Here is a 57671-nt window from a genome sequence, read left to right as displayed (position 1 = left end):
CCAGCGTCTTGATCGGCCTGCTGCGTGACGGCTTCCACCCGCAAGCCCATGGCGGCACCGTCAAGCTCAAGAGCGACGGCAGCCCGGTGCTGGACTACCCCATCACCGACTACCTGCTGGACGGCGCCCGCCGCGCCCACCTGACCATGGCCGAGATCCAGTTCGCCGCCGGTGCCAAGACCGTGCGCCCCGCCCACGACATGGCCAGCGCCTACAGCAGCTGGAAGGAAGCCCAAGCCGCCATCCAAGCCCTGCCCTACCGGCCCTATATCACCACCATCGGCAGCGCCCATGTGATGGGCGGCTGCAATATGGCCGGCTCGGCCGAGCTGGGCGTGGTGAGGCCCGATGGCCAGCATTGGCAGATCGCCAACCTCTCGGTGCACGACGGCTCCATCTTCCCCACAAGCATTGGCGCCAATCCGCAGATGACGGTCTACAGCCAAGCCGCGCGCATGGCGACCGCGCTGGCCAAGCGGCTGAATGGGCGCGAGGTGCGTTTGGTTGAGGCTCAAGCAGCCATGCGCCCTGAACTTCACACCTAAGGCAAGGCTGCGGTCTCTCTCCAAGGCCGGCGCCGCCGGCTCTTTCTGGCTGGCTTGATGTCTATCAATGCCTTGCAGGCGGCACGCTGCGAAGCTGGGCGCATGGGAGCAGAACAACAGCCATCGGCCGAGCCGCCGGTCTTCTTTGCCCGTGGCCTCAGCAAGACCTACGGCACCGGTGATACCGCCGTGCATGCGCTGCGCAGCGTCGATCTGGACGTGGCGCGCGGCGAGTTCATCGTGCTGCTGGGCGCCTCGGGCAGCGGCAAGTCCACGCTGCTGAACATCCTGGGCGGGCTGGACGTGCCCAGCACCGGCGAGTTGCGCTTTGCCGAGCATCAGCTCAGCGGCGCCAGCGAGGCGGAGCTGACGCGCTACCGGCGCGAGCATGTGGGCTTCGTCTTCCAGTTCTACAACCTGATCCCCAGCCTGACCGTGCGCGAGAACGTGGCACTGGTCACCGACATCTGCAGCCAGCCCATGCCGGTGGACGAGGCCATTGGCCTGGTCGGCCTCTTGCCGCGGGCTGATCACTTCCCGGCCCAGCTCTCCGGTGGCGAACAGCAGCGCGTGGCCATCGCTCGCGCCATCGTCAAGAAGCCGGATCTGCTGCTGTGCGACGAGCCCACCGGCGCGCTGGACTACCAGACCGGCAAGCTGGTGCTGGAGGTGATCGCGCGAATCAACAAGGAGCTCGGCACCACCGCCGTGGTGATCACGCACAACGCGGCGATTGCAGCGATGGCGGACCGCGTGATCTACCTCAGCGACGGCGCGATCCTGCGCATTGAGCGCAATGAGCACAAGCGCTCGCCCGCCGAACTGAGCTGGTAGCTTTTCTCATGAGGGCACTCGACCGCAAACTGCTGCGCGACCTGCGCCTGATGTGGAGCCAGGCGCTGACCATCGCGCTGGTGGTGGCCTGCGGCATGGGAGGTTTCTTGACCACGCTGTCGGCGGTGGACTCGCTGGCGCTGGCGCGCGATGCCTTCTACGCCGAGGGCCGCTTTGCCGATGTGTTTGCCAGCGTCAAGCGCGCCCCGCTGGCGCTGGAGCAGCGCTTGCGCGAGCTGCCCGGTGTGCTGGACGTGCAGACCCGCATCGAGCATCTGGTGCGGCTGGAGTTGGCGGGCGTTGATGAGCCGGTACTGGGCCAGCTGATCGGGCGGGACCCGCGCCATGAGCCGCGCATGAACCGCGTTTTCATCCAACGCGGCCGCGACCTGGGCGAGCAGCCGGCCGGCGCCAGCGCCATCGAGGTGCTGCTGTCCGCCGGCTTTGCCGAAGCGCGCGGCTTGGCTCCCGGCGCGCGCCTCACGGCCTTGATCAACGGCCGCCAGCGCGAGCTGGTGGTGGTGGGCTGGGTGCTCTCGCCCGAATACATCTTTGCCGGCCTGGGCGGCCTGCCGGACATGCGCGGCTTCGGCGTGGTCTGGCTGGACCGCGAGCTGCTGGCCGGCGCCTACGATATGCGCGGCGCCTTCAACCGCGTGTCGATCAAGCTGGCGCCGGGCGCCTCCGAGGCGGCAGTGATCGCCGAGCTGGGCCAGGTGCTCCAGCCCTATGGCGGCCGCGAGGCCTATGGCCGCGCCGACCAAACCTCGCACGCGATGCTGGACGCCGAGATAAAAGAGCAGCAAGTGCTGGGCACGCTGCTGCCGGTGATCTTCCTGGGCGTGGCGGCCTTTTTGCTGAACGTGGTGGTGTCGCGCCTGGTGGCCACGCAGCGCGAGCAAGTGGCGGCGCTGAAGGCGCTGGGCTATCCCAACCGCAGCATCGCCGTGCACTACCTGAAGCTGGTGCTGGTGATTGTCAGCCTGGGTCTGCTGTTAGGCATGGCGCCGGGCAAGACGCTGGGCGTCATGATGACGGGCCTGTACGCGGAGTTCTTCCGCTTTCGCAGCTATACGCATGTGCTGGAGCCCTCGCTGGTGCTGATGAGCGGCGCGGTGACCGTGCTCATGGCGGTGGCCGGCACGCTCAATGCCATCGGGGCCACGGTGCGCCTGGCCCCGGCCGAGGCGATGCGGCCCGCTGCACCCGGGCGCTACAAGGCCGCGCTGCTGGAGCGCCTGCCCGGTGTGCGCGGCAGCGTGCCGCTGCGCATGATCCTGCGCCAAATGGAGCGCCGGCCCTGGCGCAGCCTGCTGTCGATTGCCGGCGTGGCGGTGGCGGTGGCCATCGTCGTGCTGGGCAACTTCTTCCGCGACGCCATCGACTACATCGTCGATGCGCAGTTCAATGTGACGATGCGCTCGGACGTGATCGTCTGGATGGCCGAGGCCGGCAGCGACAGCGCCCGCCACGAGCTGGCGCGCCTGCCCGGCGTGCTCAGCATCGAATCCGGCCGCGATGTGGCGGTGCGTTTCATCCACGGGCCGCGCAGCGAACGCGGCAGCCTGCAAGGCATGGCCGAGCAGCCCGAGGCGCGCCGCATCGTCGATATGGACGGCCGCCCCGCCCTGCCCAGCAGCACCGGCCTGGTGATGACCGACCGGCTGGCCGACAAGCTGGGCCTGCGCGTCGGCGACCTGGTGCAGGTCGAGCTGCTGGAAGGCCAGGTGCGCACGCTGGCGCTGCCGCTCGAAGCCACGGTGCGCGAAATGATGGGGCTGAACGCCTACATCGAGCGCCGCGCGCTGAACCGCCTGCTCGGCGAAGGCGATGTGGCCTCGCAATTCGCGCTGATCGCCGAACGCGGCCGCGAGGGCGAGCTGCTGCGCGCGCTGAAAGCCCTGCCGCGCGTGGTCGGCAGCTTCAGCAAGACCATCTTGGTGCGCAATTTGCAGGAGATCAGCGCGCGCAATGTGCGCATCATGAGCACCATCCTGACCCTGTTCGCCAGCGTCATCGCGGTGGGCGTGGTCTACAACAATGCGCGCATCGCGCTGGCCGAGCGCAGCTGGGAGCTGGCTTCGCTGCGCGTGCTGGGCTTCACGCGCGCCGAGGTCTCGGGCCTGCTGCTAGGCGAGATGGCCCTCGTCATCGGCATTGCGCTGCCGCTGGGCATGCTGATGGGCTGGAGCTTGGCGAACGGCCTGGTGGGCGCACTCAAGTCCGACCAATTCATGTTTCCGGTGGTGATCCAGCCGCGCACCTATGCCTGGGCCGGCCTGGCCGTGTTGGGCGCCGGCCTGGCCAGCGCGCTGGTGGTGCGGCGGCGTATCGACCAGCTCGATCTGGTAGCCGCCTTGAAGACGAGGGAGTAGCAAACGATGCAGACGAAGACGAAATGGATGCTGGCCGGCACAGCCGCCGTGCTGGTGGCCCTGCTGGGCTGGGCCTTGGCGCCGCGCCCGACGCTGGTGGAGCTGGCCGAGGCGAAGCCAGGCCTGTTCGAGGCCGGCATCGAGGAGGACGGCAAGACCCGCGTGCTGGACCGCTACCAGGTCTCGGCCCCGCTAGCCGGCCGCTGGCTGCGCCCCACGCTGAAGGAGGGCGACACGGTGCAGGCCGGTGCCGTGCTGGGCCAGTTGCAGCCGACGCTGTCGCCGCTGCTGGATGCGCGCAGCCTGGCCGAACTGGGCGCACGCGCCGATGGCGCTGCCGCAGCCCAGCCGCGCGCTGCGGCCCGCCTGGGCGCGGCCCAGGTGGCGCTGGAGCAGGCCGAGCATGGCCTGCAGCGGGCCGAGTCGCTGGCGGCACAAGGCTTTATCTCCAAGGCCAATCTGGACGATGCCCAGCTCGCTCTGCAAGCGGCCCAGCAAGAGCGCGCCAGCGCCCAGGCCGAAGCGCAGATCGCGCGCTATGAGCTGGCCCAGGCGCGCGCGGCGCTGGGCGCTCACAACGCGGGGCCGGGCCTGGGCTCAGCCAAGAGCTTCGAGCTGCGCGCGCCGGTTGGGGGCCAGGTCTTGCGTGTGCAGCAGCCCAGCGAGGCCATGGTGGCGCTGGGCATGCCGCTGATCGAGCTGGGCGACACCGTCCGGCTGGAGGTGGTGGCCGAGTTGCTGAGCAGCGATGCGCTGCAGCTCAAGGCGGGCCAGCCGGTGCGCATCGAGCGCTGGGGCGGGCCGGGCACCTTGGCGGGCCAGGTCAGCCGGGTCGAGCCGGGTGCTTTCACCAAGGTTTCGGCGCTGGGTGTGGAAGAGCAGCGCGTGCGAGTGCAGATCGCATTGAGCAGCCCGCTGGCGCAGCGCCAAGGCCTGGGCGACGGCTACCGCGTTGCGGTCAAGGTGATGACGCGCCGCCAGGACGGTGCGCTGCTGGTACCGGTCAGCGCCGTGTTCCCGCTGCCGGGCGCCGAACTGGGCCGGCATGCGGTGTTCAAGGTCGAGGGGGGGAGAGCCCGTCTGAGCGAGGTGCAACTGGAAGCGCGCAACAACCAAGTGGCCTGGATTGCCAAGGGCCTCTCGGCCGGCACCTCGGTGGTGGTGTATCCGCCGCAAAGCCTGACGGACGGGGCGCGGGTCAAGCCGCGCTGAACCAGCAGGTGCGTGGAAATTCGTGCTCAGGCCCCCTGATGCCGCCAGCGCAGTCACCTTGAATGTCGAGCAATATCCAAGCCAGCCCCTCACACCGGCAGCCTCAACTCAAACCTGGCGCCACCGGGCCGACTGAGGCCTGGGGCCGGGCTGGTCGCGTGGATCTGCCCGCCCATCAGGTCGACGACCAAGCTGTGCACCATGGTGAGGCCCAGGCCGGCGCCTTCTTGACCGAGGCGTGTTGAGAAAAAAGGCTCAAACACGCGTGGCAGATGCTCTGGCGGAATGCCGCAACCGTCGTCCTGCCATTGCAGCGTCAACTGTCCGCCATCACTGTGTGCAGCCAGCCGCATTTGGCCATCGCTGCGACCGGCCAAGCCATGGCGCAGACTGTTTTCAAACAACTGCTGCAAGACCTGCAGCAGCGCTTGCGGATGGCCACGCACGCTCAAGGCGACGGGCAGTTCAAGTTGCAGGGTCGCGCCGCGTTGCTGCAGTTGATGCTGCCAGTTAGCACTCAGGGTTTCGATCAGCTCTCGAGCATCGAATTCACTGCGAACTTCGGGGCTGCTGGGTTGATCCAAAGCCTTGAAGCGTTGCACCAGATCGCCCACTCGCTCCAACGCGCGGTCCATCAAGGCACCGCCTTCGCTCAGCCCTGCCAAGAGCTCTTGCAACTGGCTGCGTTTCAAGCTGCCTTGGGCCATCTGCTCCCCCAACTCTTGGCTGCGCTCCTGAATGGCGCTGGCCGCCATGCGTGCATTGCCCAGCGGCGTATTCATTTCATGCGCCATGCCCGCCACCATGCGGCTCAAAGCGAGCTGCTTCTCCTGCTGCATCAGGGCCCGCATCGCCAACTCCAGCTCCTCCGTGCGTTGGCGCACGCGCTGCTCCAACTCATCATGCGCTTGCTGCAAGGCGGCTTCGGCCGCAGCGCGCACGCTGGCTTCGGCCTGGACCTTGGCCAAGGCTGCGCTGAGCTCTTGGTTGCGTTGTGCCAAAGAGAGCTCAAGCTCGCTGCCGTGCTGAGTCAGTTGCTCGTTTTCCTGCAACAGCCTGGGCCGCTCAATCACCGCATTGACGGTTTCGCCCAGGGCTCGCGCCAGCTCACGTTTGCGGCTCCGCTCTTGTTTGAGCTGCATCAGACTGGCGCGCAAGGCCTGATCCAAATAGCCCCAGCGCTCACCAAAGACCCGCATGGCCTGCAAGGTCGCGTCACGGTGGCCAATGCCATGTGCGGGCGCCTTGACCAACTCGGCATCCAGCGCCAGCAAGGCGTGCCAAGCTTGTTCTCGGCTGCCTTCATGGCATTGCAAGAGCACCTTGCTGACCCGCTCCCAGAGCAGCCAAGATGCTTGCATGGGCTTGCCCTGGCATTGCTCGTGCAGCAAGCCCAGATGCATGCGGCAATCCTCCGCTCGGCCCAATGTGGCGCTGACGACGGCCAAATTCAAATGCGCCACCAACTCGGCATAGGCCAAACCATGTTGCTGGGTGAACAGCAGACTTTGCTGATGGGTGCTCAGGCATTCCTGCCAATAGGTCTTGGCCAGTAAAGCATTGCCTTCCTCATTGGCCAAGTAATAGGCGGCTGACGCCTTGTTGTTGAGCAGCAATTGGTACATCGCCGGGGTCAGCTCGGCGCCCTCTTGCAAGAGCTCGGTCGTGGCCTGGCGCAACTCGGCGTACATCTCGGCCATGAACAGCACCGGGCAGCGGCTGACCTGCATCAGCATCGCCAGCGCCGGGTGGCCGCTGCGCTGGTACAACTCAGCGGCCATGGCGACGCTTTCGAGCGCCGCATGATGCAGCTTCAGCCGGGTTTGCACCCACTGAATCGCCCGCCAAGCGGCCGCTTGTGCCAATAGCGCCCCGCGGGCTTGAGCCATGCCCAGCAACTCGCGGGCCTTGAGCAGCAATTGATTTGGGTTGGAATCGGCCTGCATCGACGCGGCCATGATCTGCAAACACTCAAGCTCTATCGCCTGCTCTCCGTTCAGGTTGGCCGCGCGTATGGCTTGCAGATGATGGGAGAAATGCGCTTGCTCAAAACCCGTGAGGTAGGCACGTGCTTGCTGCAGGCCGAGCTCGACATCGATGTGTTCAAGCGCTTCAGGTGTTTCAGGCGCATCAAGCGCGACGGACCGTGATGCCGAATTCGGATCAGACATGGTCGAAGTCTCGGTTGGCTTTTTCAGCCTAGATGCTCCCTGAACACATGGTAAGCGGAACTGGGCTGGCCTGCACTTCGCAGGCACCAGAGAGGCGGAGAAAGTGGCAGTCCTGAGATGCCTGTCCCTCAAAGCAGCGGATCTCTGGCCGACTCTTGGCCTCGGCGTCAAGGCCTTGGAAATCAAGACTTGCACCACTGATTCCCAACTCATCCGCCCTCACGCGCCAGCGCAGACCGGTCTCAGCGCTTGCCGCCCAGCACCTCGGGCGTGGTGACGCCCATGGACACATAGAGGCTGGTCAGGCCTTCCATGCCGATCTCGGCGGGGCGCACCCAATCTTGCGGCAGGTAAAACAAGCCGCCGCCCACAGGCACCGGCGCGGTGGGCACCAGCACCGCGAGGTAAGCCACCCCGCCAATGTCCACCGGGTCCGGGCTGGACAGCAGCCCCAGCACCAGCGCGCCGCCCTCGGGCTTGACGCCGCCGAAGTGGCACCACACCGGCGCCATCGCCCGCACGCCAGCCTCATCGCGCTTGGACATCATCTCGATCATGCGCTTGAGCAAGTCGTACACCGTGCTGATCACCGGAATGCGCGCAATCAGGCTTTCCAGCAGCGCCTTCACCCGCCGCTGCAACTGCGTCTCCACCAGCAGGCCCAGCAGATACACAAACACCAGCACCACGCCCAGGCCGATCAAATAGGCCGCCAAGGGCGACTCCGTCAACCGCAACCCCACGCGCCCCAGCGTGTGGCCTAACACGCTCTTGGGCCCCAGATAGTCCATCAACAAAGACATCACCCAGCCCAGCAGCACCAGCGTGGCGACCAAGGGCAGCACCGTCAAAAAGCCGGTGACAAAGGTGCGCAGGACGTGACGGCGAGCTTGCGCGGCGAAGGGTTGGGGGGTAGGCATGGGGTGGCAGGCAGGTAGAAAGAAAGCTGGGGGCATCATGCCAGCAGGCGTGTGGCGCGCGAATCTTCAATGGCCAGCTTCAGCAGCCAAGCAGCACCAAGGCTGTTTCGGAACCCTGCACTCGTCCACGGCCATCGACGCTTTCAGTCGTGCTGCCCTTGAGAATCTGGCTTACCCCGAAAGATCAATTCAAGCCTCTGAAGTTCAACTCGATGGCGGCATGAAAAGGTCTGAGGGGATGCCTGACCGACTGGTTCCAAGCTCAGAAATAACGCCTTGAACTGATGGCATCATGTGCCCCTGTCCTTCGCCTGAAGGAGCCGAGCGAACACCTCAGGGAATTTGTAACAAGCGCGGCTTTTTGCGTGAACATGAATACCGCATGAAAAAACAGTTGATCAACAAAGAACGGCTGTATCGACAAGCACTTAGCTACCTGTGCGAGCAGGCGTTTATTACGACAACAGCTTTGATATACGGTGGTCGAAGCCGGTATACAACAAGTTAGACCCCTCAATGCGTCGCCCCTTCTCCGTCCAAGTCTTCTTGACCGTTCGTGGTGAATCTGGTCTGTCGTACTTGTTGCTTCAACGGAACGAGCGTCCGGATCTGGCGTTGCCGGACTTCTGGCAAGGAGTAACCGGAGCCCTCGAAGATGGCGAGACCTATGAGCAAGCCGCCATTCGCGAGGTGGAAGAGGAGACTTGCATCGCCATCCCTGGCGCGCGTCCGAGTGGGTTTGAACATCGCTTTCCCATCAGGCAGGAGTGGCGAGCTTCATATGGCGGCTATTCCTCTGAGGTTACTGAGCTGGTTTTCTATTCGGTCCTTCCGAATGCAGTCGCCCCAGTGCTCTCAGTTGAGCACAAGGCATATCGGTGGCGTTCATACGAACAAGCAGTTTCTCTGCTTTCGTTCGGTCGGAACGCCGAGTGCCTTCAGTCAGTTCAGCGAGAGCTCGAGAATGCCCGTGCCTAACCACTCCATCGAGGGGACAAACAACGGCGGTCCAGGTTTGGGCTCCATATCCAAGCCGGTGCCACCGTCGTCTGCCCCTCATGTCAAACGGTCGCCATCTCATAGAGACACATGAGCACCGCAATCCTCAGCATGAAAGCCCAAGCCGAGTGGGAAAGTTGGCTCGAGCAATACGGCGCGGAGGCTCCAGGCGTATGGCTCCGCCTCGCCAAGAAGGGAGCAGAGCATCCGACCGTGTCCTACGCGGAAGCCGTAGAGAGTGCACTTTGCTTTGGCTGGATCGATGGTCAAAAGCGGGCTGAAGATGCGCACTATTGGCATCAACGCTTCACTCCAAGAGCTCCCAAGAGCATCTGGTCAAAGATCAACAAGGCAAAGGCAGAGGCGCTCATAGCTGCCGGCCGGATGCGTGCCGCCGGACTGGAAGAAATTGGGCGGGCGAAGAAGGATGGGCGCTGGAACGCGGCTTATGAGTCCGCCAATACCGCGAGAGTGCCGCCAGACTTACAGCAGGCACTTGATGGGAATCGAAAGGCAAAGGAGTTTTTTGCTACGCTCAACGGTCAAAATCGATATGCAATCCTTTTTCGTATTCAGGCCGTCAAACGACCGGAGACTCGCGCAAAAATGATTGCTCAGTTTGTCGACATGCTCAGCAAGGGCGAGAAGATTCACCATTGAGGGGCTGGCAATGCCTAACCCTTCTGCTGCTAACGATTTAAGACCTGACCCCGCGTCGCGTTAATCGTCGCACTCCATCCTCAACGCAGCGCTTCGTTACCCAAACATGGCAGTCGATTACCTCCAACGCATTGCAATAAGCTTGACATTGCTGGTGCTGTCTCAGCTTGGGCATGGAGCAAATGCAGTACACAAGTGCGTCATCAACGGAACAGTTACCTTCCAAAGCAGCCCGTGCCCTGCAGACGCACCATTGCGCCGTCCCACGAAGGATGAATTGAACGCCGAGCGAAAAAAGCGTCTCAGCGACGCCGCAGTGCAATCTGCCTCTGCCCCGCCGGCTTCAGTTTCGCCTTCATATGCCGGTCCAAGGCAAGCCGAAGAGCGTCCTTCAACCGCCCCCCCTCGAGACCCTGGCTTCCGTTGCGATGGTCGTCAACACTGTTCACAGATGCGTTCATGCAATGAGGCAAGGTACTTCCTTGCAAACTGCCCGGGCGTAAAAATGGATGGCAACCATGACGGCGTGCCATGCGAGCAGCAATGGTGCACACATCCGTTAGCCAAGTAGCACAGCCTGGGGTCAAGTCTTCAATCGTTCGTCCAAGCCTTCCGCTGTTAACGAATCAAGACCTGACCCCATTTGCGCCACCTGTTGAACGAGACCGCCAAGGAGCTTCGAATGAGTGAGCTTTTTTTCCGCATCTCTTTGGCTGGGCTTGCCCTGCTGATGACAAGGGCAGCGGTCGCCCAGGAGACGATTTCACTCTCGCGGCAGGATCAACAGGCCGTGACCGTGACGGCTTACTCGCCCAAGCTTGCGGGTTGCAAGGGCATTGCCCTCGTCTCACCGGGGGCGGGGGGCTCTGAGAAGGGCTACCAATACCTCGGCGAGGCCATGGCGGCCCTCGGCTACCTGACGCTGGTGGTCGGCCACCGGGAAAGCGGGCGCGACGCTTTGCGCGAGCACGTGCGTGGCCATGGTCTGCGGGCCGGGCTGTCGGAATTGATCACCGACCCCAAGGCCTATCGCGGAAGATTCATGGACATCGCTGCATCCAAGGCATGGGCCGCGTCCCGATGCAATGCACCCGAGTCGATATTGATCGGCCACTCCATGGGTGCCGCCACCACGATGATGGAGGCCGGCGCCCGAAACAAGCTGGGCGTGAAAGGCGCAGATGGCTTCAGCGCCTACATTGCCTTGTCTCCACAAGGGGCTGGCACGATATTCCCCCGCAACGCTTGGTCAGACATTAAGCGCCCTGTGCTGTCGATCACGGGCACTCGCGACAGCGAGCTCGGAGGCGCCTCTTGGCAGACCCGTACCGAGCCGTATCAAGACATGCCCGCCGCTTGCAAGTGGCTGGCGGTGATTGAGGGGGCCACGCATATGAATTTTGCGGGGCATGGTGTGTCCCGCCGAACCGAAACACTGAGCACGCAAGTCATCGCAGACTTTCTTGAAGGCATGCATCGTGATGATTGCAAGCCGACGCTGCAGAGCCAAGGCCTGGATCTCCAATCGAAGTGAAGGCCTTGGCGGGCCCGGGTGCTGGCTGCCTTGTTGGGTCTGGTCACCGGCACGCGAGCCCCAAGCCACTGAGCCCTCCCCCATTGTGGTGCTCATGGTGCTTAGTTGGCATGGCGGGGCGCGTGTTAGCGTGCGGTCCCCGGATCACAAAACTTTGTCGCTTGCTTATGTCCTCCCTTGCCGCCGCCACTTTCAAGGCTTTCCGCCCGGCACGCCTGGCTGCCCTGCTTCTGCCTGCGGCGCTGTTGAGCGCCTGCGTCACGACCGGCCCGGTGCAGTTGCTGGTGCCAGAAGAGGTGCAGCAGCGAGCGCAGCTGTGCGCCATGCAAAGCAAGACGGTGAACGGGGGGCCAGGACGCAGCGCCTGCGGCCACCAAGCCGCGCAAACGGGAGGAACCAGCAGCTGGACCGACACCGACAACTGGGACCTCGGCTTGCTGGGCCAGCGCAAGACCTCGCGCGTGGCCAAGTTCAATTTTGAGTTCACCCCCGCTGGCGGCCCAACCGAGCGCTGGCGGTGCGAAACCAAAGAGCGAGAGCTCTCCAAGCAAGTAGTGCAGGTGCCAGTCACGCAGAGCCAAGATCGCGAACTGAGCTGCAAATACGAAGGGCCCCAAGGCACCGAGCAACTCCGCCACAGCAGCCTTCAGGGCGACACGGTGATCTGGTCCTTGGGTGGCCAAGAAGAGACTTGGACGATGGTGGGCATTTCAGCCTGGCGCTCGGGCGAGCGCGAAGGCAATTTTGTGATGCCCATGGCTTGGTGCTTGCGTAACTCTCAAGGGCAGTGGATGTCTTGCCATGACCGTTGGCGCCGCCCTGGCAACTTCTGGATGATGCCGCTGGAATCAGCGTTAGCCGCTCGCCGTGCGGCTTTGCTGGCCTTGGCGCCGCTGGACCTCGAGCCCCTACGTTGAGCCATATTCAAAGATAAGAACATGTTCAATTCCAAGGCTTCCACGCCAGCGCCAGGCAAGTCACGCATGTGGGCCTCGGTGACGGCCATTCGCACCCGCACCATGGTCGTGTCGGTCTGCGCACTGGCCGCGACCCTGTGGCAGGGCTATGCCATCCAGAAGCACAACCGCCTGATGGTTCAACCCATTCTGGACACCGAGATCAACACCGAGCAAAACGGCAATTGGATTGTGCTGGTGCAAAACAATGGCCTGGGGCCAGCTCGCGTCAGCCACGCAGACATTCGGGTCGACGGTCGACCCATGGCCACCATCGACGATGCCGCCAAGGCCTTGGGCTTGCGTTCGGCCTGCACGGGGACGGGCAGTCTGGTGCACTTCTACCGGGTCAACCAACGCCAGCAGGTCTTGTCAGGACATGAGGCTTGCGGCATGTCGGCCGAAGCCCTGACGACCATGCTCAAGCGCCTGTCCATCACCTTGCATTACGAGTCACTCTACGGTGACAAGGCCAGCCTGAAGGTGCTGAGCGACGACAACAACTGAGCAGCTCTGAGAAAGCTGGCCGCTGCGCCATGGCGCGGCGAGTGGGCAAGCTCAGCTCGGCTTGCGGGCCACGATGAAGGCGCGGATGTCTTTGCCCCGCGTACCGTGCCGCTCAACATTCAGCACCTCCAGCCCCTGACGCGCAAACGCAGCCAACAGCTGCGGCTCCTTGAAGCACAGCACATGAGGCGCTTTGCCGATGGCGCGCATCAGCGGCAATGCGAGGGTGGGGATGAGCGGGTTCATCTCGCCGATGCAGGCCGTCTTGGAAATCAAGAGACCGCCCGGCCGCAGGGCTTGCTTGGCAACGCTCAGCGCTTGGTCGAGATCATCCACCAGATGCAGCAGATTGAAGGCCAGCACCGCGTCATAAGCGCCCGGCGCGAACTCGGGCGCGTCGGCATCGGCCAGCGCGAAGCTGAGCTGTTGCACAGGGTGGGCGGCCAGCTTCTCACGCGCGATATCGATCATCTGGCTTGACACATCGGTCGCCAAGAAATGGCGTGTGCCGGGCGCCAGCCGCAGCGCGCTGCTGCCGGTGCCGCAGCCCAGTTCCAGCACGTCTTGCTCGGCGGAGAGCAGGCTTTGTACGCGGGCCAGCGTGGCCTCATAACCCGCGCTATCGGCAAGCGGGTCGGCCGCATATTTGCGGGCGATGCGGTCCCAGAAGCGCGCTTTGCGGGCGACGGCGTCCGGGGTGGTGGGCGCTTGCGAGCCGGTTTCGGCGCGCGGGGCAAGGGAGGGAGACGGCATGGGGGCTGCGGACGGAATCCGGTTTGGGGAAGACAGCTGCATACTATCTATGCACGCGTTCGCTGGAAACGCCGAAATCTGCACAGGACATATACATCCGCGTATGGAAAAACTGGATTGGAACCAGCTCCGGGCGTTTTTGGAGACGGCCGAAACCGGCTCGCTGTCGGCGGCTGCGCGCAAGCTGGGCCTGACCCAGCCGACGCTGAGCCGCCAGGTGGCGGCCATCGAGCAGCGCATGGGCGTGACCTTGTTCGAACGGGTGGGCAAGGCCATGGTGCTCTCCACCACCGGCATGGAGTTGCTTGAGCATGCCCGCGCGATGGGCGCCGCCGCCGACGCCATGAACTTGGCGGCCACCGGCCGCTCACAGGCCGTCGAGGGCGTGGTGTCCGTTTCGGCCAGCGACGCTGTGGCCGCGCACCTGCTGCCGCCGCTGGTGCGGCAGTTGCGAAGCCAAGAGCCCGGCATCGCCATCGAGGTGATTTCGTCGAATGCACTGAGCGACCTCTTGCGCCGCGAGGCCGATATCGCGATTCGCCACGTCAAGCCCGATCAGCTCGACCTGATCGCTCGACTGATCCGCGAGGCGACGGCCGGGTTTTACGCCTCGGAGGACTGGGTCAAAACGAACGGCCATCCGCGCAGCGCCGAAGAGGCAGCCCGCCTGCCCTTTGTGGGCACCGATCGCACAGGCCAGTTCTTGGGCTTCTTGCGCCAGCACGGCCTGCCGCTCACCGAGGCCAACTTCAGCTGCTATTGCGATCACTCCGTGCCCCACCTGGCCCTGGTGCAGCAGGGCATGGGCATCGGCGCCATGATGGACGAAATTGCCCAAGCAACGCCTGGGCTGGTTCGCGTGCTGGACGAGGTGCCACCGGTGCGCTTCCCCGTCTGGCTGGTGACGCACCGCGAGCTGCGCACCTCGAGGCGGATTCGGGCAGTGTATGAGGCGCTAGCGGAAGGCTTGGCCGAGGCGCGATGAACCGGGCCGGCCAAGCCTAGGCAGCCAAGGCGCAAGCCCGGTGCTGTGAATTCGGGGGCAAGACTCAAATCCAAAGGCAAGACCTGGCCCTGAACTCCCTCGCCATCAACGCTCTTCCGTCTTTGGCGCAGCCTGTCATACCCAATTGCAGTCTGTCTTCGGTAGCTTGAGGAAGCCGCGCGCCTTGCCTACAGTGCGGCTGCTTCAGCCAATTCGAGGGCCGACATCGGCCCTTTCTCGATGCCAAGGTCGCCCTCTTGAACACTGCATTCCCTCGCCGCCGTTTGTTCGGTGCCCTCACCCTTGTTTTGGCGCTCGGCCTGTTCAGCGCTGGCAACACGGCCATTGCCGCCACGCCCATAGACCAAGAAGGCTTTCGTCGCATTGGCGGGATCGAGCAATGGGTCACCCTCCACGGCCAAGACAGCAGCAAGCCGGTACTGCTGTTTTTGCATGGAGGCCCTGGCAATCCGCTCAGCCCTATTGCCAAGAAGATTTACGGGCATTGGAGTCGCGACTTCGTCTTGGTGCAATGGGACCAGCGCGGTGCCGGCCTTAGCTTTGGCAAGAACCCCGAGCAGGCGCAAGCCCCACTGACGCTGGAGCGCATGGTGGCCGACGGCCTGGAGTTGACGGAACAACTGCAACAGCAATTCGGCCAGCGTAAGGTCTTGCTGATGGGCAGTTCTTGGGGCTCGGTGCTGGGCGTGCACATGGCCAAGCAACGGCCCGACCTGTTTGCCGCCTATGTGGGAACGGCGCAGATGGTCAGCGCAGAGGCCAACGGTAAGGCCAGCTTCGCGCAAACACTCGCCTTGGCAGAGGCGGCCGGCGATGCAAGCACGGTCGCCGCGCTGAAAGCCATCGGCCCGCCGCCGCACCGCGACCCGCGCGCTTTCGGCGTGTTGCGCCGTGCCATTCGGGCTTATGAGTCCCAAACCTCCTCGCCCGCTCCACGCGATTGGTGGCAGGCCGAGGCTCGGTATCAAAGCGCCGAGGCCCAAGCGGCCACGGAAGAAGGCGAAGAGTATTCCTTCCTGCAGTTCGTCGGACTTGCCGGAGACGGCATGCTGTCCAAAATCGACTTGCCAGCGCTGGGGCCCGAGTACCGCATCCCCATGCACTTCATCCAAGGCGACCAGGATCTGCTGACGCCGCTCACGGTCACGCAGCGGTTTGTAGACAGCATTCGTGCGCCCGAAAAATCGCTCACCCTGGTGCCAAGGGCGGGCCATGATCCCAACCCCGCGCTGATTGAGGCGCAACACCGACTATTGCTGCGCGCCGCGCAGCGCCTGTCGAAAGCAGATTGACCCGCCCATGCACATGCAAGCAGCGGCTTCGACGCTGAGGTTCCCGTGAAGAGGCGCGGAGGAACGCCTGCATCCACAGAGCGCAATGGCCGCATTGGCCGCGGAGAACGGCCTGACGGTGGCTCACGTGAGCCCGCTGATCGCCAAGGCGGGAGCGAGAGCTGCGACATCGACCGAGCGCAAAGAAATCGTGGGTTGAGGTTTATGACCTGACCCCGAAATTCCACTTCAGGCTCGGAGCAGGCCATGCTCGCTCCCATGATCGAACGAGCCCAGCCCTGGAGCGACAGCGAAACGCTCGTCACCGCCGATGCGGGCTACCACAGCGATGCCAATGTGCAGCAACTGCATGACAACGTCACCCCGACTTTGAGCGCCGATGGCCAGATGCGCAAGCGCTATGAGCGCTTTGAAGGTCGAGACAAGCACAAGGCAAAGCCTGACCCCCTGTCGGACAAGAAGGCCAGCGGTGCGCCTACAGAGATCAAATTCTTCAGGCCCAAGGACTTCAACTTCAATGGGGAAGACAACACCGCCACCTGCCCGGAACGCCAAGTATCGAGCCGATACCGCAGTGTGCATCTCTCGGCCAGCGGACACCCGTACCAGACCTACATCGCCCAGGCCAGCGACTGTGCAGCTTGCGCGCTACGCGGGCAATGCCTGAAGAAGCGCCGATCCAAAATGGACGACAAAAAGGCCGCCACAAACGAGCAAGCCCCCCAAGTCGCCCGCGTCTTCCCCAGGCTCATGGACTTCAGTCACCCCAGCGAACTCATGCGCCAGGCCATCGACTCCCCGCGAGGCCGGCAGGTGTACAGCCAACGCATCGGCACCGTGGAGCCGGTGTTTGCGAACCTGCGGAACAACAAGCGGTTGAATCGTCTTAACCTGCGCGGGCAAGCCAGGCGGCAGTAACGCGGTCAACAAGCGGCACAATCGCTCAGGCGCCGATACTGCAGCGCACAGCTTCAAATCACCAATGAAACCAGCCATTCGCCTTCGCAAACCATCAGTCGCCCTCCCGGGATGAGGGTGGCGGTGGATTTGGCGTTATTGGACAGCCTCGTTAGGAGTCAGAAAATTGCGATTGCTCCCACTTGCCGCACTTGCCATCCATCTGTCGTCTTTCGCGATTGAGCCAGAACAACCACCTTCAGGCCAGAACGTGAACGAAAGCAAGGAGATTGGCCTTAGAACCTCGGCGACTGCCCCATGTGTTGCATATCCTTTTGGCAACGCGACTGTGGTGCTGCAGCGAACGGAACTTGAGGAACTTGCGCGTGATGGCGCTGAGGACTCACCCTCTGCTGGCGATGGGATAGTGAAACTGCATCGCCAGCGCGCCCGGGTGTTGCTGAGGAGCCAATTTACGGAAGGCGTGGTCAAGGGCTGTCCGCTAGCCAATGGTGTTCCCAATGGCGGCATATGGCTGGTACTTCGACAGGTTGAGCTTGGGCACGCAGCAATCATTCCAGTTGATTCATCGGAGTTCTCACCAGTTGTTGTCGTGCATTATTCCGGTAGCACGAACGGAAAGATTGGTGCGGGCTTTATCTCCATTCGGATCCCCGGAGTTTCGCGCCCAATTTACTCGCTGCCTTGGTGGATCACTTGACTCCTAGCCCCCGAATTCCCACGCAGATCCCGGCCAAGCGGATTCGAACAGGTCGCCGAACTAAGCCCGTTGACGACGAGCCACACCGATGGCACACAAAGCGAGGCCAACGAGGGCCAGGCTGCTCGGCTCTGGTATTACGCTGCCGGCTGAGTCGCCAAACGCTTGCAGTTCAGCCAAAGTGGCCCAGTCGGACCCACTCTCCGCAAGAGTGGTGTAGCGGATGTAGCGTGCGGTCAACTCAGGCGTTGCAAAGTTGAACGACCACGGGTTGCCCGTCCCCGTGGCGCTGCCAACGTCCGTCCAGTCGATGCCATCTAGACTTGCGGTTACGACGAAGTGGATGTGATAGCCGGGGCCATCCATGGCGCTGACCACAATTTGATTGAGTTGCACTGCGCCCTGTAGGTCGACCTGCCACCACGCGCCCCAGTCACCGCCATTCCAGATCGTATTGAGATCCCCATCATTGCCTTTGTTGATCGCGTAGCCGCTTTGCTCATAGGAACTGCTGGCCGTGGCCGGTGCGCCCAAGGCATAGTTAACAGGGGAGGCTTTGGCGCCGCACATCAGGAGGCCAGCGGCGAGTGCAAAGACAGTCGATATCGCGATTTTCATGGTGACCACCAGGTTTTGGGGTGAAGAGGAATCTCAGAAGCGCGAACCGATTCGGCTCTTGCTTGGGCTCATGTTCAGGGGCTCAGCGGTCAGCGGCGTTGATTCATCGCAATGTGCCGGCCCGCCCCCCTAGTTCACACAAGGGAACGCGGCTCGGTCCTTGAATGGCAAATCCTCAGGCTTCCAGATCAATAAGCTGACGCTTGCGACTAACTGGCTCAGTTCTGCCGCCAGCATATAGGCCCACTGCTAGGGGATAGCCCGCAAGTCCCACCACGCGAGCACACGATCTAATGCCGGCTTCGCCCTAGCAGCAAGCTCGCACGGATCATGCGTAAATTCAATCGCTCACTTCCCCTGGCTCTCACCCTGGCTTCTTGCATCGGCTTGGGCTTGATGCCCTCACGGGCGCAAGCGCAAGCCCGCGCCGCCACGCCTCAAGCTCAACACACCCAAGTGGACGAGGCCCCGCTGCGCGCCCATCTGGCGCTGCTGGCCTCGGACCTGTTCGAGGGCCGAGGCACCGGGCAGCGCGGCGGCGACTTGACTGTGGCCTATTTGGAGACCCAGGTGCAGGCGCTAGGCTTGCAGCCTGGCAACAAGCAAAGCAAGAGCTATCGCCAAGCGGTGCAGCTGATCGGGGTCAGTACCTTGTTGGATCAGAGCCAACTGATCGTCAAGGCAGCCCAGCAACAAAAGCCGGCGCTGCCGCTGAGCTTCGGCACGGACTGGGTGTTTTCCACGGGCAATGGGCAGACGCTGAATGTGTTTGAGGACGCAGAGCTGGTCTTTGCCGGCTACGGCATCACCGCGCCGGAGGAGGGCAACTGGGACGACTTCAAGGGCCTGGATGTGCGCGGCAAGATCCTGATCGTGCTGGCCAACGACCCCTACCCCACCGAGGCCGAGCCAAACCGCTTTGGCGGCAAAGCGATGACGATTTATGGCCGGCGCGGCTATAAGTACGAGGAAGCGCTGCGCCGTGGCGCCAAGGGCGTGCTGGTCATCCACACCGAAGCTTCCACCCAAACCAGCTGGCCGGTGGTCAGCCAGGGCGCTTTGGCCGAGCAATTCCAACTCGCCGGCAAAGAGCCGGGCCTGGCCTTGCAAGGCTGGCTGAGTGAAGGCGCTGCGCAAAAGCTGTTTGCCGCCGCCGGGCTAGACCTGGCCCAACAGCGCGCCGCCGCCGAAGGCCGCGACTTCAAGCCCCAATCGCTAGCGCTCAAACTCAGCGGCAAGCTGGCGGCTCGCAGCCGCGCGCTGCAACAAGACAATATCGCCGCCCTCGTGCCCGGCACCGACCCGCAGCTGAAAGACGAGCTGCTGATCTACAGCGCCCATTGGGACCATTTGGGCAAGCAGTTGCAGGGCGACAAGACCGTCATCTTCAATGGCGCAGTGGACAACGCCTCCGGCAGCGCCGCACTCTTGGCCATGGCCCAAGCCGCCGTGCGCCAGCCGGCGCGGCGCAGCCAGATGTTTTTGTGGGTGGCCGCAGAAGAACAAGGCCTGCTGGGCAGCGCCTGGTATGCGGCCCACCCGCTCTGGCCGCTGGCCAAGACCGCAGCGGCGCTGAACCTGGACACCCTCAACTTCGTCGGTCGCACCCGCGACATCGGCGCCCACGGCGCCGAACGCAGCAACTTGGATACCGTCGTTGCTGGGGTGGCCGAGCACATGGGCTTGAGCGTTGCGCCTCCGCGCATCGACACCGGCGGCTATTACTTCCGCAGCGACCACTTCAGCTTCGCCCGCGCTGGCGTACCGGCCTTCTCGGTCAGCAGCGGCAGCCAGTACCTCGGCGACGCCGAGAGCCTGGCCGCCAAGCGCCGCGCCTATGGTGCGCGCTACCACCAGGCCAGCGACACCTATGACCCAAGCTGGGACCTCTCAGGCATGCGCGAGCAAGCGCAATACACCCTCAATCTGGGCCGCGCCATTGCGGACGCCGACGCCCTGCCCGCCTGGAAGCCGGGCGACCCGTTTGCTGCGGTCAAGCGCTGATCTTTGAGGCTCAGCCCTAATGCTTCAAGTCGGTGGCAACGGTCACAAGGACTCGACTAATATGGGGCCATGTCACTCGCCTCCGCCACCGGTCAATTGCTGGCCGCCCTGGCCCGCCTGATCACCGGCGCACAAGGCCACTGGAAAGGCTGCCCGCCGATGGCGGAGCAGCGCATCTACTTTGCCAACCATCAAAGCCACTTTGATTGGGTGCTGATCTGGGCCGCCCTGCCCAGCGAGCTGCGGGCGCAAACCCGCCCCATCGCGGCCCGCGACTACTGGACCAGCAGCCCGCTCAAAGCCTGGATCACCTCAGCGGTGTTCAACGCCATTTATGTGTCCCGCACCCGTTCGACACCCGATGAAGACCCGCTGGAGCCGCTGGTCGAGGCCTTGCGCCAGGGCGACTCGCTGGTGATCTTCCCCGAGGGCACGCGCTCCAACAAGGGCGAGCCGCAGGCCTTCAAGGCCGGGCTCTATCACCTGGCCGAGCAGTTCCCGCAGGTGAAGTTGATCCCCACCTGGATCGACAATGTGCAGCGCGTCATGCCCAAGGGTGAGGTGGTGCCAGTGCCGATTTTGTGCACCGTCACCTTCGGCGCGCCGCTGCAGTTGCAGCCCGGCGAAGACAAGCGTGCGTTTCTGGAACGGGCCCGCGCCGCGGTGCTGGCCCAACAACCGGGCGGAGGCTGGGACTGATGTTCGCCTCCTTCCTCAGCATGCCCGACTGGCTGACCGCCCCTAATCCCTTGAGCCGCTGGACCGCCACCGAGCAGATCGGTCTGCTCTTCGTCACCCTATTTGGCCTCTTGCTCTTGACCAGCATCGGCAGCTTCATCAATGGCTTGCGCGAGCAGGCACTGGTCGAGCAGGATGAAGCGGCACAGAAGGCCCGGCACCTGCGCCGCCAGCGCTTTGCGCGCGAGCTGAAGCTGGTGTGGTTTGGCGCCAGCGTCTTCTGGGCCGCTTGGGTCTCGGGGCCGCTGGGCGCGACGCTGCTGTTCGGCATCTTGAGTTTTCTGGCGCTGCGCGAATTCATCACCCTGCTGCATACCCGTCGTGGCGATCACCGCAGCCTGATCTTGGCTTTTTTCGTCATCTTGCCGCTGCAATACGCGCTGACCGGCGGGCGGCATTTTGATTTGTTCTCGGTCTTGATTCCGGTCTACAGCTTCTTGGCAATTCCGGTGGCCAGCGCGCTGGCGGGTGACCCGGCGCGTTACCTGGAACGTAACGCCAAGATCCAGTGGGGCATCATGGTTTGCGTCTACGGGCTTTCGCATGCGCCGGCACTCTTGTTGCTGGAGTTTCCGGGTTATCTGGGGCGCGGTGCTTTTCTGCTCTTTTTCCTGGTCGCGGTGGTGGCTTTTGGTCAGTTTGTGCAGCTGGCAGCCAGCCGGCGCCTGCGCCGCCGCCCGGTGGCCCGGCGCATCAGCCGGGAGTTCTCGATGCGGGCCTGGTGGCTGGGTTGCATCGGTGCGGCCTTGATGGGTTCGGCGCTGTTCTGGATCACGCCTTTTGACGCGCTGCAAGCCATGGCCATGGCCTTCATCGCCGCCGGTGCGGGCAGCTTTGGCGGTCTGGTGATGCAGGCGCTGAAGCGCGATGCCGGCGTGCGCAGCTGGGGCAACCTCAGCTCCATCACCGGCGCGGTGGGCCTGCTGGACCGCATCGCGGTGTTGTGCTTCGCCGCGCCGGTGTTCTTCCATTCGGTGCGCTGGTATTTCAAGCTCTCGCTCTGATTCACGGCCGCAGCCTGCGACACTTACGGCATGAGAATTCTTGGCATTGACCCTGGTCTACAAACAACGGGTTTTGGCGTCATTGACGCTGATGGGCCGAGGCTGAGCTATGTGGCCAGTGGCACCATCAAGACCAGCGCGGTGGCGACCGGCGACCTGCCGGGGCGCTTGAAGATCATCTTTGACGGCGTGCGGGAAGTGACCGAGCGCTACCAGGCACAGTGCGCGGCGGTGGAGATCGTCTTCGTCAACGTCAACCCGCAGTCCACCTTGCTGCTGGGGCAAGCGCGCGGCGCGGCCATCACGGCCTTGGTGTCCAAGGATCTGCCGGTGTCGGAGTACACCGCGCTGCAGATGAAGAAGGCCGTGGTGGGTCACGGCCATGCGGCCAAGGAACAGGTGCAGGCGATGGTGCAAAGGCTCTTGAACTTACCCTCCGAGCCCGGCAAGGACGCGGCAGATGCGCTGGGCCTGGCCATCATGCATGCGCATGCCAAGGTGTCTTTTGAGGCCATGAGCCGCAGCACCACCTTGCAGCGGCGCCAGCATGCGCAGTTCAAGGGCGGGCGGACCTACTGAAGGCCCGAAGCGCAGTCCTGCAGCAGCACCGGCCCTTCAATACGCCAGAGCAGTCCGCAGATCGCCCAAGACAGACGGCAAGCGCACAGACTCGGCCCAAGATCCAGCCAACGCACAGCCGATAGCGCTCCCCCTCAAGTTCTTCGCAAGCCCACCGAAAAGGCAGCTACAGGGAAGCAGCACCACGCCGCCAAGAGCGAGGTCTCCATTGACATCGGCGCCGACTCGGTCGCGCGCCCGATGCCAGACTCCGCGCGGTCGCTCCTTCCTTGTGCCCAATCAACCCTGGAGTACAACGATGATGAGCAAGAAGCGCAACTGCATCAAACTGGGCCTGCTGGCCGCTTTGGGCCTGAGCCTGAATCTGGGCCTGGCCTTCACGGCTCAAGCCAGTGAAACACCGACCAGCCTGGCGGGCGTGAAGCTGGTCTCGGCGGAAGACACCAAGAAGCTGCTGGATGCCGGTGTGCTGGTCATCGACACCCGTGTCGCGGCCGAATACGCCGAGAAGTCGATCAAGGGCGCCAAGAGCGTGCCCTACAAGGAAAAGAGCGCCAAGGCCACTGACTTTGATGCCAGCAAGGATCAGTTCGACCTGAGCAAGCTGCCTTCGGACAAGGCCGCGCCTATCGTCTTCTTCTGCAATGCCGGCGAATGCTGGAAGAGCTACAAGGCCTCGGTGGTGGCTCAAAAAGCGGGTCACACCAAGATCAACTGGTTCCGTGGCGGCATGCCCGAGTGGGTGGCCAAGGGCTTGCCCACGCAATAAGCGCGGCGCCTCGCCTTCGGACCCTGTTCCTCTCACCATTGCTCCCGCATGAATATCAATATCAGTATCAAGGGCCGCCTGATGGCGCTGGCCGGTCTGGCCTTGCTGGGCGTCAGTCTGGTGGCGGCGTTAGCCGTCTTGTCCAACCGCGTCAACCTCAGCGCCTTGAGCGAACTTTACGAGGAGGACAGCGCCACCCTCGTGGACCTGATGCAAATTGAGAACAGCTTGCTGGAGGTGCGCTTCCGCACCGCTGGCGTGCTGCTGGAGCAGTTGCCCATACCGGGTTCGCTGAACCACCTGAAAGAGGCTCGCAAAGAGCTGGCCAACACCTGGCAGGTCTTGCAACCACTCGGTCAAAAGGTCTTTACCGAAGAAGAGGCACAAGCGCCGTTCAAACAGGTGGAAGAGAACTGGGCCACGGTGGACGCCACCTTGGCCAAGCTGCAGTCCGCCTACGAAGCCAAGAACAAGGATGTGCTCGGCAGCGTACTGGAAGAAGACTGGCCGGTGATGCACAAGAACGCGGTCAAGCCCTTGCAAGCGCTGATCCCGCTGGCGCGCAAGAAATCACAAGCCGCTTACATCCATGCCCAGGAGCGCAGCCGCAGCCTGGTCGGAGCCGGCATCGCCGGCGGGCTGGTCTGCACCCTGGTCTTGCTGGTGATGGCCTGGACCACCCTGGGCGCGGTGATCCGCCCGATGCAGGCGGTTGAACAATCGATGCGTCATATCGCCGACGGCGACCTGAGTGCCGCCCTGCCCAGCCCGCGCCACGATGAACTCGGCCAGATGATCGACGGCCTGGGCAGCATGCGCACGCATCTGCAAAATGTGATCGGCGAAGTGCGACGCTCAACAGACAGCATCAGCACCGCCTCCGCCGAAATCGCCACCGGCACTCTGGACCTGAGCCAGCGCACCGAGCAAACCGCCAGCAATCTGCAGCAGGCGGCGGCCTCCATGGATGCGCTGACCGGCACGGTGCGCCAGTCCGCTGACTCTGCGCGTCAGGCCGACCAAATGGCCAATAACGCGGCCGAAGTGGCGGCGCGCGGTGGCCAGGTGGTGTCGCAAGTGGTGTCGACCATGGAGGACATCAGCGCCAGCTCGCGCAAGATTGCCGACATCATCGGCGTCATCGACGGCATCGCCTTCCAGACCAATATCTTGGCGCTGAATGCGGCGGTCGAGGCAGCGCGAGCCGGCGAACAAGGGCGCGGCTTTGCGGTGGTGGCCAGCGAGGTGCGCAATCTGGCCGGCCGTTCGGCGGAAGCGGCGCGCGAGATCAAGTCGCTGATTGGCGCCTCGGTCGAGCGAGTGGAATCGGGCACACGCTTGGTGGCCAACGCTGGCGGCACGATGCAAGAATTGGTCGGCTCGGTCAAACGCGTCACCGACATCATTGGTGAGATCAGCGCGGCGGCGGTCGAGCAGTCGGACAGCATCGTCAAGATGAACGCCACCATGGTTCAACTCGACCAGATGACGCAGCAAAACGCGGCCCTGGTGGAGCAAAGCGCGGCGGCCGCCGAAAGCCTGCAGGACCAAGCGGCCCGCATGGCACAGGTGATCAGCGGCTTCAAACTCTGAGGCCTGGGCGACTGCAAGGTCGCCGCCCCCAAGCGTGGACAATCGATGCAGCGGGTGCGCAAGCCCCGCTGCATTTTTTTGTCCAAAGGCCGCCGCATGCACGACGATGAGATCGCCCGCCATCTACAAGAAGCGCTGAACTCCGGTGAGTTGAAGCTGGCCGAGAGCTTCGGCAAGCCGCTGCAAGAAGACGCCGGCTGGGAGGCCACGCCGGATGGCTTGCGCATGCCCTTCAAGGTTTTGAAGAACGCCGGCATGGCGCCGCCCGAGGTCGAACTTTTTCATCGCCGCGCGGCCTTGCAAACGGCGCTCCAAGATTGCAGCGATGAGGCCGAACGGCAGACGCTGATGCGCGAGTTGAGCGACTTGCAGCAAAGCATCGCCTTGCGTCTGGATGCCTTGCGCAGCAGCGGCAGGATCTAAGCCTAACCGAGCAGAAAGAAAACGGCCGGAGCGCTGCGAGAGCGTTCCGGCCGTGACCGATCGTTAGTTCGGTAGTTCAGCAAAGCGCCCTCTCGGGCGCTCACATCAGGCGCGCTGGCGACGACGGCGAGCGATGCTGCCCACCACGGCCAGACCGGCCAAGCCCAGGGCCCAGGTCGAGGGCTCGGGCACGGCGCTGATGGCGAAGCCACCCCCGCTCGCCTCGCCCAAGGAGGGCTTGTAGAAGAAGTACGCATCGCTGACGTCATCACTGCCCGAGTTCAGGCTCAGCAGCACGGCAGGCGTATCGTACTGATAGCTCAGACCCAGGAACACGCCATTCTTGAAATCAGCCGTCGGTGCCGCAGTGGCATCCGCCAAGCCATAGTTCTGGCCCAGAAAGTCCAGGCTGAAACTGGTCAGTTGCAGGCTCTGAAAGCCTTCGCCGCTTGGCACGGCTTCGGCGTAGCTGTATTGGCCGCTGAAGCTCTGACCCAACAAGGGGCCGGAGTCGAGCGTGACATTGAAGTTGAAGCTGGCGGCGTGGCTGGCCAGGCTGGCCAGGCCCAAGGCCAGGGCGATGGTGGTTTTACGGAACATCATGATCGGTTCTCCTCGAATTAGAACTTGAAGCTATTGGCTTGCACGGCCGCGCATGCCACACCCTTGAGCGTGACCACCGGACGCGACTTGGCAGCACCAGCCGCGCCATCGGGGTCATAACCGATCAACGCGCCACCAGCGGAAGCCGAGCAGGTCAGAAAGCCCTGGGCCAGTGGATCGTTGCTGCTGATGCCGACATTGCGCAGCAAGCCCGTGAAGACCAGCAGATCGACGCCGGGTTTGAAGTCGGTGATGGTGTCCAGGCCATCGGCGCCGGTGTTGTAGACGAACTGGTCACGGCCGCCATTGCCGGTCAGGGTGTCGCGACCCAGACCGCCTTCGATCACATCATCACCGGGTGTGCCGACGATCACATCATTGGCATTCGTGCCCTTGATGCTCTTGACCAGGTTCAGGCCCAGCAGCATCGGGTCATGGTCGGAGGACTTGAACGCTGTTGGCTGGTAGTAGCCGGCCGGGTTGAACTCGGTGTTGTAGTCGATCACGGTCGGCTCATCGGCATTGATGTGCCAAGAAGTCGCGTAGCTGACCTTGGAGGCAATGGACGCGGTGCCGAAGCCATGGTCCAAACGGCCGGCGAAGCCGTCGAACACATAGGAGTAATGAGCCGGGTCAAACTTACCCACCAGATCAACGATGGCACCGTCGTGGGTCAACTCGTAGACCGGGTCTTCCTGCGCGTAGGCATTGAAGTCACCCAGCAAGACCACGTCTTGCGTGGCGGCCGTGGCTTGGACTTGGCCGACAAATTCGCGCAAGCGCTTGGCTTGGTCGACGCGGTGGGCGTTGTAGCAGCCTTGCAGGTCGCCCTGGTCGGCATCCACACCGGCAGCGCCGCTGCAGCTCTTGGACTTGAGGTGATTGACCACCACCGCAAAGCGCTCACCGTTCGGCGCCAGGAAGCCTTGGGCATAGGTCGGGCGGTTGTTGACCGGGTCGGTGTCCGACAAGGTCGAGCCGATCAGCTTCAGCTTGGCGGGCTTGTAGATCATGGCCACGCGGATGGCGTCGCTGCCGGTGTCGGCAGGCAGCGGAGCAGCAGCATAGGTGCCGGGGCCCATGGCGGCGTTCAGGCCGTCGACCAAATTCAACAAGGCCACATTGCCATTGTTCTGGATCTCCATCAGGCCCACCACATCGGCGTTGATGCTGCTGATCGAAGCCACAAGCTTGTTGCGCTGACGGTTGAACTCGTTCAGGTTGTCGGCGCCGCGGCAGTTGGCGGCCGACACGGCACCGCCCAGGCTGCAGCCCTGGCCGGTCTTGCCATCGGCGGTCTTGCCATCGGTGAAGGTGGTGAAGTAGTTCAAGACATTGGCGCTGGCGATGCGCACATTGCCGCCGACCGCGGGGGCCGTGGCCGAGCGGGGGTTGCTGCGCGTGAACACCGGCTTACCCACCGGCTGCAGGCGATACATATACGCGCCGGTCGCGGTGTTGCTGGTGGCCGGGCCGTAGTCGACCACGCCGGTCAGCGACTCGATCGTGTCGCCGGCGCGCACCGTCATGTCCTCGCCGATGAAGGGCACCGGGTTCGGGTTCTGGACGCTGTTGTTGTCGTCCAAGATGATGGCGCGGTCCAGATTTGCCTTGGCCAAGGCCTGCGCATCGGGGCCGGGGCGCATGACATTGGTGGGGTTGAGCAGGCGACCGCCGGCGGCCAGAGTCATCTGACCATAGCGACCCAGGAAGTAGTTCTGCTGCACCATCACCGGGCCGGTCAGGTTGACCAGCATGCCTTCATAGGCCTCCAGACCGCCGCTGGCCAGCGTAGCCAAATTGACGGCGGTGGGCTCCACGGCGTTGCCGCTGCTGAGCACGGTCAGGCCCGTGATGTTCTTCAGCTGGGTGATGGAGCTTTTGCCCGAGGTGAACTCGGTGACCAGGCCACTCAGACGCAGCTCTTGGCCAACACTGACGGTGGGTGCAGTGACGGTGTAGACAAAAATGCCGTCCGAGGTGGCGGGGTTGCCGTCTCCGACGCGGTCTTGCATATAGAAGCCGGTCGAGGTCAGGTAGGTGACGATGCCGCCGGTGCTGACGGTCGCGCCTTCCATCGGGCTCTTGTCGCCGCTGCCCTGCATGCTGTAGATCGGGGTGAAGCCGGCAGCCGTCACCTTGATGGTGCAGCTGGCGGTTTGCGCTTCGTTATTGGCCCAGTTCAGGTTCAGGCTGTAGCTACCACCGGCCACGCTGCTGGCGACTTCAATCTCTTGGGTTGCCACGCCACCATCGGCGCTGGCCGCGGTGAAGGCACCCAGGGTGAAGGCCGCAGGCCAGCTGCCGCTGATGGCGGCGGCATTGACGATGCTGTCCGCATCGCTGGCGCGGACGCTGAAGCGGGTGGCGGTGCCAGCGGTGATGCTGGTGTCGGGGCAGACCGGCACGATCGGCTTGTCCAGCGGCGGGACCACGCCGCCGCAAACATTGGCCGGCGTGGCCAGGCTGCGCGGTGTGGGAGCGCCGACATTGAAGTCGCCGCTGTTGTTGTCGGTATCGAGGCAACCGGCGTCCTTGCGCTGGGCGGCGGTGGTGTTGCTCAGGGCCGGTGTGGCGCTGATTTCGCTGCCATTGACGGCGCCATAGCCCACCAGGTCCACCAAGTTGCCACCGCTGGGGTTGGCGCCGCTCAAGGCAGTGGAGGACGACACCAGGGCGACCTTGCCGTCGCTGCCGGACATGTTGATGCCAGCGTTCAAGTCACCGGTCAGCGGCGTGCCGCCTGTGCCAGCACCTTGAGCGATCAGGAAGTAGCGACCCGGCTCCAACACGGTGTTGGCGGGAATCGCAGTGACTTGCCAGCTGGTGCCGGCCTTAGCGCCATATTGCACCGACCAGCCACCGATGTTCACGGCGTTCTGGCCGGCATTGAAGATTTCGATGAAATCGTTCTTGATCGTGGCACCGGTATTGCCGCCACCCCCATAGACCTGGCTGATGACGACGCCACTGCTCGAGGCCATGGCCGCGGGGACTGCAAAGGCCGCGGCCAACAGGGCGGCGAGAGTATTCAATTTCATGCTTGATTCCCAGAGGGTGAGGTTTTGTACGAAAAGAAAATGCACAAACCGGACCTATCGGCAAGCAGCAATCGGCAGGCAGGCAAACGTTTGCACCTCCCCACTATCACCTTGCTCGGCGACCCGTTGAGACGCATGCTAGCGACAAACTGTGACAGCTTGAGACACCGTATTCACGGGGGGTCTAACGCCTAAAAAACCCGACACCACCCAAGCCAAAGGGTTTACCCATGAGTCGATCGACCTGCCACACAGCAAGTGATTCAGAGTGACACAAACTCAAGGCGCCGGTCGCACTAGGCCGAGGCAAGATGCATCACAGCAGGGGCAAACACCTAGCGGCAAATCGACCACAAACTCCGGCCAGCGCACACATCAAAACCACACCGCCCGCCCCCGCATGAATCGCGCGACGCCCACCTAGAATCAACAGCATCCCTTCCTCGGCTCGCCGCCGGCAGCCTCGCTTCGACTCACATGACCCTGAACCAGATGCTGCTCGGCTTTGTGCGCCGACATTGGCCGGCTTATGCCTCGGCCGCCCTGATGCTGGCCAGCATTGCGCTGTTGACCGTGTGGATTCCGCGTCAGGTCGGGCATGTGGTGGATGGCTTGGTGGCCGGCTCACTGCACGGCCACCAACTGCTGCAAGAACTTGGGCTGCTGGTGGCCTGCGGCCTGAGCATTTATTTGCTGCGCGTCGGCTGGCGCCTGGCCTTGTTCGCGGCTGCCTATCGGCTCGGCCAGCAACTGCGTACCCGGCTCTATCAAGGCCTGACCCTGCAAGGCCCGGTGTTCTTTCAGGACAAGCGCAGCGGCGACCTGATGGCGCTGGCGACCAATGACATCGACGCGGTCGAGATGGCCGCCGGCGAGGCCTTGCTGGCCGCCTTTGACGGCTCGCTGACCTTGCTGCTGGTGCTGAGCATGATGACGCTGGGCATCGACTGGCGGCTCGGCCTGGCGGCGCTGATCCCCTTCCCTTTCATGGCCTTCGCCTTCTGGCGCATCTCCAATCAAGTACATATCGCTTGGCAGAGTTCATTGGCGCGCTTTTCCACCCTCAACCAGCATGTGCAAGAAGGCCTGGCCGGCGTGCGCACACTGCGCGCGCTGGGCCTGGTGGCGCGCAACACCCGGCAATTCAGCGAGTTAGCCGACAGCGCCGGCGAAGCCAGCTACCGAGCACAGCGCTGGGAGGCGGCGTTCGAGCCCGCCGTCGGCATGAGCTTGAGCGCTGCAACGACGATTGCCCTGGGCCTGGGCGGCTGGCTGGTGGCGCGCCAAGAGCTCAGCATTGGGCAACTGACCGCCTTCACCATGTATCTGGGTCAGCTGATTTGGCCGATGTTTGCCGCCGGCTGGGTGCTCTCGCTACTGGAACGCGGCCGCGCCGCCTGGGACCGCCTGACGCCCGTCCTGGAGGCCCCCGTAACGCTGCAAGACAGCGGCAGTTTGCCCCTGCCCACACCCGCGGGACTGAGCTTCGATCAAGTCGGATTCAAATACCCGCAGGCCGAACGCAAGGCGCTGGACGACATCACGCTGCAGCTGCAGCCGGGCCAGACCTTGGGACTGGTCGGCCCGACAGGCGCCGGCAAATCGACCGTGCTGCGCCTGCTGCTGCGTCAATTTGAACCGCTGGCCGGCCAGGTTTCGATCGGCGGCCAGCCCTTGCCTGCCTTGAGTCTGCAAGCGCTGCGCCTGGGTCTGGCCTGGGTGCCACAGGAGCCGTTTTTGTTCTCGGCCTCGATCGCCGAGAACATCGCCCTGGCCAAGCCCGAGGCCAGCGCCGCCGAGATTCAAGCGGCGGCCGAGATGGCGGCCGTGCACGAAGACATCCTGCGCCTGCCCGCTGGCTATGCCACCGAAATTGGCGAACGTGGGGTCACGCTGTCCGGGGGGCAGCGGCAACGCGTCGCGATCGCCCGCGCGCTCTTGTCCGATGCACCGATCCTGTTGCTGGACGATGCACTGTCGGCGGTGGACACCGGCACCGAAACGCAGATCCTCGAGCACCTGCGCGAGCTGCGCCGCAGCCGCCCGGAGCGCAGCAGCCTGATCGTCAGCCACCGCCTCAGCGCGGTGATGGAAGCCGAACACATCATCGTCATCCAGCAAGGCCGCATCACCGAACAGGGCAGCCACGCCGAGTTGCTGGCCCTGGACGGCGGCTGGTATGCCACGCAATGGCGCTATCAACAACTGGAGGCCAGCATTGATGCCGAGCTCTGAAGATCAAGCCCTGCCGGCCAAGGAGCGCCCCTGGGCCTCGGTGGGCCTGTTGATGCAAGCCGCCGCGCCGGAGCGACCAACGCTGTTGCGCGGCGTGTTTTGGTTGCTGCTGGCGGCGGGAGTGGAGGCGCTGGGCCCCGTCATCAGCAAGCATTTCATTGACAGCTATTTGCAGCCGCGCCAGTTCGACGTGCAGGCCATGGGCGGCTTGTTGCTGGCCCTGCTTTTGTGCGGCTGGAGCGCCTGCTGGATTCGCTTTGCGCAGCTCTCGCGCATGGCCGGCGTGGCGCGGCGCTCGGTGCTGCGCCTGCGCGAGCAGGTCTATGCCCATGTGCTGGCCTTGCCGATGGCCTTCTTTGACAAAGCCATCACCGGCCAGCTGGTCAGCCGTGTCACCAATGACAGCGAAGCGGTCAATACCCTCTACCGCCAGGTGCTGTACGTGATGCTGGACTCCAGCATCGTGGTGATCGGCTCGCTGATCGCGATGGCCTGGTTGGACTGGCGCTTGATGCTGATCGTCGCCATGCTGGTGCCGGCCATGTTCTTGATCATTGCGCTCTACCAGCGCTTGAGTGCGCCGGCGGTGGCGCGCGCGCGCCAACTGCGCAGCGAAATCAATGCGCAAATGGCCGAGAGCATGGCCGGCATGGCGATGCTGCAAGCGGCCGGCGCGGCGCCGCGATTTGCGCAGCGCTTCGAGCGCACCAATGGCGATCATTTGCGGGCCCGCGTGGCCGAGCTCAGCGCCAATGCCTGGCTGTTGCGGCCGGCGCTCGACCTGCTCAATGTGCTGCTCTTGGTCACCGTTATTTATGGCTTTGGTCAGCGCGAGCTGTCGGGCCTGGAGGTGGGCCTGCTGTTCGCCTTCCTCAGCTACATCGCCCGGGTGGTTGAACCGCTGATCCAGATCACCATGCAGTTTGGCCAGCTGCAGCAGTCGATGATTGCCGCCTCGCGGGTGCGCAGCCTGCTGCAGGAAACGGCCCCCGTCACGAGCACCCTGCCCGGCCTGGCGATCGACAAAGGGCATATTCAGATCGAAAGCCTCGGCTTTGGCTATGACGCTCAAAAGCCGGTGCTGAAGGACCTGAGCCTGGACATTCCTGCCGGGCAATTTGTCGGCATCGTCGGCCACACTGGCAGCGGCAAGTCGACGCTGCTCTCGCTGCTGCTGCGCTTTTACAGCGCGCAGCAGGGTTCGATCCGCATCGACGGCCACGCCCTGGCCAGTCTGCCGGACGAGGCCTTCCGCGCCGCCGTTGGCCTGGTGCCGCAAGAGCCCTATTTGATGGCGGCGAGCGCCAGCGAGAACATCGCCATGGGACGCAATATCAGCCAAGACGAAATCCGCGCCGCGGCCCGCGCGGCCCGCATCGATGATTTCCTGTCCGAGTTGCCGCAAGGTTATGACACCTTGCTGGGCGAAGGCGGCGCACGGGTGTCCACCGGGCAAAAGCAATTGATCGCCATGGCACGGGCCTTGGCGGGCGCGCCGCGCATCCTGTTCCTGGACGAGGCCACGGCCAATATCGACAGCGCCACCGAGCAGGTGGTCAGCGAAGCGCTGCAAGCGCTGCGTGGACGGGTGACCATCGTGGCGATCGCGCACCGGCTCTCCACCATCCGCGAGGCCGACCAGATCATCGTGCTGAATCACGGCCATCTGAGCGAGCGTGGCCGTCATGAAGAATTGATGGCGCTGGAGCATGGCATCTATCAACGCCTGGTGGCCTTGCAGGCCTTGGAAACTTGAGGCTGGGCGCCTTAAAGCGCCCGCTCAAATACCGACTTGCATGACCGCAGCGCGGCGGTTTTTTAGGTGGAGATAGTCCATACGGCGCGACGCCTGGCGACACGCTTGTCACCATCAACTGCGACAGTTCCGGCTCAGTCAAACTCGAACGGATCGTGTCATGAGACCAGAGCAAAGGCATCAATTCGGCAAGTTGGCCTTGCCCATGGCCATCGCCACCGGCGTGGTGATTTGCGTCGCGGCCGGCGCGATTTGGGTCACGCAGGCCAAGGCCTCATCGAGCAGCACGGCGACGCCCCAAGCCCCACTCGCCTCGGCGACACCCAGCAGCGCGGCGCGCCAAGAAAGCGCCGAGGAGTCCTTGCAGCGCTACGCCAGCATTTGCGAATCGGCCGTGCGCGAGCGCCGCTTTGATTTGGCCATCGAACGCTGCCAGGAGTTCACGCAGGTGGAAAGCCTGGCGGCCAAGGCCTATGCCAGCATGGCGGTCGCAGCCATGCTGCGCGAAGGCCGCGCCAACAGCGAGCAGGCGCAAAGCGCCAAATACGCCGAGCAGGCGGCCAAGCTGAAGGACCCGCTGGGGCAGATGATCCTGGCCTTCCACGCCCTGAACGGCTATAGCGCCACGAACTTGAATGAGCAGCAGACCGAGACGTTCTTGCTTGAGGCCCAAAAAGGCGGCGTCGACAAAGCGGCCTTGTTGCTCGACAGCATGAAGCAAGGCCGGCAATGCCGTGAGCAAGCCAAGGTGCAACTGTTTGAGTTGCCTATGTTTTGCTTGAACCGCGGTGAATTGCGCAGCGCCCTGAAGGCCATGGGCTTGCGCGAGCAGGAGCAAAACAACGGCAGCGAGCGTGAGGTCTTCAACCTCGGTGACTTGCTGCCCGGCGCCAAGCAGTTGACGCTGCAGTACGCGCGCGAGACGCCCTCCTATCTGCTCAAGCCAGCCCTGCTGAGCTACCGCTTCAGCCACCAAGACCCGCTCGCCTTGGCGCAAACCCAGCAACGCATCGTCGAGGGCTTGCGCAAGAAATACGGTGAGCCCCTGCGCAGTGCCGACGCCAGTGCGCCCAGCCAATGGCGCACGAGCGATGGCATCGAGATCGAACTGCGCCACGAGGGCAATGCCGAACTGTTGCTCAGCTATCAGATGGCATCACGCGTGACCGCCCTGCGAGAGCAGACGCTGGCGCAGGAACAGCGCCGGCTTGAGAAGCTGAGCGCGCAAACGCTGAAGGCGATTTAAGCCTTACAACATCATCGCCAGCCGTTCCAAGATCAGCACGGCGAAAAAGCCCAGCCCCGCCAGCACGGTCCATTTGATGATGACCAAACCGCGGCGGCGCCAGATCACCTGGCCACTGCCGATATAGAGCGCAAAACACACGATGCCGGCAAACAGCAGCAGGCCAACGACGAGACGAAAGATCAACATAGGCGCTGCGTTCCCTTACCAGGCCGGGGCCAACTGGGCGAAGCCGGCTGGTGCCTCGGCTTCGTCTTCGAAGCTGACGATGTCATAGGCCGTCTCATCGGCCAACAGCGCACGCAAGAGCTTGTTGTTAAGCGCGTGGCCACCCTTGAAGGAGGTGTAGGCCGCCAGCAGCGGGTAGCCGGCTACCTGCATATCGCCGATCGCATCGAGGATCTTGTGTTTGACGAACTCATCGTCATAGCGCAACCCATCGGCGTTCAGCACCCGGTAGTCATCGACAACGATGGCGTTGTCCATCGAGCCACCCAGAGTCAGGCCACGCGAGCGCATCAGTTCGATATCGCTGGTCATGCCGAAGGTTCGGGCGCGCGCGATTTCACGCTTGTATTGGCCGCTGCCCATGTCGAAGACATATTGCTGGCCGGTGGCGGAAACCGCCGGGTTGTCGAACTCGATCTCAAAGCTGAGCGTATAGCCATGGTGCGGCGCCAGCTTGGCCCACATCAGACGCTTGCCCTCGCCCTGGCGCACCTCGACGGTCTTTTTAACGCGCAAGAACTTCTTGGCGGCCTTTTGCAATTCGATGCCCGCACTCTGCAGCAGGTAGACAAAACTGGCGGCCGAGCCATCCAAAATCGGCACCTCGTCGGCGTTGATGTCGACGTAAAGATTGTCCAAACCGAGGCCCGCGCAGGCAGACAGCAGGTGTTCGATGGTTTGCACCTTGGGGCCGCCGGGGTCGCCTCCGGGGCTGACGGTGGTGGCCATGCGGGTGTCACAAACGGTATCGGCGCGCACCGGAATGTCGACCGGGGTGTTCAGGTCCACACGGCGGAACACGATGCCGGTATTGGCCGGCGCCGGGCGCAGCGTCAACTCGACACGTTGCCCGCTGTGGATGCCGACGCCAACGGCCTTGGTCAGCGATTTGAGAGTTCTTTGTTGCAACATAAGGGTCAAATTGTCCGCGAATCTGTCGGGCCTTGCTGATCAGGGGTCGGAGGACGGAGCACCGGCAGGCGCAGACTCAGGCGGGTACCGTGGCCGGGGCTGGAGTCGATGCGAACCGCACCACCGAGGCGCTGCGCGCGGCGCTGCTGGCTCTTCAGGCCGCGGCCGCGCTGCGCCGTGGCCAGATCGAAGCCATCGCCATCGTCCTCGACACGGATTTCCACATAGCGACCATGATTGCGCGTCACCATGCGCACCCGCGTCGCGCGGGCATGCTTGAGCACATTGCTCAGCGCCTCCTGCATCAGGCGCAGCACATGCAGCGCATCGGGTGGCTCCAACCATTCCAGCATCGGCAGGTCCTGCACATCCCATTCCAGCATCAGGCCGCCGGCCTGCAGGCGCTTGCCCAAGCGGTAGCGCATGGTTGCCAGCAGAGCCACCAGGTCATGAGCCACCGGCTCCAGCGAGTCGATCACCAAACGCAGATCGTCAACGCATTCGCGCAGCACCTCGACCACCTTGTCTTGGTCCATGCTGCCCTGCTCCACCGCCACCATGGCCGACAGGAGCGAGGAGCCAAGGCCGTCGTGCATGTCCTGCATCAGGCGCTGGCGCTCCAGCAACAAGGCCTGCTGACGCTCGGCCTCGCGCAGGCGCTGGTGCTGAGCCTGCAGGGCGCTGCTTTGCTCCTGCAGTCGTTCCGTCAACTGGGTGTTCAGCAACTCGACTTTTTGCAGGGCCGCCAGATAGCGCCGCTGCACCGCGAACAAAAACGTCGCCACCGAAATCAAGGTGGCATAGGGCAGCAAGTAGATGTGTTCGGGCCAAGCCCAACCGGCCAGCAAAGCCAAATCATGCAGGCCGAGCAAGAGGCAAAGCAGTAGACTCAACACGATGACGCGCAGTTCCTTGCCGTTATCAGGCTCCCCGGAGCCTTCAGCAGGCACCGAACTCAACGGGATGCCTCGCAGTGCCAGCCCACCCAAGAACAAGGTGCACAGCACGCCCACCAAGGCATTGGCCGAATGCTGCAACAAGGGCGCGCCCATGACCGAGTGCCACCAGGGCAGGGTCAGCAGGCTGATGAGCAGCACAAAACCGACCATGCCGCGCTCGAGCGCTTGGAAGCGCCGATGGGCATAGCGCAGGGCGAACAGAAAAATCAGCAACATCACCCAGGACAGAGCCGCGTGGGTCATCCACCAAAACCACTCTTGTCCCAAATGCGTGCGCGGCAAGTCCAGGTAGTAATGCAGATTGCGCAAAAGCCAGGCCACCGAAAGCAAGGCGAACAGCAGGTAGGCTGGTTCATCCCGACGCCGCAGCCACAGGCACAACGAAAACAAGCCCAGCACCACCAACGTCAAGCCGGTGGCCTGCGGCACGCTGATCTGCAGCATCCAGCGGCGCCTTTGCAAGGGCTCCAGATCCTCCCGCGCCCCCAGCCAGACACTGGGAACCGAATGAAAACTTCCCGCCTGAACCGGGACCGCCAACACCACCTCGATGCCCTGCTCCTTGGGCAATTCGGTCAGCGCCGATGGGAAGACCGCCCAAAGCGGGCGCACCCATTGCTCGCCAGCGCCGGCCTGGTTGTCGAACACCGGCTGCCAGCCATCGTCGGTGTGCACCAAGACCGCTGCGGCCATCGCCACCAATCGCGGCATGTAGAGCGCCACACTGGTCGGCCACGCGCCTTCCGGTGTGAAGCGCAGTCGGTACCAGCGCATCTGGACGGGCCCACGGGCCGAGGCTTCGAGACCATCAGGTGCCATCACTTCGCCGGATGCACGCACATCCGGCAGCACCACCGGCGACCAGGCCTCGCGCTTGTCCGGCGGCAGAAGATGGGCCGGCAGGCTGGCATGACGACGGGCACGATCGCCGCGGCGGTCGCTGCCCAGATCGCTGCCTCGCAGAGCCGTTCGCCAGGCCTCCAGATCGGCGCGACTCCAGTTGCTGAGCGCCAGTTCGGCCGCAAAGTTGCGCAAGTCGGCGGGCTGAGTGGTCGAAGACCCGCCCTCATCCACCTCAGCAGGCGACTGAGCCCAAGCCGACCGAGGCGCCACCCCCAATGTGAACAGCCAAAGCATCACCAGCGCGGGCAGGACGCTGCGCACGCGGGCCAGCATGGCGGGCCAGCCAGACTTGATGTGGTTTCTTGCGGTGGCGTCACACATGCCAAAAGGGCCTCGCAGCATCTCCTTGGATTGGGTCAACATGCAGCATGCCACAGCCGTTAGCGCCACAAAAACAACAAGGCCCGCTGCGAGAAGGTGAACTCCCCGTAGTGGGCCTTGAACATAGCGCTGGCCTTGTGGGCCAGCCGGATCAGTCAGCCTGCTTGCGCAAGAAGGCCGGGATCTCGATTTCGTCCATGCCGTTCGACGAGAGCGCCTCGACCTTGGCCGCTGCGGTACGGCCATGGCGCCAGACGCTCGGCACGCTCATGCCGGCGAAGTCATTGCCACCGCCCACTTGCGCAGCGCCAACACCGTTACCGGCGTGGGCCACATGGCCACCCATGCTGACCGCTTGCGTCAGCACCGGCATATTGTCGGTACCGGTACGCAATTGAACTTGCGGTTGCACCACGGTCAGCGGCGGCTGCTGCTGCACCCGGGCACGCTGCGAGGACAAGCCGGTCGCAATCACGGTGACGCGCAAGGTGTCGCCCAGGCTTTCGTCGTAGGCCGTACCGTAGATGATGTGCGCATCTTCAGCGGCATAGCGCTTAACGGCATTCATCGCATTGCGGCTTTCGGCCAGCTTGAAGGTGCTGCGGTTCGCTGCGATCAACACCAGCACGCCACGCGCGCCGGACAGATCGATGCCTTCCAACAGGGGGCAAGCGACTGCCGCTTCGGCCGCCTTGGCAGCGCGATCCGGACCACTGGCCACGGCTGTGCCCATCATCGCTTTGCCCGGCTCGCTCATCACGGTCTTGACGTCTTCGAAGTCGACGTTGACCAAGCCCGGCATATGAATAATGTCGGAAATGCCGCCAACAGCGTTCTTCAGCACGTCATTGGCGTGAGCGAAAGCTTGGTCCTGAGTCACATCGTCACCCAGCACGTCGAGCAGCTTGTCGTTCAAGACCACGATCAAGGAGTCGACGTTCGCTTCCAACTCAGCCAAACCAGCATCGGCTGCCTTGGAACGACGGCCGCCTTCAAACTCGAAAGGCTTGGTCACCACGCCCACGGTCAGGATGCCCATCTCCTTGGCCACGCGAGCGATCACGGGGGCAGCGCCGGTGCCGGTGCCGCCACCCATGCCGGCGGTGATGAACAGCATGTGCGCGCCCTGGATCGATTCGCGAATACGCGCCTCGGCCTCTTCGGCGGCAGACTTGCCCATTTCAGGCTTGGCGCCAGCGCCCAGACCGGAAGTACCCAACTGCAGCAGCTGATCTGCCTTCGAGCGATTGAGCGCCTGAGCATCGGTGTTGGCGCAGATGAACTCCACACCCTGAACGCCTTGAGCAATCATGTGCTCCACCGCGTTGCCACCACCACCGCCCACGCCAATCACCTTGATTTGGGTGCCTTGGTCAAACTCTTCAATCATTTCGATTGGCATATTCAATTCTCCTTACCCAATTGTGCCGCCGACAAGCGTTAAAAACTACAGGGATGACCCTCTTTTTTTACTGGAGCCGCATTTTTCAGACATTTATTTCTCCGGGCCTTGCAAGCAAACGTAAGAAACTCGAAATCTTGGCCCGGCGGCTCCGCTTTATGCGTCGTGGCACGGCATCCGTGCCCGACCGCTTATTAGAAATTTCCTAGAAACCAATCCTTGGCGCGACCGAACATGGTCTTCATCGAACCCGCCTGTTGAGCCGCCTTCAAACCCCGGGTGCGAGACAGGCTGGCCTCTTCCAACAAACCCATCACAGTGGCCGAACGGGGATTGGCCACCATATCGGACAGGCCACCGGCATAGGTTGGATTGCCGCGCCGGACTGGTTTCAGGAATATGTCCTCGGCCAACTCGACCATACCCGGCATCACCGCCGAGCCGCCGGTCAGAACAATCCCCGAGGACAACAGTTCTTCATACCCGCTTTCACGAATAACCTGGTGAACCAATGAGAATATTTCCTCGACACGGGGTTCAATAACGCCAGCAAGTGCTTGTTTTGAAAGCATTCTCGGTGCGCGATCCCCCAAACCGGGCACCTCAACCTGATCCGCCGGGTCGGCCAACATCTGTTTGGCCACGCCATGCTCGACCTTGATTTCCTCGGCATCCTTGGTGGGCGTGCGCAGCGCCATCGCAATATCACTGGTAATCAAATCACCGGCGATAGGTATCACCGCGGTATGTCGAATCGACCCGCCAGTGAAGATCGCCACATCGGTGGTGCCGGCGCCAATATCGACCAGGGCAACACCCAAATCGCGCTCATCGGCGGTCAAGGCCGCCAGGCTCGAAGCGCTGGAGTTCAACACCAGTTGGTCGACCTCCAGGCCGCAGCGGCGCACACACTTGACGATGTTTTCGGCCGCACTCTGGGCGCCCGTGACAATATGAACCTTGACCTCCAAGCGGCCGCCGCTCATGCCAATTGGTTCTTTCACCTCATGGCCGTCAATCACAAATTCCTGAGGTTCGACCAATAAGAGGCGTTGATCGTTCGGAATATTGATGGCCTTGGCGGTTTCAACCACCCGGGCGACGTCGACCGGGGTGACCTCTTTGTCACGCACGATGACCATACCGGTCGAGTTCTGGCCGCGAATATGGCTACCGGTAATACCCGTGTAAACCCTAGATATCTTGCAGTCGGCCATCATTTCGGCCTCTTTCAAGGCCTGTTGAATCGACTGAACGGTGGCGTCGATATTGACCACCACGCCGCGCTTCAATCCATTTGAGGAAGCAACACCCAAACCCGCGATGCGCAACTCGCCATTGCCGAGTACTTCGGCCACCACTGCCATGATCTTGGCTGTGCCGATATCCAAGCCGACGACCAGATCTTTGTATTCCTTGGCCATGTTTCTTTTCCTCAGTTTCTTTTCGTTCGGCCATTCAAGCCGGGTTTAACCGGATTCGGCGTGGTTGATATGCCGCTCAGGCGGACCGCAAACCCTTCCGCATGGCGCAGATCGGCGGACAGCAAAGGCGCCTTATTGAGCGAAGTAATCTGGGTGATGGAGCGCACAAACTGGCCATAGCGGGCCAATATCTCGGCCTCGCTGCCTCGGCCCAACTCGATCACCGCGCCGCGCTCCAGGGCCAAACGCCAGGAGCCGCGGCCGGACAAATCGAGCCGCTCGACCTTTTCGTCGAGCCCCTTGCTGAGCGCCTGCAGGCCTTGCCACATCTGCAACATCGCGCCCGCGGTGCCGGAGGGGCCGGCCAAAATCGGCAATTCTTCGTCCTCGACGTCACCCAAATTGGCCTGGAAGACTTCGCCAAAGCTGTTCACCAGCAAGCGCTCGACGCTGGCGTCGCTCTGCGAATCGGCGCCTTCGACCTTGGTTTCCCAGTAGGCGGCGGGCTCATGCTCTTCCAACTTGACGCGCAATTTATGCGGCCACACCCTTTGCACCACCGCCCGGCGCACCCAGGGCACGGCCTCAAAAGCGGCGCGGCCCTCTTTCAGGCTCATGCTCAGGAAAGAGCCCGACAACTGAGGCAAGGCATTGGCACGCAGAGACGCGGCGCTGTTGCGAGTGACGTCACCTTCGACCTGGATCGCCCGGATGGCAAAGATCGGCAGCCGGGCCACCCAGCGCAGCGCTAGGCCGGCGGCAAACACCAGCACGGCCACCACCAACAGCCCCGACACCGCATTCATCAGGCGGACGTCGGGCGGCAAGGTGACCGGGCTGGGTTGACGGGCGGCGCGCATGAGATATTCCGACTCAGGCCTTAGGGCTCAGTTGGCCATCCAAGCGGGCTTGCGACAGCAGCCACAAGCACAGTTGCTCATAGCTCAGGCCGGCCGCCTTGGCCGAAATCGGCACCAAAGAGTGCGAAGTCATGCCGGGCGAGGTGTTCATTTCCAGCAGGAAGGGCTTGCCATCGCTCTTGCGCAACATCACATCGGCACGGCCCCAGCCGCGGCAGCCCAGCGAGCGGTAGGAACGCAAGACCAGATCACGAATCTCCGCTTCCAACTCAGGGCTCAGGCTGCCGGTGAGATAACGCGTAGTGTTGGTGAAGTACTTGTTCTGGTAGTCGTAGTTGCCGCCTTCGGCTTCGATCACGATCACCGGCAAGGCGAAAGCAGCATCGCCCTCCCCCAGCACCGGGCAGCTCATTTCCGGGCCGTCGATGAATTCCTCGCAGAGGATTTCATCGTCGTACTGAGCGGCCAAGTTCACCGCATCCAAGATTTCAGAGTAGCCCTGCACCTTGCTGATGCCAATGGTCGAGCCCTCATGCGGCGGCTTCACGATCACCGGCAAACCCAGATCATCGGGAATCGCCATGCAGCGCTCGCGGCTGATGTCGGCCTTGTTCAGCTTCACATAACGCGGCGTCGACAGGCCATCGGCCAGCCACAAGCGCTTGGTCATGATCTTGTCCATGGCGATGCTGGAGGCCATCACACCGGAGCCGGTGTAAGGAATGCCCAGCAGCTCCAAGGCGCCTTGCACCGTGCCGTCTTCGCCGTAGCGGCCGTGCAGCGCGATAAAGCAGCGGTCAAAGCCTTCCACCTTAAGCTCGTGCAGACCACGCTCAGACGGGTCAAAAGCATGGGCATCCACCCCTTGCGAGCGCAGCGCCGTCAACACACCGGGGCCGGACATGGTCAGCGAGACTTCGCGCTCGGCCGATGCGCCACCCATCAGCACGGCCACTTTGCCGAGCGACTTGGGATCGATATTCAGATCCAGATTCATGACTGGACTTCCTTCATAAGCAGGGTCTTGGTTTGTGCCGGCACGGCACCGATGGAGCCTGCGCCCATCACGATCACAACGTCGTCAGCGCGCGAAGCCGCGGCAATCGCCTGCGGCAGCACGGCCACGTCTTCAATGAATTGCAAGGCGCTAAAGCCTTGCGCTTGCAGCGCGGCCTGCAAAGCGCGGCCATCCGCACCGGCGATCACGCCTTCGCCGGCGGCATAAACCTCGGTCAGCAGCACCGCATCAAAACCGGCGATCACCCGCACGAACTCGGCAAAGCAATCGCGCGTGCGGGTGTAACGGTGCGGCTGGAAGGCCAGCACCAGGCGCCGGCCCGGGAAGGCACCGCGTGCGGCAGCCAGCACGGCGGCCATTTCAACCGGGTGATGGCCATAGTCATCCACCAGGCTGAACTCGCCGCCGCCCTGCGCCGGCAAATCGCCGTAACGCTGGAATCGCCGCCCCACGCCACCAAACTTGGCCAGCGCCGCCTGTACCGGCGCATCGGGCAGCTCCAACTCATCGGCCACCGCAATCGCGGCCAGTGCATTCAAGACGTTATGCCGACCGGCCAGATTCAGAGTCACCGGCAAATCGACGTGGCCCTTGCGTTGCACGGTGAACTGCATGCCGCCGCCGGGCAGCGCTTGCATGTCCACAGCGCGCAGGTCCAGGCCTTCATCAAAGCCATAGGTCACCACCGGCCGCGACAGCAGCGGCAAGATGGAACGCACGCCCGCATCGTCGGCGCAAAGAATGGCTGCGCCATAAAACGGCATGCGATGCAGAAACTCGACAAAGGCCAGCTTCAAACGTGCGAAGTCGTGACCATAGGTGTCCATATGGTCGGCGTCGATATTGGTGACGACCGACACCATGGGCAGCAGCTTCAGGAAAGACGCATCCGATTCATCCGCCTCCACCACGATGAACTCACCACGGCCCAAGCGCGAGTTGGCGCCGGCGCTGGCCAGCTTGCCACCGATCACAAAGCTTGGGTCCAGGCCGGCTTCGATCAAAACATCGGTCACCAGCGAGGTGGTGGTGGTCTTGCCATGGGTGCCGGCGATGGCAATGCCTTTTTGCTGACGCATCAACTCGGCCAGCATGACGGCGCGCTGCACCACCGGCAGATGACGCGCACGCGCGGCCAAGACCTCAGGGTTATCGGCCCGCACGGCGGTGGAAGTCACCACCACCTGGGCATCGCCCAAATGCTCGGCCGCATGTCCGATATGCACGGCCAGGCCCAGGCCGGCCAGGCGCTGCAGAGTCGCGCTGTCAGACTGATCCGAACCCGACACCCGGTAGCCCTGGGCTTGCAGGATCTCGGCAATGCCGCTCATGCCGGCGCCGCCGATGCCCACAAAGTGAATGCGTTGCAAAGCGTGTTTCATTGGGCGGCACTCATTTTTTCAATTTCATCGGCCACCTTGGAGGCAGCGCGGGGGCGGGCCAGGCTGCGCGCCTTCTCGGCCATGCTCAGCAGCGATTCACGGTCCATGCTCTTCAGCAGTTGATAAAGCCCTTCGGCCGTCAATTCTTCTTGCGGCAAATGAATCGCCGCGCCATGCTGGGCCATGAAGCGAGCGTTGTCGCGCTGATGCGAGGTGGTCTTGACCACCAATGGCACCAGCACGGCGGGAGTACCTGCGGCGCAGATTTCGCTCACCGTCACCGCGCCGGCGCGGCACAGAATCAAGTCGGCCTGTGCCAACTGCGCAGCCATATCGTCGATAAAGGGCAAGACGCTCACACCCTCCAGCAAGCCAGCCGCCTTGTAGGCCGCCTGCACCACGGCCAGATTGGCTTGGCCGGTTTGGTGCGTAACGGTGGGACGGCTTTCCTGCGGCCACTGGGCCAAGACCTTGGGCAAGACTTCATTGATAGCACGCGCGCCCAAAGAGCCGCCCACCACCAGAATGCGCAAAGGCCCGCTGCGGCCAGCGAAACGCTCGGCCGGTGGAGCCAGGTTTTCAATCTCGCTGCGCACCGGATTGCCAGTGACTACCGACTTGGAAGTGGACGCCGCCGCCGCGCCATCAAATCCAAAAGCAATCTTCTGCGCAAAAGGCTTCAGGCTCTTATTGCTCAAGAGCATGGCAGCATCGGCGTTCACCAACATCAGCGGCTTGCGCATCAGCCAGGCCATCAAGCCACCGGGGAAGCAGACATAACCGCCCATGCCCAGCACCGCATCGGCACTGCGCGTGCCGTAAACCGAGCGGCTTTGCACAAAAGCCTGCACCAGTTTGAAGACGCCCTTGATGCTGTGCACCAAGCCCTTGCCACGCAGACCGCCAAAAGCCAAACGATCCAGGGGAATGCCGGTCGGCGGCACCAGCTTGTTCTCCATGCCCTGCTCGGTGCCCATCCAGCTGACGGACCAACCGCGGCGCTTCATTTCTTCTGCGACGGCCAAGCCGGGAATGATGTGACCGCCGGTGCCGGCGGCCATGATGACCAAGTGTTTGGTGCTCATGCGCGGCCTCCGCGCATGAGTTGCCGATTCTGGTTTCGGCACGCGCACGCTGTGCGCTTCACGTCGCTGCGCGACATGAGCCTGCATCGGAACAGCCCGCTGCTGTGCTCAGCGCACAGCAGTCCCTTCACTGCGTTCAGGGCCTTCATGCGCGGCCTCCGCGCATGAGCTGTCTGTTCTCAATATCAATCCTCAGCACGATGGCGAGGGCGACGCAGTTCATCAAAATGGCCGATCCCCCAAAGCTCATCAGCGGCAAGGTCAGGCCCTTGGTCGGCAACGCACCCAGGTTCACACCCATATTGATGAAGGCTTGGCCGCCCATCCAAATGCCGATGCCTTGGGCATAGAGACCAGCAAACACCCGGTCCAGCGCCACCGCTTGACGGCCGATATGGAAGAGCCGGCGGGACAGCCAGAAGAAGGCGATGATGACCAGAGCCACGCCAACAAAGCCCAGCTCTTCGCCAATCACCGCCAACAAAAAGTCGGTGTGCGCCTCGGGCAGGTAATGCAGCTTCTCAACACTGGAACCCAGGCCCTGGCCGAACCATTCTCCGCGGCCCAGAGCAATCAGCGAGTGAGTCAGCTGGTAAGCCTTGCCCTGGGCGTACTTCTCGTCCCAGGGGTTCAGATAGGCAAAAATGCGCTCGCGACGGAATTCGCTGAAGGTGATCATCAAAACAAACGCACCGACCAGCACGGCCACAATCAAGAAGAACATGCGGCCGTTGACGCCGCCCAGAAACAGAATGCCCATGGCGATGGCCGCAATCACCATAAAGGCGCCCATATCGGGTTCAGCCAGCAGCAGCACGCCAACGATGGCCAGCGACACGGCCATCGGCCAAACCGCCTGGAAGAAGTTCTCCTTCACATCCATCTTGCGCACCATATAGCTGGCGGCATACATGGCAATGCCCATCTTGGCCAGCTCCGAAGGCTGAAAGTTCATCACCCCCAGCGGCAGCCAGCGCCGCGCGCCATAGACCACCTTGCCCACGCCCGGAATCAGCACCGCAATCAAGAGCACCAAGGACACGACGAAGACCCAGGGCGCCACCCGCTCCCAGGTCGCCACCGGCACCTGCACCGTCAAGAGCCCCGCCACCAGACCAAACACAATGGCCACGATGTGACGGGTCAGAAAGTGCGTCGGCAAATACTTGGCGAAGCGCGGGTTGTCGGGCATGGCGATGGAGGCCGAATAGACCATCAGCAAGCCCAGCGACATCAGCAGCAGCACCACCCAAACCATGGTTTGGTCAAAGCCTTGAATGCGGGTCGGCTGACCCGCCGAAGGCGAGACCCAGTCGCGCACCGGCACATCGGCCGACTCGCTCTTGCGGCTGCCCAGCCAAGCGCTCAGGCGCTCGCCCAAGCCCTTGAAAGCAGAGATCGCGGAGCCGCTGCCTGCGCTCATGCCGCCAGCCCTCCGTCTTGCGCCAGTTGTTGAACGGCGCTGACAAACACCTCGGCGCGGTGGCCGTAGTTGCGGAACATATCGAGGCTGGCGCAAGCCGGGCTCAGCAAGACCGTGTCGCCAGTCTGCGCTTGCGTTTGGCACCAGGCCGTGGCGGCTTCCAGCGTGGCATGCGCTTGCATGGGCACGCCGCAATCGGCCAGAGCGGCGGCAATCTGTGCGCCATCGCGGCCAATCAAAGCCACCGCACGCGCATGACGGGCCACGCCGTCTGCCAGCGGGCTGAAGTCTTGGCCCTTGCCATCGCCGCCCAGAATCAAAACCAGCTTGGCCGGCGCGCGATCGGCGCCCAGGCCACTGATGGCCGCCACGGTAGCGCCGACATTCGTGCCCTTGGAGTCATCAACGTAATCGACGCCGTCAATGCTCATCACATGCTCGACCCGGTGCGGCTCGCCGCGGTACTCGCGCAAGCCATGCAACATCGGCGCCAAGGCGCAACCGGCGGCGCTGGCCAGGGCCAAAGCAGCCAGTGCATTGGCGGCGTTATGGCGGCCGCGCACCCGCAGCGCATCGGCGGGCATCAAGCGCTGCAGCGTGATCTCTTCTTCGTCTTCACCCTTTTTGCGCTTCAAGGTTTCGTCTTGCTCGCGGGCGCGCACCAACCAGGCCATGCCGGCTTCTTGCACCAGGCCAAAGTCGCCGGGCCGGTCGGGAGCGTCCAGACCAAAGCGGCTGACGCGTCGGCTCACCGACTTGGCCGCGCGGCCGCGGCCTTGCTTGACCATCACCGCGGCGGGCACCATGCCCTCCACCACCGGGTCATCCCGGTTGATGACCATCAGCGCTTGCTCGCCAAAAATCTGCGCCTTGGCGCGCACATAGGCGGCCATATCGCCATGCCAGTCCAAGTGATCTTGGGTGATGTTCAAGACAGCAGCGGCGGTGGGCTCGAAACCCTTCACGCCTTCCAACTGGAAGCTCGACAACTCCAAGACCCAGACCTCGGGCAAGTGCTCAAACACTGGGCCTTTGGGTGGTGGTGGCTTGATCGGCAGCGGCGCTTCGTCCAGCAGCGCGTCGACCATTTCCATGGTCGTGGCTGTTAGTTCCGCCGGTTGATCAGCCGGAACTTCTGATGGCACTTCTGCAGAGGCTTCGAGCAAATCGGGGGCTGTGGCTGATTCAGCAACCACTTCGGCCGCTTCTTCAGCCACCGCTTCGGTTTCAGCAACTGCCGGTGCAGGCTCCAAATCCAAGGCCTGGCTCAAGGTGGTGAGCATGCTGGGGCCGATATTGCCGGCCATCACCACGCGCTTGCCAGCGCGCTCGACCAAGAGGCCGGTCATACATGTGGTGGTGGTCTTGCCATTGGTACCGGTGATGGCCAGCACCGCGGGCGCATAGCCGCGCTCCAGCTTCAGCTCGGCCAAGGCCTGAGCAAACAGATCCAGCTCGCCTTGCACCGGCACGCCGGTCTGGCGCGCCAGATTCAACACCGGCAGCAGGCGCGCATCCAAGGGAGACAAGCCGGGGCTCTTCAAGACCAGGTGCACGCCGGTCAACGCCGACTCTGGCAACTCACCGTGGATGAAACTCGCCTCGGGCAGATCCGCTTGCAAGCGCGCCAACTGAGGCGGCTGCTCGCGCGAATCCCAGACCTTCACTTGCGCGCCATAACGCGCCACCCAGGCGGCCATGGCCAGACCCGAATCCCCCAAGCCCAGCACCAGCACTTGGCGGCCGGCAAAACTGGCTCCCACAGCCTGACGCGGCTCAGCCTGCGGCTGCGCGATCTCGCCGGCGTCGGCAGTGGTGGTGGGCAAGTTCATCATCTCAGTCATCACAAAACCATCAACGCAACTTCAAGCTGGCCAGACCGACCAGGCACAGCAGCATGGTGATGATCCAAAAGCGAATCACCACCTGGGTTTCTTTCCAACCCGATTTTTCAAAGTGGTGATGCAGCGGCGCCATCTTGAAGATGCGCCGGCCCTCGCCGTACTTCTTCTTGGTGTACTTGAACCAGCTCACCTGCAACATCACCGACAGCACCTCGGCGACGAAGATGCCACCCATGATGCCCAGCACGATTTCTTGCCGGGTGATCACCGCCACCGTACCGAGTGCGCCGCCCAAAGACAGCGCGCCCACATCGCCCATGAAGACCTGGGCCGGATGCGCGTTGAACCACAAAAAGGCCAGACCCGCGCCGGCCATCGCGGCGCAGAAGATCAGCAGCTCACCAGAGCCCGGGATGTAGGGAAGCAGCAGGTACTTGGCATACACCGTTGAGCCGGTCAGGTAGGCGAATAGGCCCAGCGCCGAACCGACCAAGACCACCGGCATGATGGCCAGGCCGTCCAAGCCATCGGTGAAGTTGACCGCATTGCTGGCGCCCACGATCACAAAGAAAGACAGCGCGATAAAACCAAACACGCCCAACGGATAGCTGACGGTCTTGAAGAAAGGCACGATCAAATCGGCCTTGGGCGGCAGATCAGTCGAGAAGCCGCTGCTGATCCAGCGGAAGAACAACTCGATCACGCCGAGGAAGGAGTTCTCCGACACGCTGAAAGCCAGATAGATGGCCGCGAACAAGCCAATCAGCGATTGCCAGAAAAACTTCTCGCGGCTCTTCATGCCTTCGGGGTTCTTGTCGACCACCTTGCGCCAGTCGTCCACCCAACCCACGGCGCCAAAGCCCATGGTCACCAGCATCACCACCCAGACGAAGCGGTTGCTCCAGTCAAACCACAGAAGCGTGGAGACGCCAATGCCGATCAGAATCAAAACGCCGCCCATGGTGGGCGTGCCGTTCTTGGCCAGATGCTGCTGAATACCGTACTCGCGGATCGGCTGGCCGATCTTCATCTCGGTCAGGCGGCGGATCACCCAAGGGCCGAAGGCCAGACCGATCAAGAGCGCGGTCATCGCCGCCATCACCGCGCGGAAGGTGATGTATTGGAAAACGCGCAAGAAGCCGAGATCGGGGTAAAGCCCCTGCAGCCATTGAGCCAGACTAAGCAGCATGGTTTGCGCCCCCTTGCGTGTTGGCCTGCAGGGCCGCAACTACTTTTTCCATCTGCATGAAACGTGAACCTTTGACCAGAACGTTGTGAGCCAGCGGTCGATCGCTGGCCTCACTGACCGCGGCCACCATCTCGGCCGTGGTCTTGAAATGACGCGCCGCCGGGCCATAGGCCGCGGCGGTGTCAGCGGCCGCCGTGCCGGCGGTCCACAGCGCTTGAATGCCACGCTCGGCGGCATAGGCGCCAACTTCGCGGTGGAAGGCCTCGCCCTGATCGCCCACCTCACCCATATCGCCCAGCAGCAGCCAAGCGGGGCCAGGCAGTCCGGCCAGCACATCGATGGCGGCGCGCACGCTGTCGGGGTTGGCGTTGTAGCTGTCGTCGATCAGCGTGACGCGGCGCTCGCCTTGCATAAAACTCTTCAGCTGCGAGCGGCCCTTGACCGGCTCAAAGCTCTCCAGCCCGCGAGCAATCGCCGCCAGGGGCGCTCCTGCAGCCAAAGCGCAGGCCGCAGCGGCCAGTGCATTTCGCACGTTATGCACACCGGCCACGGCCAGCGCCACCGGCGCCACGCCGGCGGGCGTGTGCAGTTCCAGGGCCCAATGGCCCACGCTGCTGTCCGACTCGACCCAGACCGCACGCCCGGTCACATCGGCCTCGCCCTGCAAGGCAAAGCTCAGGTGCGGACGGCTGCCGGCCATCTCATGCCAGATCGGTGCGCATGCATCCTCGGCCGGGAACACCGCCACGCCCGAGGATGCCAAGGCCTCAAAGACGGCGCCGTTCTCGCGCGCAGCGGCTTCCACCGTCTGCATGAATTCCTGGTGCTCGCGCTGCGCGTTGTTCACCAAGGCCACGGTCGGGCGGGTCATGGCCGCCAGCGGTGCGATCTCACCGGGGTGGTTCATGCCCAGCTCCACCACGGCGGCCTTGTGCCATTGCTGCTCGTCTTGACGCAGGCGCAAAAGCGTCAGCGGCACACCGATGTCATTGTTGAAATTGCCTTCGGTCGCCAAGGCGCCACCGCCGACCCAGGCGCGCAGAATGCTGGCGATCATTTGGGTCACGGTGGTTTTGCCGTTACTGCCAGTGACGGCAATCACCGGCAATTGGCAATGGGCACGCCAAGCGGCGGCCAAGTGGCCGAGCGCTGCTTTGGCGTCGGGCACCTCAATGCCAGGCAAACCGGCTTCGGCCAAACCCCGCTCGGCCAGCGCCGCCACCGCACCGGCGGCAGCCGCCTGCGGCAAGAAGTCATGCGCGTCGAAACGCTCGCCACGCAGGGCGACGAACAGGTCACCGGCGGCCAAGCTGCGGGTGTCGCTGTGCACGCGGGCAATCAAGGTCTCGCCCGAGCCGATCAGACGCGCCGTCGGCACGGCCGCCAGCAGCAGCTGATGGGCTTGCGCCAAGGTCATCAGGCACGCGCTCACAGGCCGGCCCTCGCGATCAGGGCGGCGCGAGCCTCGTCCACATCCGAGAAAGGCTGGCGCACACCGGCCACTTCTTGGTAATCCTCATGGCCCTTGCCAGCCACCAGAATCACATCGCGCGGGCCGGCTTCACGCACGGCGCGCTCAATCGCCTGGCGGCGGTCCACCTCGACCAAACGCGGCGCCTCAGCGGCCAGGCCGGCTTCGATATCGGCCAGGATCTGCTCCGGCACTTCATGGCGCGGGTTGTCACTGGTGATGATGACGCGGTCGGCCAAACGAGCCGCAATCGCGCCCATGGCGGAACGCTTGGCGCGATCGCGGTTGCCACCGCAGCCAAACACGCAGAGCAGGCGTCCGCCGCGCGCCTCGGCGAGCGGCTTCAGCGCGCTCAGTGCTTTGTCCAAGGCATCGGGCGTGTGGGCGTAGTCCACCACCAACTGCGGCAACTCCAAGCCATTGCCCACCCGCTGCATGCGGCCCGGCACCGGCGTGACGCTGCCGGCGACGGCGGCGATTTCGGCCAGGCCATGGCCCAGCGCGCGCAGGCAGCCGATCACGCCCAGCAAGTTGGCGACGTTGTATTCGCCGATCAAGCCGGTCTCAACCAAGATCGCCTGCTCGCCCTCACGCAGCGTGAAGGCCAAGCCACCAGCGCGGTAATGCAAGTCACTGGCTTGCAGGCGCGCTGCGCTGCTGAGCGAGCAAGTCCAAACGTCGAGGCGCGGCGCCAGTTCCACCGCCAGCTCGGCGCCCTTGGGGTCGTCGATATTCAGCACCGCAGCGCGCAGGCCCGGCACCTCAAAGAGCTCGCGCTTGGCGGCCCAGTAGGCTTCCATCGTGCCGTGATAGTCGAGGTGGTCTTGGGTGAAATTAGTGAACAGGGCGACCTGGATCTCGCTTCCGCTCAGACGGAATTCCTTCAGGCCGATGGAGGAGGCTTCAATCGCGCAAGCGCCATAACCTTCATCCTGCATGCGGCGGAAGTTGGCCTGCAGCAGCACCGGGTCCGGCGTGGTCAGGCCGGTGTAGTCAATATTGGCGGCGCGCGCTGCATGGCCGGGGCGTGCCGGCAGCGGCGGTTCGCCCACGCCCAGGGTGCCCACCACGCCGCAGCGCTGGCCCAAGAGCGAAAGCGCCTGAGCGCACCACCAGGCAGTGGATGTTTTGCCATTGGTGCCGGTGCTGGCGATGATGGGCAAAGTCTTGGACGGCTGGCCGTAATAGGCCGCGGCGATCAAGCCGGTCTTGGCCTTGAGGCCGGGCAGCGAAGCTACGCGCGCGTCCACAAAGCCGTAGGCATCAACGCCCTCGTCTTCCACCAAACAGGTGGCGGCGCCGGCGGCCAGGGCCTGGGCGACAAACTCACGGCCGTCGCGGGCATAGCCGGGCCAGGCGATAAAGGCATCACCGGGCTGCACCGCACGGCTGTCGGTGCGCAGCACGCCGGTGGTCCATTCTTGCAGCCAGCGCGCGGCGGCTTCGGGGGATTTCAATCGGGTCAACATCAGAGAACTTCCTTGCCACTGGCGGCTTGCTGGGCCAGGATTTGCGGGCTAACGGCCAGATCCGCCGGTACACCCATCAGCTGCAGGCTCTTGGAGACGACCTTGCTGAACACCGGGCCGGCCACCTTGCCGCCATCGTGAAATTGCTGGGTGGGCTCGTCCACCATCACCGCCACGACGATGCGCGGCTGGCTGATTGGCGCCAGGCCCACAAACCAGGCGCGGTATTTGTTGCGGGCATAGCCGCGACCTTCTTGCTTGTAGGCGGTGCCAGACTTGCCGCCGACGCTATAGCCCTCGGTCTGCGCCATCGGCGCGGTGCCGCCCTTGGCGGCCACGGTTTGCAGCATCTGCCTAACCTGCTGCGCCGTCTTGGCCGAGAAGACCCGCTGGCCCTGCACCACTTCGCCTTCGGCGCGCTTGGTCATGCTCAAGGGCAGCAATTCGCCGTCATGGGCAAACACGGTGTAGGCGCGTGCCAGTTGCAGCAGCGAGGCCGACAGGCCGTAGCCATAGCTCATGGTGGCCTGCTCGATCGGGCGCCAGTTCTTGTAAGGGCGCAAGCTGCCGGTGACTGCGCCAGGGAAGGCGATCTGCGGGCGCTGGCCCATGCCGATGGAGGCATAGAGCTGGTGCATCTCGCTGGCCGGCATTTGCATCGCCATCTTGACGGTGCCGACATTGCTGGACTTTTGAATCACCTGCGCCACCGTCATGGCATCGCTGGGGTGCGAATCGCTGATGGTGGAGCCGGTGATGGTGATGCGGCCCGGCGCGGTCTGGATGACGGTGTCGGGCGTGACGCGACCGGTCTCCAGCGCCTGCGCGGCGATGAAGGGCTTCATGGTTGAGCCGGGCTCGAACACATCGGTCAGCGCGCGGTTGCGCAGCTGCTCGCCGCTGAGCTTCTTGCGCTCATCGGGCTTGTAGCTGGGGAAGTTGGCCAGGGCCAGAATCTCGCCGCTGCGCGCATCCAGCACCACCACGCTGCCAGCCTTGGCCTGGTTGGCGGCGACCGCATCGCGAATCGCTTGGTAGGCAAAGTACTGGGTCTTGGCGTCCAGGCTCAGGTCCACGTCGGCGCCATGGATGGCCGGCACGGTCTCACCGCGTGCTTCGACCACACGGCCGAGCCGATCGCGCATCACCGAGCGCGAACCGTCCTGGCCCTGCAAGCTCTTTTGGAATGCCAGCTCAATGCCTTCTTGGCCTCGCTCTTCGCTATTGGTGAAGCCCACCACATGGGCCGAGGCTTCGCCTTCGGGGTAGCTGCGGCGGTATTCGCGGTCTTGATAAACGTTCTTCAGCTTCAGGGCCAAGATGTCAGCCGCCATGCGCTCATCGGCTTGGCGCTGCAGCCAGACAAAGCGGCTGCTGGGGTCGAGCTTTTTGTTGAGCTCGGCCGGGCTCAGGCTCAGGGCCTTGGCCAGGGCATTGAATTGATCCACCGGCAGCGCCAGCAGTTCGGAGGGGATGGCCCAGAACGAAGGCACCGCGACGCTGCTGGCCAGCACCTGGCCGCTGCGGTCATGAATGCGGCCGCGGCTGGCAGGCAGCTCCAGCTTGTGCACGAAGCGGGCTTCGCCTTGCTGCTGAAAAAAGTCGCTGCCAATCACCTGCACATAGAGCGCGCGGCCGAACAAACCGGCCAAGCCGGTGCCCACCAAAACCAGCAGCAAACGCGAACGCCAGACCGGCGTGCGCGTGGCCAGCAAGGGGCTCTGCGCATGACTGAGTCCGCTGAGTCCGTCTTGACGATGTTTGCTGCTGAAGCGCTTCGTCCACATGATCAGAAGCTTTCTTCCACCGCTTGCGGCTGTGGCTTGGCCTTGTTGTTCTGGCTGGCCACGATTTGCGGTTTGACTTCCAGATCGGTGGGCACATTCAGCAAGCGCAGGCTTTGCGACACCACCTGGCTGAACACCGGGCCGGCCACCGCGCCGCCGTAATAGACGCCGTTGCTGGGCTCGTCCACCATCACCGCCACGATCACGCGCGGCTTGCTGATGGGCGCCAGGCCGACGAACCAGGAGCGGTACTTGTTGCCCGCATAGCCCTTGCCTTCTTGCTTGTGCGCGGTGCCCGATTTGCCACCGACGCTGTAGCCGCTGACCTGCGCCATGGGCGCGGTGCCGCCAGGGCCGGCGGCCATCTGCAGCATCAGCCGCACATCATGCGCGGTCTTGGGCGAGAACACCTTGATGCCCGCCGGATTGGCATTCGCGTCTTGCCGCATCATGGTGACGGGGATGACCTCGCCGTTGCGCGCAAACACGGTGTAGGCACGCGCCAGCTGCAGCAGCGAGGCCGACATGCCGTAGCCATAGCTCATGGTGGCCTGCTCCACCGGACGCCAGCTCTTGTAAGGACGCAGCTTGCCGGTAACAGCGCCAGGGAAGTCAATCTGCGGCCGCTGCCCCAGACCGATGGCGGTGTACATCTCGTGCAGCTCGCGAGCCGGCATATTCATCGCCATCTTGACGGTGCCGACGTTGCTGGACTTCTGAATCACCTCGGCCACCGTGAGCACCCCATGCGGGTGCGCGTCGCTGATGCGCGAGCCGGTGATCATCATGCTGCCTGGCGCGGTTTGGATCGGTGTGTCCGGCGTCACGCGGCCGGTCTCCAGCGCCAGCGCGGCCACAAAAGGCTTCATCGTCGAGCCGGGCTCGAAGATGTCGGTCAGCGCGCGGTTGCGCAGCTGGGCGCCGCTCAGGTTCTTGCGCTCGCCGGGGTTGAAGCTGGGGTAGTTGGCCAGGGCCAGCACTTCGCCGGTCTTCACATCCAAGACCACCACGCTGCCGGCCTTGGCCTTGTGCTCGGCCACCGCATCGCGAATACGCTGGTAGGCGAAGAACTGCACCTTGGAGTCGATGGACAAATCGATGTCGCGACCATTGGCCGCAGGCACACGCTCACCGATGTCTTCCACCACCCGGCCCAGGCGGTCGCGCACCACCGAGCGAGTGCCGTCGCGCCCTTGCAGCTCTTTCTGGAAAGCCAGCTCAATGCCTTCTTGGCCGCGCTCTTCGATATTGGTGAAGCCCACCACATGGGCGGCGGCCTCGCCTTCGGGATATTTGCGCTTGTATTCGCGGTCTTGGAACACGCCCTTCAGGCCCAGCTCCTTGATCTGCGCGGCCACATGCTCATCGGCCTGACGCTGCAGCCAGACGAAGCGGCTGTTCGGGTCGAGCTTGCGCTCCATCTCGGCTTGCGACCAACCCAGAATCTTGGCCAGCGCCTGGCGCTTGGCGGGGTCGGTGTCCATTTCCTTGGGGATGCCCCAGAACGAGGGCACGGCCACGCTGGCGGCCAGCACCTGGCCGCTGCGGTCATTGATGCGGCCACGGCTGGCGGGCAGCTCGACCTGATGCACAAAGCGAGCCTCGCCCTGCTTTTGATAGAACTGGGTGCCAATCACCTGGATGTAGAGCGCGCGGCCCAGCAAACCGGCAAAAGCCAGGCCCACCAGTGCCACCAAAAAACGCGAGCGCCAGGGCGGCGTTTTGGACGCCAACAAAGGGCTGCTGGAATAGCTAACGCTGCGCGCCGTCGGGTTGCGGCCCGCGCCAGCCAACGGGCGCTTGGAACGTTTGACCTGCGTTGCCCCAGAAGTGCTGGGCTTGCGCAAACGACTCAGCCAGCTCATTGCGTGCCTCCGGCGGTGGCCGCAACTGCTTTGCCACCCTTGCCAGACTTGGCGCCGGGGCCATGGTCTTCGGCGCTCTGGGTCACAGCCGGGGTGATGGTGCGCATTTGCAAACGCTCGCGCGCCACTTGCTCCACCCGCAGATTGGTCGCCTGCGCATGGCGCTCGGCCTGCAGGCGCTGGTTGTCGGCTTCCAGGCGGCGGCCCTCGGCCTGCGCCCGGTCTAAAGCCGTGAACAGGCGGCGCGCCTCATAGGCGCTGCGCACCAGCACCAGGCCACTGGCCAGCACGGCAATGATCAGCAAGAGATTGAGGCGCCCGAACATCTGAACTTACTCGCTCAATAGTCACTCAGCGCGCCGATGGCGCTTCTTCACATGCACTTCCGGCAGCGGCGCCTCGGTGCGCTGCGCCACCCGCAGCACGGCCGAACGCGCACGCGGGTTGGCTGCCACCTCGGCGTCGCTGGGCATGATGCGAGCAATGGCCTGCAGCGCCAGCGGCTTAGGCTCGGCGAACAGCGCGCGGCGGTCCACCACCTGCTTGCTGTGGGCGCCGATGAAGTTCTTGACGATGCGGTCTTCCAGCGAGTGGAAGGAGATGATGGCCATGCGGCCGCCCGGAGCCAGCAAATGCAGCGCCGCGTTCAGCCCTTGTTCCAGCTCTTGGAGTTCGCCGTTGACGTGAATCCGAAGAGCTTGAAAGGTACGCGTGGCGGGGTTTTGACCCGGTTCGCGAGTCTTGACCGCACGAGCCACGATTTCGGACAGCTCATCGGTTGTTCGCACGGGCTGGCCGTCTGCGCGGCGAGCCACAAGCGCCTTTGCAATCTGCCCAGCAAACCGTTCTTCTCCATAGTTGCGTATCACTTCCGCAATCTGGCGCTCATCGGCGCGTGCCAAAAAGTCAGCAGCACTTTCGCCGCGCGTGGTGTCCATGCGCATGTCCAGCGGTCCGTTGAAACGGAAGCTGAAGCCACGCTCGGGGTTGTCAATCTGTGGGCTAGAAACACCCAGGTCCAGCAGCACGCCCTGCACTTGCTCAATGCCCAAACCGGCCAGCTGCGCCTGCATATCGGCAAAGGGCGAGTGGCAGATGGCAAAGCGTGGGTCTTCAATGCGCGAGTCACCGCTGGTGGCGGCGGCAATTGCCTCCAGGTCGCGGTCAATCGCAATCAGCCGGCCTTGTGCGCCCAGCTTGGACAGCAGCAAGCGCGAATGCCCGCCGCGGCCAAAAGTGCCGTCGACATAAATGCCATCCGGCGAGGTCAGCACCGAGTCCACCGTCTCGTGCAGCAAGACCGTGGTGTGCGAGAACAGCGGTGCCGAATCTGCTTGGGCAGCGCTGTCCGGGGTGTTATTGGAGTGAGCCATCAGAAGCTGAAGTCCTTGAGGGCATCCGGCATGTCGGACGCCATGACCTGGGCTTCATGCGCGGCATAGGCAGCCGCATCCCACAACTCAAAGTGGCTGCCCATGCCGAGCAGCATCACGTCTTTTTGCAATCCGGCGCTGGCACGCAGCTCGGGCGAGATCAGCACGCGGGCCGCGCCGTCGATCTCCACATCCATGGCATTGCCCAGGAAGACCCGCTTCCAACCGGCCGCCGACATGGGCAGCGCAGCGATGCGATCCCGAAAGCCTTCCCACGCCGGACGCGGAAAGACCATCAAGCAGCCTTCAGGGTGTTTGGTGATGGTCAGCTGGCCGGCGCACAGCGCCTGCAAGACCTCGCGGTGGCGTGTTGGGACGGCCAAACGCCCCTTGGCATCCATTGCCAAGGCTGAAGCCCCCTGAAACACAAAATTCGCCACGGCGACCCACCAAATTGCACTTTTCAACACTTTAATACCCGAAAGGCAGTGGGTCAAGGCAAATCGTGAAATTTCTCTTTCAAATCAAGTACTTAGGGCGCCTTTCTCAGAATTTTCAAAAGCAAATATCGTTCAAAAATAAGGACTTGCAGAGGGGTGTGAAACCAGAGCTTGAGAAAGCACGGGCACTTTCGGGGAAAGTTCACCGGCGGAGGGGATGAAGCAGCAAACACCGACAAGCGGACTGGCACTGCAGCCCAGGCAGCCGCCGGGCTCATGGCTCGGGGGTCTTCGCTTCGCTCCGACTTCCCTGCGCTGCTCGCAA

General features: G+C 63.4%; 49 protein-coding genes (1 of these 49 running past the window's edge). 24 read left to right on the top strand and 25 right to left on the bottom strand.

Translation table 11 applies throughout. The features are described from left to right. From WG899_RS13280 to WG899_RS13265, 4 genes are all read left to right on the top strand, one after another. On the top strand, window positions 1-545 hold the 3' end of the coding sequence (locus WG899_RS13280) for a GMC family oxidoreductase (RefSeq protein WP_339596132.1). 1102 nt of this gene lie to the left of the window's left edge; only the last 545 of its 1647 coding nucleotides appear in the window; its start codon lies beyond the left edge, outside the window; the stop codon is at window positions 543-545. 102 nt (window positions 546-647) lie between these two features. Beyond that, window positions 648-1379 (top strand): ABC transporter ATP-binding protein, encoded by a 732-nt coding sequence (locus WG899_RS13275; protein ID WP_339596278.1) that lies wholly within the window; start codon window positions 648-650, stop codon window positions 1377-1379. A gap of 8 nt (window positions 1380-1387) precedes the next feature. After that, window positions 1388-3754, top strand: coding sequence for an ABC transporter permease (locus WG899_RS13270; RefSeq protein WP_339596131.1), 2367 nt, complete (start codon window positions 1388-1390; stop codon window positions 3752-3754). 6 nt (window positions 3755-3760) lie between these two features. Further along, window positions 3761-4966, top strand: coding sequence for an efflux RND transporter periplasmic adaptor subunit (locus tag WG899_RS13265; protein ID WP_339596130.1), 1206 nt, complete (start codon window positions 3761-3763; stop codon window positions 4964-4966). Window positions 4967-5055: 89 nt separating this feature from the next. On the opposite strand, the gene WG899_RS13260 is transcribed toward WG899_RS13265, so the two are convergent. Together WG899_RS13260 and WG899_RS13255 are read right to left on the bottom strand one after the other, a co-directional pair. After that, window positions 5056-7137, bottom strand: a complete 2082-nt coding sequence (locus WG899_RS13260) for a sensor histidine kinase (RefSeq protein ID WP_339596129.1) — start codon at window positions 7135-7137, stop codon at window positions 5056-5058. Between the two features lie 242 nt (window positions 7138-7379). Further along, window positions 7380-8057 (bottom strand): DUF502 domain-containing protein, encoded by a 678-nt coding sequence (locus WG899_RS13255; RefSeq protein WP_339596128.1) that lies wholly within the window; start codon window positions 8055-8057, stop codon window positions 7380-7382. Between the two features lie 516 nt (window positions 8058-8573). On the opposite strand from WG899_RS13255, the gene WG899_RS22385 reads away from it, so the two are divergent. From WG899_RS22385 to WG899_RS13230, 6 genes are all read left to right on the top strand, one after another. Next, a complete protein-coding gene (locus WG899_RS22385; RefSeq protein WP_444718847.1) occupies window positions 8574-9035 on the top strand; it encodes an NUDIX hydrolase in 462 nt (153 codons plus the stop codon). Window positions 9036-9146: 111 nt separating this feature from the next. Next, entirely contained in the window at window positions 9147-9716 is a 570-nt protein-coding gene (locus WG899_RS13250) for a YdeI/OmpD-associated family protein (RefSeq protein ID WP_339596127.1), read from the top strand. Between the two features lie 106 nt (window positions 9717-9822). Further along, window positions 9823-10287, top strand: coding sequence for an excalibur calcium-binding domain-containing protein (locus WG899_RS13245; protein ID WP_339596126.1), 465 nt, complete (start codon window positions 9823-9825; stop codon window positions 10285-10287). A gap of 84 nt (window positions 10288-10371) precedes the next feature. Further along, window positions 10372-11250: an alpha/beta hydrolase family protein gene (locus WG899_RS13240; RefSeq protein ID WP_339596125.1), complete on the top strand. Its 879-nt coding sequence runs from the start codon at window positions 10372-10374 to the stop codon at window positions 11248-11250. A gap of 167 nt (window positions 11251-11417) precedes the next feature. Further along, window positions 11418-12167 carry a hypothetical protein gene (locus tag WG899_RS13235; protein ID WP_339596124.1) on the top strand — a complete coding sequence of 250 codons (750 nt, stop codon included), beginning with the start codon at window positions 11418-11420 and terminating at the stop codon, window positions 12165-12167. Between the two features lie 21 nt (window positions 12168-12188). Beyond that, window positions 12189-12713 (top strand): hypothetical protein, encoded by a 525-nt coding sequence (locus WG899_RS13230; protein ID WP_339596123.1) that lies wholly within the window; start codon window positions 12189-12191, stop codon window positions 12711-12713. A 51-nt stretch (window positions 12714-12764) separates the two neighbouring features. Here WG899_RS13230 and WG899_RS13225 read toward each other — a convergent pair whose 3' ends face one another. Next, a complete protein-coding gene (locus tag WG899_RS13225) occupies window positions 12765-13466 on the bottom strand; it encodes a class I SAM-dependent methyltransferase (RefSeq protein WP_339596122.1) in 702 nt (233 codons plus the stop codon). A 103-nt stretch (window positions 13467-13569) separates the two neighbouring features. Here WG899_RS13225 and WG899_RS13220 point away from each other — a divergent pair, with 103 nt between their 5' ends. The 4 genes from WG899_RS13220 (at window position 13570) to WG899_RS13205 (ending at window position 17382) form a co-directional block, all read left to right on the top strand. After that, entirely contained in the window at window positions 13570-14451 is an 882-nt protein-coding gene (locus WG899_RS13220) for a LysR family transcriptional regulator (protein WP_339596121.1), read from the top strand. 257 nt (window positions 14452-14708) lie between these two features. Continuing rightward, window positions 14709-15764, top strand: a complete 1056-nt coding sequence (locus WG899_RS13215; protein ID WP_339596120.1) for an alpha/beta fold hydrolase — start codon at window positions 14709-14711, stop codon at window positions 15762-15764. Between the two features lie 246 nt (window positions 15765-16010). Further along, window positions 16011-16682, top strand: a complete 672-nt coding sequence (locus WG899_RS13210) for a transposase (protein ID WP_339596119.1) — start codon at window positions 16011-16013, stop codon at window positions 16680-16682. A 166-nt stretch (window positions 16683-16848) separates the two neighbouring features. Next, window positions 16849-17382, top strand: a complete 534-nt coding sequence (locus tag WG899_RS13205; RefSeq protein ID WP_339596118.1) for a hypothetical protein — start codon at window positions 16849-16851, stop codon at window positions 17380-17382. A 60-nt stretch (window positions 17383-17442) separates the two neighbouring features. On the opposite strand, the gene WG899_RS13200 is transcribed toward WG899_RS13205, so the two are convergent. Continuing rightward, a complete protein-coding gene (locus tag WG899_RS13200) occupies window positions 17443-18000 on the bottom strand; it encodes a discoidin domain-containing protein (protein ID WP_339596117.1) in 558 nt (185 codons plus the stop codon). 330 nt (window positions 18001-18330) lie between these two features. On the opposite strand from WG899_RS13200, the gene WG899_RS13195 reads away from it, so the two are divergent. The 7 genes from WG899_RS13195 to WG899_RS13165 all read left to right on the top strand — a co-directional run bounded on the left by WG899_RS13195 (window position 18331) and on the right by WG899_RS13165 (window position 25110). After that, a complete protein-coding gene (locus WG899_RS13195) occupies window positions 18331-20004 on the top strand; it encodes a M28 family peptidase (RefSeq protein WP_339596116.1) in 1674 nt (557 codons plus the stop codon). 69 nt (window positions 20005-20073) lie between these two features. Beyond that, window positions 20074-20703 carry a lysophospholipid acyltransferase family protein gene (locus tag WG899_RS13190; protein ID WP_339596115.1) on the top strand — a complete coding sequence of 210 codons (630 nt, stop codon included), beginning with the start codon at window positions 20074-20076 and terminating at the stop codon, window positions 20701-20703. After that, window positions 20703-21746, top strand: coding sequence for a phosphatidate cytidylyltransferase (locus WG899_RS13185; protein ID WP_444718846.1), 1044 nt, complete (start codon window positions 20703-20705; stop codon window positions 21744-21746). The genes WG899_RS13190 and WG899_RS13185 overlap by 1 nt, the downstream gene beginning before the upstream one ends. Before the next feature lie 30 nt (window positions 21747-21776). After that, the gene (gene ruvC, locus WG899_RS13180) at window positions 21777-22325 is read left to right on the top strand and encodes a crossover junction endodeoxyribonuclease RuvC (RefSeq protein WP_339596114.1); all 549 of its coding nucleotides are present in this window, start codon (window positions 21777-21779) and stop codon (window positions 22323-22325) included. 298 nt (window positions 22326-22623) lie between these two features. Next, a complete protein-coding gene (locus tag WG899_RS13175; RefSeq protein ID WP_339596113.1) occupies window positions 22624-23094 on the top strand; it encodes a rhodanese-like domain-containing protein in 471 nt (156 codons plus the stop codon). Window positions 23095-23142: 48 nt separating this feature from the next. Further along, window positions 23143-24687: a methyl-accepting chemotaxis protein gene (locus tag WG899_RS13170; RefSeq protein ID WP_339596112.1), complete on the top strand. Its 1545-nt coding sequence runs from the start codon at window positions 23143-23145 to the stop codon at window positions 24685-24687. Between the two features lie 96 nt (window positions 24688-24783). Beyond that, window positions 24784-25110 (top strand): DnaJ family domain-containing protein, encoded by a 327-nt coding sequence (locus WG899_RS13165; RefSeq protein ID WP_339596111.1) that lies wholly within the window; start codon window positions 24784-24786, stop codon window positions 25108-25110. 105 nt (window positions 25111-25215) lie between these two features. Here the strand turns inward: WG899_RS13165 and WG899_RS13160 are convergent, their stop codons facing one another. Further along, entirely contained in the window at window positions 25216-25713 is a 498-nt protein-coding gene (locus WG899_RS13160; RefSeq protein ID WP_339596110.1) for a PEP-CTERM sorting domain-containing protein, read from the bottom strand. Between the two features lie 17 nt (window positions 25714-25730). Further along, the gene (locus tag WG899_RS13155) at window positions 25731-28754 is read right to left on the bottom strand and encodes an ExeM/NucH family extracellular endonuclease (protein ID WP_339596109.1); all 3024 of its coding nucleotides are present in this window, start codon (window positions 28752-28754) and stop codon (window positions 25731-25733) included. Between the two features lie 477 nt (window positions 28755-29231). Here WG899_RS13155 and WG899_RS13150 point away from each other — a divergent pair, with 477 nt between their 5' ends. The 3 genes from WG899_RS13150 (at window position 29232) to WG899_RS13140 (ending at window position 33991) form a co-directional block, all read left to right on the top strand. Continuing rightward, entirely contained in the window at window positions 29232-30989 is a 1758-nt protein-coding gene (locus WG899_RS13150; RefSeq protein ID WP_339596108.1) for an ABC transporter ATP-binding protein, read from the top strand. After that, window positions 30976-32745: an ABC transporter ATP-binding protein gene (locus WG899_RS13145; protein WP_339596107.1), complete on the top strand. Its 1770-nt coding sequence runs from the start codon at window positions 30976-30978 to the stop codon at window positions 32743-32745. Before WG899_RS13150 ends, WG899_RS13145 begins: the two co-directional genes overlap by 14 nt. A 160-nt stretch (window positions 32746-32905) precedes the next feature. Then, the gene (locus WG899_RS13140) at window positions 32906-33991 is read left to right on the top strand and encodes a hypothetical protein (RefSeq protein WP_339596106.1); all 1086 of its coding nucleotides are present in this window, start codon (window positions 32906-32908) and stop codon (window positions 33989-33991) included. A 3-nt stretch (window positions 33992-33994) separates the two neighbouring features. On the opposite strand, the gene WG899_RS13135 is transcribed toward WG899_RS13140, so the two are convergent. The 19 genes from WG899_RS13135 to mraZ all read right to left on the bottom strand — a co-directional run bounded on the left by WG899_RS13135 (window position 33995) and on the right by mraZ (window position 57334). Further along, the gene (locus WG899_RS13135; protein ID WP_339596105.1) at window positions 33995-34180 is read right to left on the bottom strand and encodes a hypothetical protein; all 186 of its coding nucleotides are present in this window, start codon (window positions 34178-34180) and stop codon (window positions 33995-33997) included. A 15-nt stretch (window positions 34181-34195) separates the two neighbouring features. After that, window positions 34196-35131, bottom strand: a complete 936-nt coding sequence (gene lpxC, locus WG899_RS13130; protein ID WP_339596104.1) for a UDP-3-O-acyl-N-acetylglucosamine deacetylase — start codon at window positions 35129-35131, stop codon at window positions 34196-34198. A gap of 5 nt (window positions 35132-35136) precedes the next feature. After that, window positions 35137-37356, bottom strand: coding sequence for a sensor histidine kinase (locus WG899_RS13125; protein WP_339596103.1), 2220 nt, complete (start codon window positions 37354-37356; stop codon window positions 35137-35139). A gap of 109 nt (window positions 37357-37465) precedes the next feature. Beyond that, window positions 37466-38716, bottom strand: a complete 1251-nt coding sequence (gene ftsZ, locus WG899_RS13120; protein WP_339596102.1) for a cell division protein FtsZ — start codon at window positions 38714-38716, stop codon at window positions 37466-37468. 194 nt (window positions 38717-38910) lie between these two features. Beyond that, complete coding sequence (gene ftsA, locus WG899_RS13115; protein WP_339596101.1) at window positions 38911-40140, bottom strand: cell division protein FtsA; 1230 nt, start codon at window positions 40138-40140, stop codon at window positions 38911-38913. An 11-nt stretch (window positions 40141-40151) separates the two neighbouring features. After that, entirely contained in the window at window positions 40152-41000 is an 849-nt protein-coding gene (locus WG899_RS13110) for a cell division protein FtsQ/DivIB (RefSeq protein WP_339596100.1), read from the bottom strand. Window positions 41001-41013: 13 nt separating this feature from the next. Next, window positions 41014-41997: a D-alanine--D-alanine ligase gene (locus tag WG899_RS13105; protein WP_339596099.1), complete on the bottom strand. Its 984-nt coding sequence runs from the start codon at window positions 41995-41997 to the stop codon at window positions 41014-41016. Then, window positions 41994-43400 (bottom strand): UDP-N-acetylmuramate--L-alanine ligase, encoded by a 1407-nt coding sequence (gene murC, locus WG899_RS13100; RefSeq protein WP_339596098.1) that lies wholly within the window; start codon window positions 43398-43400, stop codon window positions 41994-41996. The genes WG899_RS13105 and murC overlap by 4 nt, the downstream gene beginning before the upstream one ends. Next, complete coding sequence (gene murG / locus WG899_RS13095; RefSeq protein WP_339596097.1) at window positions 43397-44485, bottom strand: undecaprenyldiphospho-muramoylpentapeptide beta-N-acetylglucosaminyltransferase; 1089 nt, start codon at window positions 44483-44485, stop codon at window positions 43397-43399. Before murG ends, murC begins: the two co-directional genes overlap by 4 nt. A gap of 145 nt (window positions 44486-44630) precedes the next feature. Continuing rightward, entirely contained in the window at window positions 44631-45908 is a 1278-nt protein-coding gene (gene ftsW / locus WG899_RS13090; RefSeq protein ID WP_339596096.1) for a putative lipid II flippase FtsW, read from the bottom strand. After that, window positions 45905-47608: a UDP-N-acetylmuramoyl-L-alanine--D-glutamate ligase gene (gene murD / locus WG899_RS13085; protein WP_444718851.1), complete on the bottom strand. Its 1704-nt coding sequence runs from the start codon at window positions 47606-47608 to the stop codon at window positions 45905-45907. The genes ftsW and murD overlap by 4 nt, the downstream gene beginning before the upstream one ends. Before the next feature lie 154 nt (window positions 47609-47762). Then, window positions 47763-48941: a phospho-N-acetylmuramoyl-pentapeptide-transferase gene (gene mraY, locus WG899_RS13080; protein WP_339596094.1), complete on the bottom strand. Its 1179-nt coding sequence runs from the start codon at window positions 48939-48941 to the stop codon at window positions 47763-47765. Beyond that, window positions 48931-50358 (bottom strand): UDP-N-acetylmuramoyl-tripeptide--D-alanyl-D-alanine ligase, encoded by a 1428-nt coding sequence (locus WG899_RS13075; protein WP_339596093.1) that lies wholly within the window; start codon window positions 50356-50358, stop codon window positions 48931-48933. The genes mraY and WG899_RS13075 overlap by 11 nt, the downstream gene beginning before the upstream one ends. Window positions 50359-50369: 11 nt before the next feature. After that, complete coding sequence (locus tag WG899_RS13070) at window positions 50370-51881, bottom strand: UDP-N-acetylmuramoyl-L-alanyl-D-glutamate--2,6-diaminopimelate ligase (protein WP_339596092.1); 1512 nt, start codon at window positions 51879-51881, stop codon at window positions 50370-50372. Further along, window positions 51881-53668 (bottom strand): peptidoglycan D,D-transpeptidase FtsI family protein, encoded by a 1788-nt coding sequence (locus WG899_RS13065; protein ID WP_339596091.1) that lies wholly within the window; start codon window positions 53666-53668, stop codon window positions 51881-51883. Before WG899_RS13065 ends, WG899_RS13070 begins: the two co-directional genes overlap by 1 nt. A 2-nt stretch (window positions 53669-53670) precedes the next feature. Next, window positions 53671-55533: a peptidoglycan D,D-transpeptidase FtsI family protein gene (locus WG899_RS13060; protein WP_339596090.1), complete on the bottom strand. Its 1863-nt coding sequence runs from the start codon at window positions 55531-55533 to the stop codon at window positions 53671-53673. Next, window positions 55530-55859, bottom strand: coding sequence for a cell division protein FtsL (gene ftsL, locus WG899_RS13055; RefSeq protein ID WP_339596089.1), 330 nt, complete (start codon window positions 55857-55859; stop codon window positions 55530-55532). The genes WG899_RS13060 and ftsL overlap by 4 nt, the downstream gene beginning before the upstream one ends. A gap of 21 nt (window positions 55860-55880) precedes the next feature. After that, window positions 55881-56906, bottom strand: a complete 1026-nt coding sequence (gene rsmH / locus WG899_RS13050) for a 16S rRNA (cytosine(1402)-N(4))-methyltransferase RsmH (protein ID WP_339596088.1) — start codon at window positions 56904-56906, stop codon at window positions 55881-55883. Beyond that, on the bottom strand, window positions 56906-57334 hold the full coding sequence (gene mraZ, locus WG899_RS13045; RefSeq protein WP_263537537.1) for a division/cell wall cluster transcriptional repressor MraZ: 429 nt from the start codon (window positions 57332-57334) through the stop codon (window positions 56906-56908). The genes rsmH and mraZ overlap by 1 nt, the downstream gene beginning before the upstream one ends. Window positions 57335-57671 lie beyond the last annotated feature (337 nt).

It is taken from the genome of Paucibacter hankyongi, from assembly GCF_037482915.1.
Taxonomy (GTDB): domain Bacteria; phylum Pseudomonadota; class Gammaproteobacteria; order Burkholderiales; family Burkholderiaceae_C; genus Paucibacter_A; species Paucibacter_A hankyongi.
This window is presented reverse-complemented; position numbering and strand designations above follow the sequence as displayed.

Bases quoted from the DNA above. Each gene is read 5' to 3' on its own strand.
- WG899_RS13260 (WP_339596129.1), bottom strand. From the start codon at position 7,137: ATGTCTGATCCGAATTCGGCATCACGGTCCGTCGCGCTTGATGCGCCT.
- WG899_RS13075 (WP_339596093.1), bottom strand. From the start codon at position 50,358: ATGACCTTGGCGCAAGCCCATCAGCTGCTGCTGGCGGCCGTGCCGACG.
- WG899_RS13150 (WP_339596108.1), top strand. From the start codon at position 29,232: ATGACCCTGAACCAGATGCTGCTCGGCTTTGTGCGCCGACATTGGCCG.
- WG899_RS13195 (WP_339596116.1), top strand. From the start codon at position 18,331: ATGCGTAAATTCAATCGCTCACTTCCCCTGGCTCTCACCCTGGCTTCT.
- WG899_RS13125 (WP_339596103.1), bottom strand. From the start codon at position 37,356: ATGTTGACCCAATCCAAGGAGATGCTGCGAGGCCCTTTTGGCATGTGT.
- ruvC (WP_339596114.1), top strand. From the start codon at position 21,777: ATGAGAATTCTTGGCATTGACCCTGGTCTACAAACAACGGGTTTTGGC.
- WG899_RS13165 (WP_339596111.1), top strand. From the start codon at position 24,784: ATGCACGACGATGAGATCGCCCGCCATCTACAAGAAGCGCTGAACTCC.
- mraY (WP_339596094.1), bottom strand. From the start codon at position 48,941: ATGCTGCTTAGTCTGGCTCAATGGCTGCAGGGGCTTTACCCCGATCTC.
- WG899_RS13110 (WP_339596100.1), bottom strand. From the start codon at position 41,000: ATGCGCGCCGCCCGTCAACCCAGCCCGGTCACCTTGCCGCCCGACGTC.
- rsmH (WP_339596088.1), bottom strand. From the start codon at position 56,906: ATGGCTCACTCCAATAACACCCCGGACAGCGCTGCCCAAGCAGATTCG.
- WG899_RS13270 (WP_339596131.1), top strand. From the start codon at position 1,388: ATGAGGGCACTCGACCGCAAACTGCTGCGCGACCTGCGCCTGATGTGG.
- ftsA (WP_339596101.1), bottom strand. From the start codon at position 40,140: ATGGCCAAGGAATACAAAGATCTGGTCGTCGGCTTGGATATCGGCACA.
- WG899_RS13140 (WP_339596106.1), top strand. From the start codon at position 32,906: ATGAGACCAGAGCAAAGGCATCAATTCGGCAAGTTGGCCTTGCCCATG.
- WG899_RS13275 (WP_339596278.1), top strand. From the start codon at position 648: ATGGGAGCAGAACAACAGCCATCGGCCGAGCCGCCGGTCTTCTTTGCC.
- WG899_RS13175 (WP_339596113.1), top strand. From the start codon at position 22,624: ATGATGAGCAAGAAGCGCAACTGCATCAAACTGGGCCTGCTGGCCGCT.
- ftsL (WP_339596089.1), bottom strand. From the start codon at position 55,859: ATGTTCGGGCGCCTCAATCTCTTGCTGATCATTGCCGTGCTGGCCAGT.
- WG899_RS13105 (WP_339596099.1), bottom strand. From the start codon at position 41,997: ATGAATCTGGATCTGAATATCGATCCCAAGTCGCTCGGCAAAGTGGCC.
- WG899_RS13070 (WP_339596092.1), bottom strand. From the start codon at position 51,881: ATGTTGACCCGATTGAAATCCCCCGAAGCCGCCGCGCGCTGGCTGCAA.
- WG899_RS13230 (WP_339596123.1), top strand. From the start codon at position 12,189: ATGTTCAATTCCAAGGCTTCCACGCCAGCGCCAGGCAAGTCACGCATG.
- WG899_RS13255 (WP_339596128.1), bottom strand. From the start codon at position 8,057: ATGCCTACCCCCCAACCCTTCGCCGCGCAAGCTCGCCGTCACGTCCTG.
- WG899_RS13210 (WP_339596119.1), top strand. From the start codon at position 16,011: ATGCTCGCTCCCATGATCGAACGAGCCCAGCCCTGGAGCGACAGCGAA.
- murD (WP_444718851.1), bottom strand. From the start codon at position 47,608: ATGGCCGCCTGGGTGGCGCGTTATGGCGCGCAAGTGAAGGTCTGGGAT.
- WG899_RS13220 (WP_339596121.1), top strand. From the start codon at position 13,570: ATGGAAAAACTGGATTGGAACCAGCTCCGGGCGTTTTTGGAGACGGCC.
- WG899_RS13225 (WP_339596122.1), bottom strand. From the start codon at position 13,466: ATGCCGTCTCCCTCCCTTGCCCCGCGCGCCGAAACCGGCTCGCAAGCG.
- WG899_RS13265 (WP_339596130.1), top strand. From the start codon at position 3,761: ATGCAGACGAAGACGAAATGGATGCTGGCCGGCACAGCCGCCGTGCTG.
- lpxC (WP_339596104.1), bottom strand. From the start codon at position 35,131: ATGTTGCAACAAAGAACTCTCAAATCGCTGACCAAGGCCGTTGGCGTC.
- WG899_RS13190 (WP_339596115.1), top strand. From the start codon at position 20,074: ATGTCACTCGCCTCCGCCACCGGTCAATTGCTGGCCGCCCTGGCCCGC.
- WG899_RS13060 (WP_339596090.1), bottom strand. From the start codon at position 55,533: ATGAGCTGGCTGAGTCGTTTGCGCAAGCCCAGCACTTCTGGGGCAACG.
- WG899_RS13185 (WP_444718846.1), top strand. From the start codon at position 20,703: ATGTTCGCCTCCTTCCTCAGCATGCCCGACTGGCTGACCGCCCCTAAT.
- WG899_RS22385 (WP_444718847.1), top strand. From the start codon at position 8,574: ATGCGTCGCCCCTTCTCCGTCCAAGTCTTCTTGACCGTTCGTGGTGAA.
- WG899_RS13235 (WP_339596124.1), top strand. From the start codon at position 11,418: ATGTCCTCCCTTGCCGCCGCCACTTTCAAGGCTTTCCGCCCGGCACGC.
- murG (WP_339596097.1), bottom strand. From the start codon at position 44,485: ATGAGCACCAAACACTTGGTCATCATGGCCGCCGGCACCGGCGGTCAC.
- ftsZ (WP_339596102.1), bottom strand. From the start codon at position 38,716: ATGCCAATCGAAATGATTGAAGAGTTTGACCAAGGCACCCAAATCAAG.
- WG899_RS13170 (WP_339596112.1), top strand. From the start codon at position 23,143: ATGAATATCAATATCAGTATCAAGGGCCGCCTGATGGCGCTGGCCGGT.
- WG899_RS13200 (WP_339596117.1), bottom strand. From the start codon at position 18,000: ATGAAAATCGCGATATCGACTGTCTTTGCACTCGCCGCTGGCCTCCTG.
- WG899_RS13245 (WP_339596126.1), top strand. From the start codon at position 9,823: ATGGCAGTCGATTACCTCCAACGCATTGCAATAAGCTTGACATTGCTG.
- WG899_RS13145 (WP_339596107.1), top strand. From the start codon at position 30,976: ATGCCGAGCTCTGAAGATCAAGCCCTGCCGGCCAAGGAGCGCCCCTGG.
- WG899_RS13160 (WP_339596110.1), bottom strand. From the start codon at position 25,713: ATGATGTTCCGTAAAACCACCATCGCCCTGGCCTTGGGCCTGGCCAGC.
- WG899_RS13135 (WP_339596105.1), bottom strand. From the start codon at position 34,180: ATGTTGATCTTTCGTCTCGTCGTTGGCCTGCTGCTGTTTGCCGGCATC.
- WG899_RS13250 (WP_339596127.1), top strand. From the start codon at position 9,147: ATGAGCACCGCAATCCTCAGCATGAAAGCCCAAGCCGAGTGGGAAAGT.
- murC (WP_339596098.1), bottom strand. From the start codon at position 43,400: ATGAAACACGCTTTGCAACGCATTCACTTTGTGGGCATCGGCGGCGCC.
- ftsW (WP_339596096.1), bottom strand. From the start codon at position 45,908: ATGAGCGCAGGCAGCGGCTCCGCGATCTCTGCTTTCAAGGGCTTGGGC.
- WG899_RS13155 (WP_339596109.1), bottom strand. From the start codon at position 28,754: ATGAAATTGAATACTCTCGCCGCCCTGTTGGCCGCGGCCTTTGCAGTC.
- WG899_RS13065 (WP_339596091.1), bottom strand. From the start codon at position 53,668: ATGTGGACGAAGCGCTTCAGCAGCAAACATCGTCAAGACGGACTCAGC.